The sequence below is a fragment of the Thermoanaerobacter ethanolicus JW 200 genome, from assembly GCF_003722315.1.
Lineage (GTDB): Bacteria > Bacillota > Thermoanaerobacteria > Thermoanaerobacterales > Thermoanaerobacteraceae > Thermoanaerobacter > Thermoanaerobacter ethanolicus.
This window is the reverse complement of sequence record NZ_CP033580.1, coordinates 2,243,187-2,300,857: the sequence shown is the minus strand read 5'-3', so window position 1 is coordinate 2,300,857 and position 57,671 is coordinate 2,243,187. Positions and strand designations below refer to the sequence as shown.

Here is a 57,671-nt window from a genome sequence, read left to right as displayed (position 1 = left end):
TTCTCAGATGCCAAAATTAACATTAAAAATTTTATTGGATATGACCTTGTCTCTTTTAGGATGTACCCTTATGGTATTATAAGCGAAATACAGGGATTTAGCAAAGGAGCAATTTTGAGTGCAAATACTTTAAGTTTTGGAACGATTTTCTTGATAGTTTTATGGCTTTTAGGACTTGTATTAGTGGGATTTATAACTCCTTTTTTGGTTTTTTCTCATTCGCCTATTGCTATTTTTTACGAAATTGGCTATCTTTTTTATACTCTGCAAATACTATATTTTACAAAGTATACAGGAAGATTTGGTATATTTATTCCTATTTTTCATTTTATTTCGACAGCCTTTTTTATACTAGTAACTTTACATTCCTTTTATCAGGTGGCATTTAAGAAAAAAGTTTTATGGAAGGGTAGGGAAATAAGTGTAGAAAGAAGGAATAATGTATGATTATTCTGCTCAGCATATTGGAGTTTGGCTGTGGTTCATTGATGTTTTCATATTGGATGGGGCTTATGCTGGGAAAAAGATTAGAAGAAGTGAGGGATGGAAATCCCGGAGCTTTCAATTTAGGTCATGCAGCAGGCTTTAAAATGGGAGTCGTTGGCGCTACTTTTGATTTTATGAAGGGCTATTTTCCGCTGGTGTATTTTCTTGAAAAAGGGTATGTTACAGGAAATGCTATTGCAATTGTGGCAATAGCTCCTATTTTAGGCCACGCTTTTTCACCCTTTTTAAAATTTAAAGGGGGCAAAGCATTAGCCACTACTTTTGGAGTGTGGAGTGCCATTACTCGTTTTAAAGCTTCTTTGACCTATGCTGTCATTTTAGGTATTTTAAAATTAGGTGAGAGGCGGTATAATAGAGGAAAGCCTTCTATACCTGAAATAGATGCTGTATTAGACCTTGTAGGTTTTGGTATTCTAGGTGGGCTGTTGTTTTTGAGTAGTGTTGAAAGTTATTTACTTTTACTGTGGATGCTCAACTTTGCTGTGCTTTTATATAAAAGAAAGAATGATATGAATATTGTTTTAAAGGCCAAAATGGTAAAATAAAATATAATTTTAATTAAAATCAAGTTGGGAGTGTATGAGGTGGAATCTATTTATATTGCAATAACTGGATGTCAATATTATTACGGCACAAAAGTTTTGAAACCAGGCACGATTGTAAGATTAGAAAAGGATTTGTACAATGACTATGATGATGAAGCAATATCTGTTACCCTTGCCCCATTAGGACAAGTAGGATATGTAGCTAATAGTGTTGGAACTGTTCCAAGAGGTTGTTATAGTGCAGGGCGAATTTACGATAGATTTGGGAGTCATGCCTTTGCTGTGGTAAAATTTGTGACAAAGGACCTTGCTATTGCAGAATTTTTAGAAGAGGACTTTGTAAAAGTTACTATAAAGTTCCGACTAAAAGAAAAAAGAAAGAAAAAGTACAAAAATAAAACTTAGATGGTGAGAAAATATGGAATACAAACAAGCATCTATATTTGATAATGAAGTGAAAAAAAATAAACCTTTGGCCGACAGGATGAGACCCAAAACTTTGGATGAGTTTGTAGGTCAAGAACATCTTTTAGGTAAAGGGAAATTACTTAGGGAATTGATTGAAAAGGACAATATTACTTCAATGATTTTGTGGGGGCCGCCAGGGGTAGGTAAAACTACCCTTGCTATGATTATAGCCAATATGACAAATTCTAAATTTATCACCTTTAGTGCTGTTTTATCAGGAATCAAAGAGATAAAGGAGATAATGGCAAAAGCTGAATTGGATGCTATGTATGGAACTAGAACTGTTGTATTTATTGATGAAATTCATCGCTTTAATAAAGCTCAGCAGGATGCTTTTTTGCCTCATGTGGAAAAAGGAAACATAATATTAATTGGTGCAACTACAGAAAATCCTTCTTTTGAGGTAAATTCAGCGCTTTTGTCTCGTTCTAAAGTTTTTGTCATGAAACCTCTTACAGAAGAAGATTTACTTGTACTACTTAAAAGAGCTTTAAGGGATAAAGAAAGAGGTCTTGGAATGTATGATATAGAAATTAGCGGAGATCAGCTTAAGAAGATTGCACTTTTTGCAAATGGAGATGCGAGAGTTGCTTTAAATACATTGGAGATTGCAGTTATGGCAGCAGAGGTAATTGAAGGGAAAAGAATTGTTACAGATGATATATTAGCAGATGCAATGCAAAAAAAGACTTTACTGTATGATAAAGAGGGAGAGGAGCACTATAATTTAATATCAGCTTTTCACAAATCTTTAAGAAATAGCGATTGGGATGCGGCAGTGTATTGGCTTGCAAGGATGTTAGAAGCGGGAGAAGACCCTCTCTATGTCGCAAGAAGGATGATACGCTTTGCCTCTGAAGATATTGGGCTTGCAGATCCTCAAGCTCTTGAAATGGCTGTTGCAGCATATAATGCTTGCCATTATATTGGAATGCCTGAATGTAGTGTAAATCTGGCACAGGTGGCAATATATTTAGCGTTAGCTCCTAAATCTAATGCGGTATACGTGGCATATAATAAAGCTAAAAAAGATGCAGAAGAGACAATTGCTGAAAGTGTGCCTATGCATTTAAGAAATGCTCCTACAAAGCTTATGAAAGAATTAGGATATGGCAAAGGGTATAAGTATGCACACGACTTTGAAGAGAAAGTAACAGATATGCAATGTCTACCGGATAATCTTAAAGACAGGAAATACTATGTACCGACGGATTCTGGTTTTGAGAAGGACATACAAAAGAGATTAGAGCAAATCACCAACTTAAAAAAGAAAGGAAAATAATTTTGAGCTGTTTAATAAAAAGGGGCAGTTGCCCCTTTTTATTAAACAGCGTTTTTAGGTTCTTCCCATATGATGATGCCAGGTACAAATAACAAAATTATCAAAATGATGATTATAATCCAAATCCATTGGTTTTCATGGTGTTTGTGTTTGTCAGACATAAACTTACCTCCTTTTTTAGGTTGACTTCTACTTTATAATATGAAAGATATATTATAATGGCTACAAATTATAAAAGTCTCCTAGCAGTACGCACTGCAAGGAGACTTTATGCTTTTAAACATTTGGGCCTGATTTTTTAATTTCTTCAGTTACATCTTTGTATTTTTTAAAGTTTTCTGCAAATCTAAGTGCTAAATTTTTTGCTGCTTTTTCATATGCTTCTTTGTCAGTCCATGTATTTTTTGGATTCAAAATTTCTGAAGGTACTCCTGGACAGGAAGTTGGTATATTTAAATTAAATATGGGGTCTTTTACAAATTCTACGTCATCCAGTGAACCATTTAATGCAGCTGTCACCATAGCTCTTGTATAAGCCAAGTTGATGCGGTTTCCAATCCCATAAGGTCCACCAGACCATCCAGTGTTTACCAAATAAACTTTTGCATTGTGTTTTTCAATTTTTTCTCCTAACATTTTTGCATAAATCATTGGTTTTAAAGGTAAAAAGGGTGCTCCAAAACAAGTAGAAAAAGTAGCTTGTGGCTCTGTGATACCTCTCTCTGTGCCCGCTAATTTGCTGGTGTAACCGGATAAAAAATAATACATCGCTTGCTCTTTTGTAAGTTTAGCAATCGGTGGCAAAACCCCAAAAGCGTCTGCTGTTAAAAATATAATTGCTTTTGGATGCCCTCCCATTCCACTCGGGATGGCACCAGGTATAAAGTCAATAGAATAGGCTGCCCTTGTGTTTTCTGTAATTTTATCACTGCTATAGTCGAGCTCTCTTGTATTTTCATCATATACAACGTTTTCAAGTACGGTGCCAAACTTTATAGCATTCCAAATTTGAGGCTCTTTTTCTTTTGAAAGATTTATGCATTTAGCATAACATCCTCCTTCAAAGTTGAAAATGCCTTTGTCTGACCATCCGTGTTCATCGTCTCCAATTAAAAACCTCTGAGGGTCTGCAGAGAGGGTAGTTTTTCCCGTTCCTGACAAGCCGAAAAAGAGGGCGGTATCTCCATCTTTGCCAATATTGGCAGAGCAATGCATTGATAACACGCCTCGTTTTGGCATTAGATAGTTCATGAGGGTAAAGATTGACTTTTTGATTTCCCCTCCATACTGAGAGCCACCGATTATAATTAGTTTTTTAGTGAAACTTAATATAATAAAAGCTTCAGAATTTACATTGTCTAATTCAGGTATAGAGTTGAACTTTGGTGCAGCAATTAGCGTGTATTCGGGGATGTGATTTCTAAGTTCTTCTTCATTAGGGCGAATGAACAATTGGCGTGCCAGTAAACTCTGATACGCATATTCTGTTATAACTCTTATAGGAATTCTATATTGAAGGTCAGCACCTACAAAACCGTCAAATATAAAAATGTCTCGATTTTGTAAATAAGCAGTTAAACGGTTGTACAACCTTTCAAATTTATCCATAGAAATAGCTTTATTATTTTCCCACCATATATCTTCATGAACTTCTGGTTCATCCACAATAAATTTATCATTTGGAGAACGACCTGTGTATTTACCGGTATAAACATTAAAAGCACCATTATTTGCAAGTACTCCTTCTCCTCTTTTTATAGCTTCTTCAACTAATTTAGGGACGGGAAAATTACGGTAAACGTTTTTAACATTGATTATATTTAATTTTTCAAGACCGTACATTTAATATGCCTCCTTTTAATTTTATAAATAGACTTGTGCAAAATTCAGAAGCCTTAATTTAAGCCATTCTACAGACATACTTTTTTCCTATCACTCTTGAATTTTTTATCTTTTATGTAGGATTTCCCCTCCCATTTGTCGAATTATTATATATACACTATAAAAAATTTTTTAAGAAGGAGGAAATTCTACATGTACCAGCTTCAATTGCTTTTAAATATACCTGAACTCTTTACCTCTCAGTCTAAAATTGATTTCTATTCTTCTATGTTTGAAAATCTTGACCTGTCTTCAATACCTGAATTCCCTTCCTCTAGTCCTGGCCGTAAGGGTTATTCTCACCATGCACTTTTTAGAGCTTTTATTGTCATGAAAGCTGAAAGATTCGGCACAATTTCTGACCTTTTAGATTATCTCCGCAATAATCTTATCATTGCTCATCTTTGTGGCTTCGACATTTCTAAACCTCTTCCTTCTTATTGGACTTTTCGCCGTTTTATTAATGACTTCTCTCATGATTATTTGACCTCTATTTTTCAAAATCAGGTCAATATCCTCAAAAATATGGGTATTATCTCCGGTGAGTTTATTTCCATGGATTCTACCCCTATTAAAGCTAACACTAAGTTAAATAACCCTAAGTCTTTTTCTAAAAATAAATTCTCTAAAGATAATCAGCCTAAGTCAGATAAGGATTGTAAATTAGGCGTTTATTCTGCTTCTAACGATTCTTCTAATAAACGCTATAAGTTTTATTGGGGCTATAAAAATCACATTATTGTTGATGCTATCTCTGGTTTACCCATCGCTGAAACTACTACCCCCGCTGATGCCCCTGATTTTGAAGCCGCTTTATCTTTGCTTGAGAAGACTAATAAGTGGTTTAACCTTAAGTATGTTAATTTTATTGCCGATAAGGGGTATGATGTTAAGAGAGTTTATAATTTTGTTAGAGATACTCTCCATGGTCATTGTTTTATTCCTCTTAACAAGCGTAATTCTAAAAATCCCCCACTGACTGATGATGGTTATATGGTTTGTGAAGCAGGTATTAAAATGCTCAAAGATGGCAAGCAATATTTTGATGGTTTTATTAAGCAAAAATTTGTTTGCAAGTTCTGTAATTCTAAAGATGACTCTGCCTGCCCTATTCAGCATCCTAAATATTTTAATGGCAAAAAGCATAGAGGCTGTACTAAGTATGCTATTATATCTTCTGATTATAGGTCCTCTATTAATAGAGACTCCCTATATTTTAAGGCTGTCTATAAATTGAGGATTGAATCAGAAAGATATAATTCCCGCTTTAAAGCTCTAGATTTTGAAAAAGCTTATGTTAGAAATATTAATTCTGTCAGCAACCTTAATACTTTTGGCCATATTACTTTGCTTACTGTCGCTATTGTAGCTATTAAACTGGGTAAATTTGATGAGTTTAGATCTCTTGTTGCTTTGATGCAATCGGCCTAATTTTTATTGAATCTATTTCATGCCATTTTTTAACATTTGACTTCTACAGGATATTTATGCCCTTTTTTAGCTCCTCTTTTTGTCTTTTCTTTTCCCTTACCACTTCCTTTATGTTTGATTGTCAGTGTTGATTACTATATATTGTATGTAATACATATTTTGGTTTTTGATTATGATTATTTTAATTAATTTTGCACATCCCTATTTTATAAAAGCTAATTTGCATTTTAATGTGTTTAAAATTGCAAAAATATCTTATAAAGTTTAAAATTAACATTTACAATAAAATTCTAACATTATTCAAATATTTTTTCAAGTGGTACAAAATTTTTGGCTAAAATTTAAGGGATTTATGTCGAAATTTATGATATAATAGAAAAAAGTCCTTATCAACTTGAAATCGACGTGACAAGGAGTGAAACTAATGGAAAAGTGCTTTTGTGGTGGCAAAATAGAGATACAAAATGTAGAATATAAGTTGGTAAGGGGGAAAAGGACTATAATAATTAAAGATGTGCCGGCATATGTTTGTCAAAAATGTGGTGCAGTCTATTATGATACAGAAGTGCTTGATGAGGCTTTTAAAAATAAAGATAAGTACGAATATATTTCAACAAAATAGCTTATAATTAAAATTGCCAAAAGGATAAAAGGGGTCAAGGGACAATTTATTATAAGTGTGTGTCAATACCTTTTTAATTAAATAGCGAGAAAGATAGACTACATTTTCATCATTTACGACTTTATCTATGTTAAAAAAAGCTGCGGCGTCATTTTCTATTCCGTCAGAAGTAGGAGTTCCTGAAACATAATCTAACAAAAAAACAATGTATATTTCCGAATTGCCATCGGGAAGTATTATACTTCTTATAGAAATGATATTTTTTACACGGGTTTCTATTGAAGTTTCTTCTTTTATTTCTCTTAAAACTGCATCGTCTATATTTTCACCGGTCTCCACATGGCCGCTGGGTATTATCCATTTGCCTTTAAATTGGCCGTAAGTATGCCTTACCAATAAAACTTTATTATCTTTTATGACAATACCGCCTACTCCTACAATTATTTGTTTCATAAAATCACCAACCGCTGTATTTTATTTATAAATTGATTATACCACATAAATTTTTTGCATTAAAATAAATTAGAAAATGGTGGGAAAATGAGATTAATCGTTGGAGAAAATGAAAAAGGCGTTATATTAGAAAATTTTTTGAGGAACAAAGGTTTTTCTAAAAGACTTATTAGAATTTATAAGTGGCAAGGAGAAATATTAGTAAATGGCGTAAAAGAAAATGTACAAAGAATTTTACAACCAGGGGATGTGATTGATTTAATCCTTCCCGAGGTAGATTCTGATATTGCCCCGGAAAAAATGGGTTTGGATATATATTATGAGGACGAGGATGTTTTAATAGTTGATAAACCAGCTGGAGTAGTTGTGCATCCAACAAAAAGATATCAAAGTGGTACTCTTGCAAATGGGGTAGCGTGGTATTTTAAAGATAAAGGAATAAAGGCTTTGATTCGACCTGTTAATCGCTTAGATAAGGGTACGTCGGGTCTGGTTGTATTTGCCAAACGTCCTTTTATGCAGTATTATCTTCAAATTGTAAAGCCTATGAGTAAACTTTATTTTGCAGTAGTAGAAGGAAAAATGGAAGGGGAAGGTCGAATTGACCTTCCTATATCGAGAAAACCACAAAGTGGCATTGAAAGAATGGTATCCGAGGAAGGAGATAGAGCTATAACCAATTACAAAGTGATAAAAAGCAGTGAAAGGTTTTCTCTTTTAAAGGTAAAAATTGAAACAGGAAGAACTCATCAAATAAGAGTACATTTGAGCCATATTGGACATCCTATTGTAGGAGATACATTGTACGGCTCTTCTGATGATTATATTAAAAGGCAAGCATTGCATGCTTACAGGCTTACTTTTGTACACCCTTTAGAAGAAAAAAGCATTTCTGTTTATTCGCCTTTGCCACAAGATATACAACATTTACTAAAATTATTCTAATCCTTCTAAATCAAAATCAGGGATGAAATCTTCACTGGCGCTTTCTATTTCTTGAATTAAGCCATTTTCAAGGCCTATCTCAAAGAAAAAATCTATAGCTTCATCATATTCTTGAGGAGTGATTTTTCTATTTATTTCTGGATACTTTTGAGCTTGATAATAAGGGGTATATTGACTCATTAAGCTTACATATATTTCTTTTGGGAGGTTTTCTTTAATCCACAAAAGAATTTTTTTAGTGTCCTCTACAAATCCCGGCATTATGAGATGTCTTATCACTAAACCTCTTTTTAATATTCCTTCTTCGTCAAATTGAGGTATTCCAACCTGCCTATACATTTCTAATATGGCTTTTGTTGCGTGTTCAAAATAATTAGGAGCTTTGGAATATTTTTTTGCAAGAGCGTCATTGTAATATTTGAGGTCGGGGAGATATATGTCAATTAATCCCTCCAACATTTTTAAAGTTTCTACATTTTCATAGGCGTTTGTATTATATACTATAGGTATTTGAAGCCCTTGCCTTTTTGCTAATAAAATCGCCTCTTTTATTGAGAAGACATGGATTGTAGGAGTAACAAGGTTTATGTTATGGGCACCTTGCTTTTGTAAATTTAAAAATACTTGTGCTAATTCTTCTACTGTTAGAAATTTACCAAATTGGTATTGACTTATTTCGTAATTTTGACAAAAGACACACTTTAGGTTACAACCACTGAAAAAAACTGTTCCAGAGCCTCTTGTTCCACTTATAAAAGGCTCTTCCCAATGATGCAAATAGGCTTTTGATACTTTTACCTGCCAAGGCATGTTACAAAGTCCTTTTGATTTTGACCTGTCTACATTGCAGTTTCTTGGACATATATTGCATTTTATTGCTGGTTCCATAGAAATTCCCTCCACTCAATATTATATCATTCTTTATTTTTTTGTATAAAGCTTGTATTTTCTATATTTTACACTTGCAATTTAGTAAGATTTGTCGTAAACTATAATTGTAAACGAAAAACCAAATGAATCCTGTGAAGTTTGTATTAGGCTAATTTGTTTTCAACCAACGTACCTTTTTCGGGAATCCGGGTTCATCAGTGGAAGAAATGCCTGCTAAGACAGGACTTCAGAAGCTGATGACAGGGTACCCACCTGCGAGAGCGGGTATGAAAACATAGCCTTACGGCTTCGTGGGACAAAAATTAAAAGTCCTTCTGCAAGGAAGGGCTTTTAATTTTTGTTATTATGGTATATAATAAAAAGTGAATACGCTTAATAAAAAGGATAAAAACAAAATATATTTGTTTTATATTGAAAGCCAATTATTTGTAAGCGAGTATTGATTTTGAAACCGTTTTACGATATTTTGATTTACTATAGAAAAACTTGTTCTACATTCTTACCGTCTCAAGTGTGCATCTGTAATTTCCTCTACAAAGATTTATGTATGGAATATTCGGTGCTGTTACTGTAACTTTCCTAAGAACTATTTGACACTCTTCTGAAGGATAATACTTCACTAACGATAAGAGGTGTTCCATTACATTACATAATTTGTAAATATTTTTCTTAATTATAATATTACTTTCTTTGTTCGCTTTTTAAAAGTTTCTCTGTTAAGAAAAAATGAATGCAATAGGATAATAAAAAACTCTTACTTTATAATAGGTTATAAATGACAAATACCTAAAGAATTAAAACATAAAATCATGAAGAGAAAAATATTTATTAAATAAGAATATCTTTATTGTTTTACAAATTAGAATTACAAAAGGTGTGATTGTGTATGAAGGAAAAGATTACACGATTTATTAACAGAAAAATAATGCTGATTGAAGAAAGAGAGTTAGATAAAAACATAAATGTTGATTTCAAAAAATATAATTATATAATTACCTTAAATAATGAAAATAATGATCACTTACCCAAAAGAATAATTCCAATATTGGAAAATGGCGAGATAGCTGAGGGCCAGGCTATAATGTCATTTTCGATAATTAAGGAAAATGAAAATATTGATTTCGAAACTTATAACGGAGAAGTTTTTCTGGTGATTGGTAATTACAATGAAATAAAGGGTGTTGTTGGATATAGAGAGATAATCTTTTTCTTATTAGAAAATTTGAAATCTCTTAAAGCTGAATTTGACCTTGTTAAAACTGATCTTGATGCCTTTATGGCTTGTTCAGATGATTTGGCCTGCATTACAGACGGATCCGGTTTAAAAGTGAGAATTAGCTCTTCTGCTGAGAAAATATATGGCTTAAAACCGGAAGATCTCATAGGTAAAAATGTGAGTGACCTCGAAAAAAATGGTATGTACTTTCCCTCGGCTACAAAGATTGCTATTGAAGAAAAAAAGAAAGTTACTGTAATTCAAAAAACAAAGACCGGCAGAAAATTATTAGTTACAGCTACACCATTTTTTGATAAAGATAATAACATTAAGAGAATTGTTAGTATATCAAAAGACATTACAGACGAAGAAAAACTAAAAGCTGAGTTAAAACAAACAAAAGAGTTACTTCAGAAATATGAAGAGGAATTATCTTCACTTAGAATTGCACATCTTAAGAATTCCGAGCTTATTTACAGAAGCAAACAAATGGAAAAATTAGTAGACTTAGTAAATAAAGTTGCACCTACAGAATCTACTATTCTTATTTATGGAGAAACAGGTGTAGGAAAGGAAGTTTTAGCAAAATACATTCATAATATCAGCAGAAGTGGTGGACCATTCATAAAAATAAACTGTGGAGCAATACCTGAGAATCTTTTAGAAGCAGAGCTGTTTGGTTATGAGAAAGGGGCATTTACAGGAGCGAAAAGCGAAGGTAAACCGGGGCTTATTGAAGTTGCAGATAAGGGAACTTTATTATTAGATGAGATTAGTGAACTGCCTTTATCGTTGCAAGTAAAATTGTTAAGAGTTTTACAGGAAAAAGAGTTTATTAGAGTAGGTGGTATAAAACCTATTAAAGTAGATGTGCGAATAATTGCTGCTTCAAATAAAGACTTAAAAGAATTGGTCAAAGAAGGAAAATTTAGACAAGATTTATACTATAGATTGAATGTGGTTCCTGTTACTATACCTCCATTAAGAGAGAGGGTTCAAGATATACCTATATTGGCTTATCATTTTCTTAATATGTATAATGAGAAATACGGTCATTCTAAACAACTAACTAATGAAGTAATGGAAGTATTTATGAAGTATCCCTGGCCAGGTAATGTTCGTGAATTAGAAAATGTTATAGAAAGAATTGTGATAATTTCTGAAAATGATCAGATAACAAAAAAAGATTTACCTGGGGAATTACTTAACCAAGAAGAAACAAATCACTCTTTTGGAGTGCATGTTTCCAGATTGATGCCATTAAAAGAGGCAAGTGCTCTTGTAGAGTATCAACTTATAAAACAAGCTATAGAAGAGTGTGGAAGCAGTTATAAGGCAGCGGAAGTATTAGGAGTAGATCAATCTACAATAATAAGAAAATTAAAGAAATACGAATCTATGCAATTATAAATTTTAATGCAATTTTGCAGTTATTAGAATGTTTAAATGCATAAAATCATTAATTAGACTTAAGATATTTGAGTGAATAATATTATAGGTTCTAGTTAAAATAAGACCTTTGCACTACACTGCAAGGTCTTATTTTTTTGGCATGAATATTGCTTAAATAAGAGATAGAGAAGTTGCTAATGGGAGGGTTACTAAATGGATAAAAACAAAAATTATAAACCTAGCTCCATGGAAAAGCTTAACTCATTGTCACCAGATATAGAATTATGGTGGGATTCAAATCCTTTAATTTATGAAAAATGGTGTAATGACTTTTTAAATTCAATAGAAGATAAAGACTTAAAGGATTTAATAAGCTTTCAGCTAAAAAAGCTGTGGGACCAAGAATCTGATCCAAAAGATTGGGTTTTTAAAGGAGTAACCACAAATCCCCCGCTTACAAAAGCGGTATTTGATAATTTGAAAGATGAATGGACAAAGATTATACAAGAAATTATAAAGGATAATCCTCGAATGGATTATACCCAAGTAACATGGGAAGCGTACAAAGAAGCGTGTAAACGCGGTGCAAGTCTTTACATGCCACTTTTTGAGAAATCAGGTTATAAATATGGTTATGTATCAGCACAGGTAGATCCAAGAATTTCAGTGGATACCAAGGAAATGGTAAGGCAAGCTCTTGAATTAAAAGTATTACAACCCAATATTATGGTCAAAATTCCGACAACTAAAGCAGGTGTTTTAGCAATATATATTCTTACAGCGCTAGGAATACCTACAAATGCTACTCTTTGTTATACTTTACCACAAATAATGGCAGTAGCCGAAGCCGTAAAACAAGGAAAAGCACTGGGAGAAAAATATGGAACCGATTATTCTAAGTGGCGTTCTGTGATTACAATCATGATAGGAAGATTTGAAGATGCAAAAATTTTTGAAGAACAAGCCAAAGAGAGAGGAATAGAACTAACCGAAGAAATGAAAAGGTGGGCAGGAATTGCTATAACAAAAAAAGCATGCAAGATATTGGCTAAGAGAGATTATCCGAGCAAAATGTTAGTAGCATCCAGCAGAGTTAGTCCTAAAGTAAATGGAACACAGTATATATGGCATATAGAAAAACTTGCAGGTTGTAATTTAGTATACACTATGAATCCTGAACTTATAAAAGCATTTATGATGCTGTATATGGACAGACCAATTGAAGATAAATGTGAAGAATCTGTTCCGGATGAGATAATGGAAAAACTACTAAGGGTTCCCTATTTTGCTGAAGGATATGGCGAAACTACAATACCACTTGAAGATTTTGAAAAACTTGAACCTACTATTACTACTTATACTCAATTTTCAAAAGCTGTTATAGACCTTGAAAATTATGTAAGGAGTTTGTTTTAAAAAATAAAAATGACTGAAGGAGTTGATTCTTTTGAGCATTACTTTTGAAGAAATTGATTCGATAAAACAGACTGCTGATTTGATAAGAAAAGATTGCATTTGGATGAGTACCCGGGCAGGAACAGGACACCTGGGACCAGCACTTTCATTAGCAGAAATTTTAGCTACTTTGTATAAAAGTGTATTAAAGGTAGATCCACAGAATCCAAAATGGCCTGATAGAGATAGATTAATACTCAGTAAAGGCCATGGATGTTTGGCACTTTATTCTATACTTTCACAAATGGGGTTTTTTGAAAGAAAATTATTAGGAGATTTTTGTACTAAATATGATACTATGCTTCCGGGTCACCCAGAAATTAAGCTTCCTGGTGTAGAAGCTAATACTGGTTCTTTAGGACATGGAATAGCTCTAGGAGTAGGAATGGCTTTAGCAGCCAGAATGGACAAAAAAGAATACAGAGTTTTTGTAATAACTGGAGATGGAGAATTACAGGAAGGAAGTAACTGGGAAGCAGCCATGACTGCTGCTTATTATGGACTAGATAATTTAATTGTAATAGTAGATAGAAATATGTTGCAATTAGGAGATTTTACAGAAAATATAACCCGGTTAGAACCTTTAGCTGAAAAATGGAAAAGTTTTGGATGGGGCGTAGAAATAATAGATGGTCACGATATAGAAAAGTTACTTACAGCTTTTAATAAAATTCCGTTTGTTAAAGGTCAGCCTTCTGTTATTATTGCTAATACTGTAAAAGGAAAGGGCTTAAAAATTGCTGAAAATAAGGTTGATTGGCACTATAAAGTTCTTTCATATGAACAATACGAGGAATTAAAAAATGAAATGTCATTGGAGGAGCTTTATCATGAGTGAATTAAAGAAGTCAACTAGAACATCATTTGCTGAGGCAATTGTTGAGGTGGGAGAGAAAAATCCAGATGTTGTAACTGTTGCAGCGGATTCAGCATCACGATATGGCGACTTTATAAAAAAGTTTCCGGAAAGGAGCTTTAATGTTGGCATAGCAGAGCAGACTATGGTAAGTGTAGCTGCTGGAATGGCTCTTTGTGGAAAAATACCTGTTGTCACATCATATGCTAATTTTTTAGCATTTAGAGCAGCAGAACAAATAAGAGTAGATGTGGCAGGTAGTAAATTAAATGTTAAATTGATAGGAACAGATACAGGATTTTCATCAGCATGGTTGGGCTTTACTCATTTAGCACTAGAGGACATGGGAGTGATTAGAACAATTCCAGGAATAGTGATAATAGATCCAGCTGATGCAGCAGAAGCTTATGTTGCTACAAAAGCAATATTTGAATACAATGGTCCTGTTTATATGCGACTTAGAGGTAGAAAAGAAGAACCGATAATTTTTGACAAAAAGAAAGATTTTAAAATTGGAAAAGGAGAAGTTATAAAAGAGGGAAAAGATGCTTTAATTATTGCTTGTGGCAATGCAGTATATGATAGTTTAAAAGCTTCCGAAATTTTGCAGTCAAGAGGTATAAAAGTAACGCTTGTAAATATGTCTACTGTAAGACCATTAGACGAAGATTTGCTACTGGAGCTTACATCTTCAGTAGATAATATCATTACTGTTGAACATCACAATACAACGGGTGGACTAGGGAGTGCAGTGGCAGAATTTTTAACTGAAAAAAGGCCGCAAATTAGACAATTAAGGTTAGGAGTAAGAAATAGATTTGGAACGGCAGGTTCAGAAGATATGTTGAAAAAAAGGTTTGGGCTAGATGGTGAGACAATAGCTATAAGTATAGAGAATTTTCTTAAAAATAGAACTAAGTGAGGAGGAAAAATGATGAAGATAATTTTGGGCAGTGATCATTTTGGTTTTGATTTAAAAGAAGTTATTAAAGAACATCTACAGTCTAAAGGAATTGCAGTAGTTGACATAGGGGTTTATGATAAAAATCCAGTGGATTATCCCGATATTGCTGTAGCACTTGCCGAAAGAGTTGCATCGGGAGAATTTGAAAGAGGAATTCTTATTTGTGGCACAGGGATAGGGATGGCTATTGTTGCCAATAAAGTGCCTGGAGTAAGAGCTGCAGTATGCCATGATGTGTATTCTGCAGAAAGAGCACGTAAAAGTAATGATGCACAAATTATGACTATGGGTGGAGTCATAGTAGGACCAGAACTAGCTAAAAAACTTGTAGATGTGTGGCTTGAGTCAGAATTTCAAGGAGGACGTTCTTTACCAAAAGTGGAGAAAATTAAAATGATAGATGCAAAATATCGCAGCATGACTAAATAAAGGAGCGATTTACTTTGGATATTAAAGCAGTTATTTTTGATTTAGATGGAACCCTTATAGATTCAAAAAAGGATATTGTTATAGCTGCGAATAAGGCATTTAGTGAATTTAATCTTCCCACTTTATCTGAAAAAACACTAGCATCTTTCATTGGCAACGGTGCTGAAGCAGTTATAAAGTGTGGTTTGGGAGAAAAAAATATTCATATGTTTGATAGAGTATTCAGCAAATTTGAAAAAATTTATAGTGAATCTTGTACTAATTATACTTCTTTATTTCCAGGAGTAAAAGAAACTTTAAACTTCTTAAAAGAAAGAAAAATTAATATTGGAATTGCTACTCTTAAGTGTAGAACTCTAACAGAAAAAATTTTAAAACATTTTGAACTTGATAAATATTTTTCAGTTGTATTGTGCTTGGAAGATGTCGAAAATATAAAGCCTCATTCAGAAATAATAGAGAAGCTATTGAAAAAAATAAATAATATTTCAGAGGAAACTTTATACGTTGGGGATTCTGAAGTAGATGTTTTGTGTGGGAAAAATGCGGGAGTTTATACCTGTGCTGTGACATATGGAACAGGTGATTTACAGTCTATAGTTGCTCTGCAGCCGGATTTTATAATTACCAACTTAACAAAATTAATATTTTATTATCTTAAAAAACTACGAAAACAAATTATTAATTAACCATCCATGCTTAACAAAACACGACCAGGAATGAAAATAGATTTTTAAATCTATTTTCGTGCTAAATTAAAATAAATGATAAAATAAAAAGTAATACTATGAATTTTAAAAAATTAGAAAGGAGGCAAGGCTCTTGTATATATTATCTTTTACAGAAGGTTCAATAGCTCCAGGAATTGTGACTACTTCTCCAGTAAAGGCAAAGTATGATTGTGATTTGCACTGTCATACTACGCGCTCTGATGGAAATGATTCGCCGGAAGAATTGATTATTAATGCTGCTAAAAGTGGCCTTAAAGTTGTTGCAATTACAGACCATGACGTACCGCCTCCTCTTTATCTGGATACTTCTCAAGGTAGGATTAGCGTAAAGGAATTTGCACACCAGCATGGAGTAGAAATAGTATTAGGAATCGAATTTTCATGCGATACCTATGTAGATGATGTTCATATTTTAGGGTATCGCATGGATTGGGAAAATCCACTGTTAGCGGAAGTAGTAGAAAGGATGAGGAGAAGCAAAACAGAAGCATATAGAAAACTATGTGAAATACTTACTGCTAAGGGAATGCCAATTGACTATGAAAATGAGATATTAAAGTATATTGATGAAAATGGAAATATAAGATATAGAGATCCAGACGAAGTTGAAAGAAAACATATATTTGAATTAATGGCCAAAAAGGGATATGCACCATCATGGAAAGATGCGAAAATAATGGTTAGAGACGATCCTGAATTAAATGTAAGAAGGGAAAAAATAAGTCCATTTGATGCAATTGATTTAATAAAGTCATGTGGTGGAACGGCAGTACTAGCACATCCTTTTTTAATCGATGAAGTAATTCATTATCCCGATGGAAGAAATCTAACAAGAGAAGAATATATAGAAAGGCTTATAAACCATGGAATCGACGGTATGGAAGCGCGATATCTTTACAGCAAAACAAGCTATAAGGGAAATTTAAAAGATTTTGAAATTGAGGAGTATATTAGAACAAAATATTCTACAAAAGTAAAATTCTTTAGTGGGGGTTCAGATTATCATGCTGATCATAAAAAAGGAGTATCTAACCCAAGACATCTAGGTGAAGCAGGAGTTACATTACAGGAATTTAATTTCATAAAAGAATATCTAATATAAAGGAGCTGATATAATGCCACTGGTAACAAGTAAAGAAATGCTTATTTATGCAAGAGAGAATGGATTTGCAGTAGGAGCTTTCAATGCTTATAACATGGAAGTGGTTCAAGCTATAATCGAGGCAGCTGAAGAGGAAAATGCCCCTGTGATAATTCAGATAAGTGAAGGAGCAATAGCATATGGGGGGGAGAAATCATTTGCGGCTCTAATTAAAGTATTAGCTGAGGAAGCTACAGTACCTGTAGTATGCCATTTAGACCATGGAGTAAACTTTTCTACAGTTATAAAAGCATTAAAAGCAGGATTTACATCACTTATGTTTGATGGGTCGTCTCTTACGTTTGAAGAGAATATAGAAAAAACAAAAAAATTAGTTGAAATAGCACATGCTGCGGGAATTCCTTTAGAAGGGGAAATTGGGAAAATACCTGATGCAGCTCATGGGCCCCTTTCTCCAGAGGAAGTAAAAAAATATCTTACGACTCCAGAAGAAGCTCTAGAATTTTATGAAAAGACAGGAGTAGATTCACTGGCGATTTCAGTGGGAAGCGCTCACAGAATGAAAGTTCAATCTGCGCAATTAGATATTGAAAGAATAGCACGAATAAAAGACAAGGTAAAAATACCATTAGTACTTCATGGTGCTTCTGGAGTAATGGATGACTCTGTTATTCAAGCAGTAAAAGCTGGGATTTCAAAAGTTAATTTTGCTACAGAATTAAATAAGGCTTTTACCCATGCTTTAAGGGAAAAATTATCAAATAACCCGGATTTAGTTGATGTTAGAAAATATGGTGCCGTAGCAAGAGAAAATGTAAAAAAGACTGTAAAAGAAAAAATACAACTATTGAATGCTACTAATAAAGCACCAGAGATATTAAAACTTATTAATAAAAGAAGTTTTGCAATGGGAAATAAAGATGTGGAAGCTATAGAATAACAATAACTTTAGTTTGCAAATGAGGTAATGATAGACTGTCTGTAAGCATTGCATTTCTGCATTGAAATAAAAAATAAATGGCAAATTTGCATTATCGGTTTTTAATGTAGACTGTGAAACGGTAGGAAACTTCACTATTAAACGTTTTGCCCGTTTTGGCACAATTTTTGCTTTACTGCTTAAAGTAGAGGCTGAAATAGAAAACAAAACGAAAATAATGACTGTAAATTAAAAAGGAGGATATTACTATAATGAGTATAAGAGAAAAACTTACAGGAGTATTTGCACCACTTGTAACTCCTTTTGTTAATCAAGAAATTGATTATGAAAAGTTGAAAGAGAATATTCAGAAATTAAATAGTTCTAAATTAAAAGGTTATTTATGCTTAGGAAGCAATGGCGAATTTAGAAGTTTAACAGATGAAGAGGCAATTAAAGTTATAAAGACAGTTGCAAAGAGTAAATCAAAAGATAAAACTTTACTTGCTGGCACAGGAAGAGAATCAGCATGGGCTACAATAGAATTTACTAAAAAAGTAGCAGATTTTGGAGTTGATTTTGCCAGTGTTCTTACACCTCATTATTTTGCTAGTAAAATGACTGATGAAGCATTAATCAAATTTTATACTGAAGTTGCTGATAAATCTCCTATTCCGATAACAATTTATTGCATTCCCAGATCTGCAAATGGAGTATTAATTTCTCCTCGAGCAATTTCTGTACTTGCGCAACATCCTAATATCGTTGGCATAAAAGATTCTTCAAAAGAAGATATAGGAAATTATGTAAATGCTGTACCTAAGGGAGCAGAGTTCTATGTACTTTCCGGCTCTATAAATAAATTTTTGGACGGTCTAAAAAAAGGAGCTATAGGCGGTGTTCTTTCAATGGCAAATTACCTGCCTGACCTTTGCTGTGAAATTCAAGAATTATTTAATGATGGCAAGTATCAAGAAGCAGAAGAACTAAGTAACAGACTTTGTAAAATTAATGAAAAAATATCCGGCAAAGGTGGAGTAACAGCTGTTAAAGTAGCAATGAATTGGTTAGGTTATTATGGAATGGAGCCAAGACTACCATTATTACCGTTAAATGAAAATGAAATTGAGGAAATTAGAAGAATTTTACAGGAAGAAGGGCTACTTGCATGAAAAAAGTGTTGCTTTCAGAGGAGATACATCCAGAGGGAAGAAAGTTATTAGAGGGAAAATTTGAAATTGTTACAGCACCTGATACAAGTCAACAAACGCTTATATCTATGGTAAAAGATGTAGATGCTATTATTTTAAGAACTAGATCAAAGATTACAAGGGAAGTAATCGAGAATGCTCCACATTTAAAGATAATATCGAGGACAGGGGCAGGAGTTGATAATATAGATGTAAATGCAGCAACAGAAAAAGGTATCTTGGTTTGTAATTTGCCAGCAGTAAATAATTTATCTGTAGCAGAACACACAATAGCAATGATACTAAATTTAGCAAAACAGTTAAGTTTAATGGATAAAGCTGTTCGCAGTGGCAATTGGGGAGCGAGGAACTCTAATATTTCAGTGGAGATAGAAGGGAAAGTACTTGGAATTGTTGGAATGGGGAATATAGGAAGTTTAGTTGCAAAAAAGTGCCATGATGGATTGGGAATGAAAATAGTTGCTTATGATCCATATGTAAAAGAAAAGTTTAGGGGTTATGATTATAAATTTGTTGACACGCTTGAGGAACTATTTAAAGAATCAGATTTTGTAACGTTGCATTGTCCTGATATACCTGAGACAAGAGGAATGATAACGAGAGAGCTTATATATTCTATGAAGCATACAGCTTATTTAATAAATACGGCAAGAGGAACAGTAATAGACGAACAAGCTTTGATTGAGGCTTTAAAAGAAAAAAGGATCGCAGGAGCAGGTCTTGATGTGTTTCAGCAAGAGCCACCATCAAGCGATAATGAATTATTAAGACTTGAGAATGTAATACTATCGCCTCATTCAGCAGCTCTAACAAAAGAAGCGACTGTACGTATGGCAGTAGAAGCTGTCCAAGCCGTTATTGATTATTTTGAAGGCCGTCAACCAAAATATATTTATAATTACAAATGCTTAAAAGAAAATGGATATATATAACTTGTTGATCTGAAGGTATTAAATAAATAGTAAATAAATTCTTACTTTTTATGACAGATTAGTAAACGATTTTTGAAGGAGGTGATGGAATAATTTAAGGGGTTTTAATGTAAGCTAATAACTTCTGATGGTTGGAAAATATTCTAAAAAATTTAAAGGGGGAATATATTTATGAAATATGTAGTAAATGTTAATTCTAAGGAACCGGATGTAGATGCAACGAGGTCATTAAGGGCATGGGTAAAGAACAGGGAGAAGCCAACGCTAAGAGATACTTACTGGTTGGTTGATCCAGAGAATTCGCCTTCTAGGCGTTTAAAGATGGGGTATACGATAATATATCCCACAGGGACTACAACAGGTCATGCACATGATGAGGAAGAAGTATACTTTGTAGTACAAGGCGAAGGAGTGATGGTTGTAGGGAATGACGAATTTCCAATAAAGCCAGGGGATGCATTATATGTTCCACCAAGAGAATTTCACACTACTCGACAGGTAGGCAATATTCCACTAGTTGTTGTATGGGTGACTGGTAAACTAGATGAGAATGAAATATAGAAAGATAACCAGTGTTAAAAAATTTAAAGGGGGAATATATTTATGAAATATGTAGTAAATGTTAATTCTAAGGAACCGGATGTAGATGCAACGAGGTCATTAAGGGCATGGGTGAAGAACAGGGAGAAGCCAACGCTAAGAGATACTTACTGGTTGGTTGATCCAGAGAATTCGCCTTCTAGGCGTTTAAAGATGGGGTATACGATAATATATCCCACAGGGACTACAACAGGTCATGCACATGATGAGGAAGAAGTATACTTTGTAGTACAAGGCGAAGGAGTGATGGTTGTAGGGAATGACGAATTTCCAATAAAGCCAGGGGATGCATTATATGTTCCGCCAAGAGAATTTCACACTACTCGACAGGTAGGCAATATTCCGCTAGTTGTTGTATGGGTAACTGGTAAAGTGAATGAGGAGGAGATATAGATGGTACAGCACTATAAAATGCTAATAGGTGGAAAATGGGTAGATGCAAAAAAGGGCGGAATAATAGAAGTGGTAAATCCTGCCACAGAAGAGGTGTTTGCGTCTGTTCCAGCAGCTACTAAAGAAGATGTCGAAGAAGCAATTTTAAAAGCGCATGAGGCTTTCCTAAAATGGAAAAAGGAAAATCCATTTCAACGGAGTAAAATTCTTCGAAAAGCTTCTGAAATAGTGCTTCAACGTTCTGAAAAAATTGCTAGAACTATGACAGAAGAATTGGGTAAGCCAGTAAAAGAAGCCAAGGGAGAAGTAGAAAAAGGAGCAGAAATTCTTAGATATTATGCAGAAGAAGGTGAAAGAATTTATGGACGTGTAATAGCAAATGAAGAAAAGGATACAGAAAGTATAGTTGTATACGAACCTATTGGAGTTGCTGCAGCTATTACTCCATGGAATTATCCAATTGAACTGCTGGCATGGAAAATAGGAGGTGCGTTGGCATCTGGCTGTACGATAGTAGCTAAATTGCCAAGTGAAACTCCTCTTTCTCCTTTAAAATTTGTTGAATGTTTAGTGGATGCAGGAGTACCAGAAGGGGTTTTAAATGTAATAACAGGTTCTGGAGGAACTGTAGGGCCTGCATTAATAGAAAATCCATTGGTTAAGCGTGTTGCCTTTACCGGTTCTACAGAAACAGGAAAAGAAATTTTAAAAATGAGTGCTTCTTCAGGTATAAAGAAAGTAACTCTTGAACTTGGTGGCAGTTTACCAATGATTGTTTTTAAAGATGCTAATTTAGATGCTGCTGTTACGGGGGCTGTCAGGCGTAGTTTTAGGAATGCTGGCCAGATTTGCATTGCGGTAAACAGAATATATGTAGAAAGAGAAATATATGAGACTTTTCTTGAAAAATTTGCTGAAAAGACAAAAAAACTGGTCGTCGGGAATAGTCTCATAGACGAAAATGTAGATATGGGGCCTATGTGTACAAAAGCAGGCGTCGAAAAAGTTGAACGTCATGTAAACGATGCTGTAGCTAAAGGTGCTAAAATAGTGTGCGGAGGTAAAAGACCGTCAGGCCCAAAATTTGAAAAAGGATTTTTCTATGAACCAACTATTGTTCGTGATGTTAACCATGATATGCTGATAATGCGCGAAGAGACATTTGGTCCGGCGGTTGGAGTTATGCCATTTAATAACATAGATGAAGCAATACAATTAGCAAATGATACTAATTATGGTTTAGCAGCAATAGTATATACAAATAATATGAACATAGCTAAACGTTGTGCACAAGAGATTCAGGCAGGTAATGTTGCTATTAATAATGTAGATGCGGGAGTAATTAATGCTCCATATGGTGGATGGAAGGATAGTGGTTTAGGAGCAGAGCATGGTCCTGAGGGCTTGCATGAGTATTTAATCCAAAAACATGTAAGGATACATTACTTCATTTAATTAGTTTGGTTTTAAAGGAATTCCTTTCTACCTAGTTTTGTATTCGATATAAGTAAAAATGGTTTCTACCGGTGGGAGGAATTCCTTTGAAATATAAAGCAGAACTCCTTTTATCATAAAAGGGGTTCTGCAGGAAAACCAAAAATTTTATAAAAAAGGGGGAGTATTTTACATTATGAAGCTGTCGAGAATTTTGATAGGAGCAATTACAGGTGCTTTTGCTGGATACGGTGTATTCACAATATGGCCTTCAGCATTAGCTCATTGGCATTGGCTTGGTGGATGGCTTGCAGCAGGACTTATAATAACCACAGCATGGTGGTTAAACCACTATGCAAATGCATTTCCAAATGATCCAGATGGTGCATGGATAGATATGGCATTTGCCATATGGCTTTCATCTTTGCTGGGGGGTAATATACAACTAAAAACAAATGGCGAACTGGTAAGAGCTTCTTATGGCTTATATCATGGAATAAGTATTGGACCAGCTTTAGTGACCATTGTTCTCGAATTAATAGGAGCTACAATAGCTGGCTACTTATTACATCTATTCAGAAGGAGTGATGCATAAATGTGGACATGGCAACATGTAGTAACTACTATATTTGGCGGCATTTTATTTCCACTGGCAATAGGATTAATGTGGGGAAAACTTGCTGAGGAATGGAAAAGCATTGGAGGCTTACTTGCAGGATTTTTTATAGTGGGTACGGTGTGGTTAGTTAATCATGGAATAGGGCTGATTTTTGAGCCACAAATGAGTGGCCATCTTCCAGGACCATGGAGTGACCAAGCATTGACGGCATTTTGGGGTGCTTTTGTAGCTGATTTGTTTGATCGCAAAAAAATAAATTGGGCAGCAATTTTGGCAGGAATTTTAGGAGGTTTATTGGGTGGATTATTGTTGTATGCAACAGTTTAATGTTTTAATAAGTTTACATTAAGGATAAAGGGGGAGTATATTATGGCATATGTGTTGGGAATTGATGTTGGTACTTCTGCATGTAAAACGATAATTGTTAACGAAACAGGTGAAATTGTAGCTAAAGCAACAAAAGAATATGATTTTATTGTTCCAAGACCCGGCTGGACAGAAAGTGACCCTGAAGTGTGGTGGGATGCAACTGTTGACACAATAAAGAAGGCTTTAGAAAAAGCTGCAATCAAACCTGAAGAAATAGCAGCGATTGGATTGAGCGGTCAAATGCATACTCTAGTACCACTTGATAAAAATAGAAAAGTCATAAGAAATGCTATAATGTGGAATGACAATCGTGTTGGAAAACAATGTGATGAGGTTCATAACAAAGTTGGAGGAGAAGATAAGTTAATAGACTATGTTGCAAATACTGCTTTACCTGGATATACTATTGGGAAAATTTTGTGGATTAAAGAAGTAGAACCAGAAAATTATGAAAAAATAGATAAATTTGTAATAGCTAAAGATTATATTAGATATAAATTAACAGGAAAAATTGCTACGGATGTTTCTGATGCAAGTGGTACCTGCTTATATGATGTTGAGAAAAATAAATGGTCAGATGATTTAATAAATTTGCTTGAAATAAAGAAGAGCATTTTCCCAGATGTAGTAGAAAGTCCAGAAATAAGTGGACATTTAACTTCTGAAGCAGCTTCAATATTAGGCTTAAAAGAAGGTACCCCAGTAGTAGGCGGAGCTGGAGATGTATTAGCTCAGGCAGTAGGAACTGGAGCAACTGAAGAAGGAATAGCGATGCTTATAATTGGTACAGCAGGAATTGCTTCCGTTGCTCTTTCAAAATTTGGACGCAATCCAGGAGGTTCCTTACAACTTTTTAGAGGTGGAGTACCAGGAGAATGGAATATTTTCGGATGTACCCTTGCGGCTGGCGGGTCTTTCAAATGGTTTAGAGATTCATTTGGTCTCGAAGAAAAAATTATTGCAAATCTGAGCGGAGAAGATGCATATAACATTTTAGTGAATGAAGCTATGCAAGTTGAGGTAGGGGCTAATGGATTATTGTTTACTCCATATATAGTAGGTGAAAGATGCCCTTACACTGATCCAAATGCAAGAGGTGTTTTTGTTGGAATAAATGTTATGCATGATAAAAGAGCGTTTGTAAGAGCTGTGTTAGAAGGCATTGTTTTCAGCTTGAAGGATGCATTAAAATTAATTGAAACATTAGGTGTTCCCCTCACACAGGTTAGAGTAAGTGGAGGAGGAGCTATAAATCCTAAATGGAGACAAATCCAAGCAGATATATTAGGTACAGAAGTTGTTACAGTGAGTTACAGTGGCGAAGGGGGATCATATGGTGCGGCTATACTTGCAGGGGTAGGAGCGGGTTTCTGGCCATCAGTTAAAGAAGCAGCAAGAAAACTTCTAAAAATAGAAACTAGAACTGTGCCAATTGCTGAAAATAAGAGCAAATATGAAAAAGTTTACGATATATATAGGGAAATATATTATGCATTAAAGAAAGTTAATGATAAAATAAGCGAACTGTGATAATAAGTAGTAGATACCCCCGCTTTTACACGGGGGTATCTATGTCCCTTCTTAATATGCGAAGATTCTAAGCTATTTGATCATGAGGGAAAATCATGAAGTTTATTGCAAATATATTGTGTTGTAGCGATACAAAAGAGAGGGATTTAAATGGCAGTCTTTATAATAGTATCACATAGCAAAAAGGTTGCTGAGGGTGTTGTAGAGATAGCTGAACAAATGAATAATAAACAATCCAAGTTAATACCAATTAGTGGTACGGAAGATGAGCGTATAGGAACTAATCCTTTAAAAATAAAAAAGGTAATAGAGGAATTTATGATGGTGACAATATCTTTATTTTTGCAGATATAGGAAGTTCTATTATGGCGACTCAAATGGTGTTAGATATGCTAAATGAGGAATTAAGAAAAAAATTATACTTGTAGATGAACCTTTGGCTGTAGGAACAATAGCAACTGTTATACAAGCTTCAATTACTAATAATAAAAACGAAATTTATTCATGCAGCAGAAGAAAACAAAAGAGTAAATAAATTTGGTTAATTTAAGTTAATTAAAGAAAGGAGATTTTTATGAGAAGATTAATTAATAATCCGTATGACGTGGTGGAGGAAATGCTGGAAGGGTTTTGTAAAGCTCATGATAAACATGTAAAATTACTTGAAAATGATGGACGTGTAGTAGTTTATAAAAGGGCTCCAGTGAAAAACAAGGTAGGGATAATTATAGGAGGAGGTTCAGGGCATGAACCGCTATTCTTAGGATATGTTGGCGAAAATTTTGCAGATGCAGCGGTTATAGGAAATATCAATACTTCTCCTTCTCCAGAGCCATGCTATAATGCAGTTAAAGCTGTAGATGCAGGATGTGGATGCCTATATTTATATGGAAATTATGCAGGAGATGTAATGAATTTTGACATGGGAGTTGAAATGGCAGCTGCAGATGGAATTAGAGTTGAGACGGTTTTGGTTACTGATGATGTGGCTTCTTCAGCGAATATTAAAGATCGGAGAGGAATTGCAGGAGATTTCTTTGTATTCAAGATAGCAGGTGCTAAAGCAGCTACGGGTGCAGATTTGGATGAAGTAAAAGCTGCTGCAATAAAAGCAAATGACAACACAAGAACAATGGGAGTTGCACTTGCAGCAGCAACACATCCATCAACAGGTAAACCAATGTTTGAATTAGAGGAAGGACTTATGGAAATAGGCATGGGTATACATGGTGAACCAGGCGTTAGAAGAGGTAAACTACAGGAAGCTGATAAGGTAATTGATGAAATAATGAATCATATATTACCTGACTTACCGTTTAGTAAGGGAGATGAAGTAGCAGTACTTGTAAATAGTTTAGGAGCTACTCCGCTAATGGACTTACATATTTGTTTTAGAAAAGTAGCTCAGATTCTAGAACAAAGCGAAATTAAGATTTATAGGTCATTCGTGGGAGCATATGCTACTACAATGGATATGGTAGGCATGTCAGTTACTCTAATGAAATTAGACAAAGAATTGAAAGAGCTATTAGATTATCCTTGCGATACTCCTTATTGTGTCATCAAGTAATAAAGCAATTGTTTATTAATTGTTCTGAAGCGAACACCAGCGAAATTAGTGGTGTTCGTTTAATAACCTTCAGACTAACATAAGGGAGTGAAAATTGTCATGTATAAGAATTACATACTTGAAAAATCTTACTTCATAAAAGTTATTGAAAATTTAGCGGAAGTTATAGAACAACAAAAAGATTATTTAACTAAATTGGATTCAGAAATAGGTGATGGTGATCATGGCGTAAATCTTAGTATAGGATTTAGAGAGGTTATGAGAAATTTAGCAGAATGGAAAGAAAAAAATATAACGTTTTTCTTTAAAAAAGTAGGTATGGCTTTATTATCTAAAGTTGGTGGTGCTGCAGGACCATTATATGGAGGTTTTTTTATGAAATTTGGAGAACCTGCAGAAAATAAAGAAGAAGTTAATTTTGAAGTTTTTTACAATATGTTTAAAGTGGCAATAGAATCGGTTGAAATGAGAGGTAAAGCTGTAATAGGAGAAAAAACAATGGTCGACGCTTTAAGGCCGGGGTTGGATGCTTTTACAAAGGCTATAGAAGAAAATATAGAGCCCAAAAAAGCATTTGAGATGTTTGTAGAAGCATCTAAGAAAGGTGCAGAATCTACTATCCCATTGATAGCAAAGAAGGGTAGAGCAATGAGACTTGGAGAAAGGGCAATAGGACACCTTGATCCGGGTGCAGCTTCATCAGTGCTAATATTAGAAACATTTATGAATAATTTACCGTAAGTTAGTACAAGATTTTGTATAAGAATATAGCGGATAGTTACAAGTATGCAGTATTAGGCTATAGTTTGATATTCAGTATAATTATTGATATGTTGAGCCATTTTTCATCTCTCTAGTGAAATTCTTAATTTTGTCCTCACCTTTATTTATCCAGAGGGATGTGAATGGCTCAACTTTTTAGATTTTTGGCTCTTTGTCAATAGTTGCGGTGGGCATTTTTTTGAATGCCTGCACTTTAAAGTTGTCTGAACATATAAAGAAATTACCATAAATTTTGTAATAAAAGTAGTTAGTTATTTTCTACCACATTTCCTTCAACATTCTTGTAATTAAAGGACAAAATAGTATAATAATACCTGTAGGAATGTAAAAAACTTTAACTCAAGCATTGCAGTATAATATTCTCTTCCTAAATCTATCGAAATTCTGATAACCATAAGCATTTCTTTTAAGAACCTTAATTTTATTGTTATAACCTTCAGTTACAGAGTTTGTAATAAGGCACGTCAAATGCATTTGCTATTTCTTCAAACCAACGACTAAATACTTTTACACATGTAGCGAAATCAAGAATTCCACTTTCTTTTGCTTTTTGTATCCATAATTTTAGTTCTTTTTTTGCTTCATCAGAAGATTTGCTTTTTAACACGTTATTAAAACTTTCCTTTAGTTGATGGGCTATTCTTAAATCATCACTGTACCAGAACATTACATCCAATTTTTCTTTTTAACTATAATGAAGGCTGTGATATTTTGCGAGGAGCAAATTTCTACTTCTTTTGAAATACTTTCTTTATTCTACTATCTACTAAAACTTCTTGCTTCCTGTCTTTTAGAATGTCTAATATTTTTCTTTTCTTAGGGTCTACAAACCTTCTTTTTCTGGGCACAATAAAAAGTTTTTTTTGCCCCATAATGGTATGTCTTTTATTCTTTGGGTTCTGTAGTCGTGCACCTTAGAGGTTAATTTTCCACATCTTGGGCAAGTATGAGGTTTTTGTTTCATTCTTATATGGAGTTCTATTTCATCTTCACTTTCTATTTGTCCTCCCAAATTATATCTTCAGATTTTAGGAATTTTGTGATATAATTTGTATGCACTTATTCTGATGCCTCTTTTTAATGGATTTTGTTTGGTCACTTCTATTATAACAGGAATTCAGAATAAGTGCGCTTTTTTTATGAGTGATTTTTATCCACCACAACATTTATTATAGAACCAAAAATTTTTAATAAAATTTACCTACGAAAACTTGACACAGACTTTTGCGAATTACCTTTTGACAATACTATAACCTATGAGTCATAATAATCTTGAGGTGATATTTAAAGAGATGCCAAAGCAAACATTTTTTAATCTTCCAGAAGAAAAGCGAAAACTTATTACAGATACACTCATAAGATATTTTTCCCAAAAGCCCTATCACAAGGTTGACATTACAGATGTTGCAAAAGAGTGCTCTGTTGCAAAGGGGAGTATGTATCAGTATTTTGAAAATAAAAAGGATATGTATTTTTATTCAATTGAGATGGCTTATTCTAAATTCTTAGATCTTTTGAATAAAATAAATATAAAGCAGATGAGTATATTTGATTATTACGAAAATTCGTTGAAAACTGTATGGTTGGCTTTAAAATCTCTAAAAGACGAATATATTCTGCTTGAGCGAGCATTTTTTTTCAACGACTCACCATTTAAAGATGAAATAAATGAGAAGTTTTTGACTAAATCGCGTGAGTTTTTAGTTGAGATTGTTAAAAACAACCAGGAAAAAGGATTTATTAGAGATGATATTAATCCTCTTATAATAGCAATTTTTTTAGAAGGTGCAAGTTTTTATTTAAAAAAATTTGTAATAGAAAGAGCAATTAACCAAGAAGGCACCTCTACATATTCTTTGGATATAGAGTATTTTCGTGGTTTTTTTGAACAGTTTTTAAAGCTTTTAAAAGAAGGATTAGAAAAAGAATGAAATATTGTCAAATATGACTTGACAGTCATATGACCAATTAGTCATAATATAAATGAACAATTTTAAGATTTTTGATTGGGAGATGAGCTTGGATGTTTATAGTGGTTGAAAACTTGACACGAATTTACAAAGTGGGAGCGAACAATGTCAGGGCATTGGATGATGTTAGCTTTGAATTTGAAAAGGGGAAAATTTATACAGTTGTTGGACCATCTGGCTCAGGTAAGACTACCCTTTTTAATATCCTTGGAGGACTCGATAGGGCAGATAGAGGAAGGGTTTTTGTTGATAGCAAGGAAATAACAAAGTTTTCCAAAAACGAGCTTGCACTTTACAGGCGCGATTATGTTGGTTTTGTTTTTCAATTTTATAATCTTATAAACGGCCTTACTGTATATGAAAATGTTTTATCAAGTGCAGTTTTGAGCAAAAACTCTCTTGATGTTGATAAGGTTTTGAAGATGGTTGATGTGTATTCAGAAAAAGATAAATTTCCTTTTGAGCTCTCAGGGGGGGCAGCAACAAAGAGTGGCCATTGCACGAGCTGTTGTCAAGAACCCATCCATAATTCTTTGTGATGAGCCAACAGGTGCTTTGGATTATGAGAGCGCAAAACTTGTTTTAGAACTTCTTGAGAATGTAAATAAAAGATTCAACGCAACAATTTTAATCATCACCCATAACCTTGCAATATCCAATATGTCAGATGCTACAATACGTCTGCGAAGCGGTAGGGTGGTAGAATTTATAGAAAATCATAACAAAGTACCTGCAAAAGAGGTGACCTGGTAATGGTTATAAAAAGAATTCCAAAAAGGATTATGTTACGAGAAAAGGCTCAGTTTTTGTCAATTGTACTGCTTGTTGCAATTGCTTCAATGGCATATGCTCTTTTTAGTATAACAGTAAGAAATATTGACGAGAATTATAAAGCATTTATTGAAAATCAAAATCAGGAAGATGGAAACTTTATCACATCACTTCCTGTTGACATAAAATACCTTGAATCAAAGTATAATTTAAAGGTTGAAGAAAGACTTATGGTTGACTATTCAGAAGATAATAAAACAATAAGAGTATTTTCAATCTCAAAACAAATAAATAAACCATTTGTAAGCTTAGGGAATATGCCCCACAAAGGTGAGATTTTAATTGATCCAAACTTTTTCAAAAAGCATCAATACAAAATAGGAGATACAATTAAAATTGCAAATAAGAATTTTATTATAAGTGGAATATTTTATTTGCCAGATTACATTTATATTATCAAAAACGATCAAGATTTTTTGCCTGATTCTGAACACTTTGGAATTGCTGCAATGAATGAAGAGGACTTGAAAACAATTGCAAAAGTTTTTCCTTATCATTATTATATGTTCAAAGGGAATCTCAAAGATATTGATAGTTTTAAAAGTGATGTAAATCAAAAATGGGGCCTTTTAAAGTTTGTATCAAGATCAGAAAATCCTCGCATCACTTTTGCTGAGATTAAAATTGACAGTGTGAAAAGGTCAACATTGCCAATAAGTTTGTTTGTGATATTCATGTCATCAGTAATTTTGTTTATTGTTATGCGAAGGCTTATCAACAATATGCATGCAGAGATAGGAACCCTTTATTCCTTAGGATATTCGGATAAAGAGGTAATAAAAGTCTTTATGCATCTGCCAATTTATATTTGGCTAATTGGGAGTATTTTTGGTTCTGTCTTGGGCTTTATTGAAGCAATTCCTTTTTCAACTTTTTTCAGGGCCTATTTTGCTTTACCTGTTGTAAAGAATGTCTATCCTATATCAGAGCTTTTTATTGCAATGTTTCTTCCAGGAGTTTTTATTCTAAGTTCTGGCTATGTTGCCATTAAGAGATTTTTCAAACTTACAATTGTTGAGATGCTTCATGGGGTTGACGAGATAAAGTTCAACAAACTGCCAAGGTTAAGCTTTTTGGATAAATTTAGTTTTCAAAATAGAATTATGTTTAAGTATGGGGTTCGGCATTTCGCCCGAGAAGCTGTTTTGGTGGTAGGCGTGATTTTTTCAACAATCCTTTTGATGTACGGATTGAGTGCAAAAAATGCTGTGATAGATGCAATAAATAAAGTTTATGAAAAGAACTTTGAATACAAGTATATGTATATTTTAAATTCAATCAGTACTCATACAGAGCTAAATTTTAAGAAGTATAAAGTAGAACCTTTTAATTTTCAGGCTTTTGAAACAAAAAATGGCAATTTTAATATTGTGATTTATGGAATTGAGAAGAATTCAAATATGGTTAAGCTTTTTGATGAAAGAGGAGCAAGAATAGAAGTAAATAGTGGTTTTGTCATAACACGACCATTAGCGCAAAAATTAAATGCGAAAGAGGGGCAAGAGATTGAGCTTAAAAATAAGTTTGATGGAAAGAAATACAAATTAAAGGTTGGAAAGATCGCTGATATTCCAGTTGGCAACCAAGGCTTTATGGATATAAATGAGTTCAATAAGATATTCGGGTTTGAAAAAGGAAGTTTTATAGGACTTTATTCTGATACTCCAGTCCAGATTCCAAAACAGATGCTATTTGATGCGCAGGATAAAAATTACATGATAGAAACTCTCAAAGGTTCAGCTGTAACGTTACAAAAATCCATAGAAGTGCTTGGTCTTATCTCAGCAATTTTGGCACTGCTGATAATCTATGTTTTGTCGGGCTTAGCTATTACTGAAAACAAAAAGAATATTGGAATTTTGAAGATGTTAGGATTCAAAGAAAAACAGATTTTCAAGATGATCTTGGGTTTTAACAGCTATTCCTTCGCGATAGGATTTTTGCTTGGTATTCCACTTTCGAAATTTACCATGAACCAGCTTATGAGCTCAGCCACAAAAAATACAGATATTTCACTAACTCTTGATTTGAGCTGGCAGAGTGTAGTTGGTTGTTTTGTTGTACTTGCTGTAACATATATACTTTCAAGATATCTTGTGAGAAGGAAAGTTGCCAAGGTTATGCCAGTAGATATATTAAAAGAACAAATTGATTAAAAATGGAGGCTGTCCAAAAAGGTAAGTGGATAGCCTCTTTAATTCATAGTGTAAAATTATCGTAGGATTTTTTGGGTGAAAAAAAACAAGAGACAACCCCTGTGATAAAATAGATTATGGAAAACAAAACAATACAGAAAGGGGTGTCTCTTGTGAAAAAACATATCTTTGAGGATATTATACTACAAAATGCTCTAAATTTCACTAAGGAAGTAGTAGAAATTTTTGGTGATTTATTAAATAAAGGAATGAATATTACAGAGCTTGCAGCAAGGATAAAGGAACTGACGGACAAACTAGGTAGAGAGGCAATAGAAGCAATTATTGAAGAGTTAGATAGGATAATAAAAGAAGATAAGAGAAGGAAAGAAAAATGGGTAGTAGAGAGGAAAGATAAAAAGAGATTAACGACAGTCCTTGGGGATATTGAATATGAGAGGACATATTACAAATCTAAAGAGGATGGAAGATATACATATTTGGTGGATGATGCATTAGAGATAGGACGGCACGATAGGATAGAAAAGGGAGTAAAAATAAAGTTAGTAGAAAACGCAATAGAAGAATCATATGAAATAAGCAGTAAAAAAGCATGTCCAGAGGAGTTAAGTAAACAGACGGTATTAAACGCAATAAGGGAAATAGGAGAAGTAGAGGTAAAGAGAGAAATAAAAGAGAAGAAAGAAGTAAGGGTATTATACATAGAAGCAGATGAAGACCATGTGCCTTTGCAAGATGGCAGCAATGAAACACCGCGATTGATATACATACATGAAGGTAAAGAAGAGAAAAATGGTAGAAATGTACTGAGTGTCATTTCTCAAATTAATTTAGCCCAAAACCGATAAAATTTTTCAGATTAAATAATCTTGTGATAAAATTAATGCTAAAGGAATTTAAAAAAATTTTTTCAGATTCCTTTAGCATTAATTTTAATTGGAGAGGTTACTTATGCAAATAATTTTCCATGTTGATAACATTGAAGAATATTTACATAAAGGTAAAGATTACAATTTTCCTGACCCACCAGATAGATGTCCTTATCCCGATTGCAAGTGTAGAGTAAAACTAAAAAAGCACGGGTTTTATTACCGTTACTATTTAGATGGACCTAACTGTATAAAAATAGCCATAAGAAGATATATATGTCCTGTGTGCAAAAGAACTCTTTCCTACCTTCCTGATTTCTGTCTCCCCCATTTTCAGTATTCTTTCAATATGATTGTAAAGTCTTTAAAAGAGACACTTACAAGAGAAAAAACTCTCAGTTCTTTCATAAGTGACTTAAAAAGAAACTTTCCTACCATACTATTTTCAAGACAGCATATATATTTTTACACCAAAAGGATAATGAATAATTTAAGTTTTATCATATACGGATTAAGGCAAATAGACCCTTACATAAAGTTATCTGAGACTGACTCACAAAGAGAGAGGGCCAGAGAGATTTTGGACATAATAAGCATTGTACCACTCTTCTCCCAACGGTTTTATGCTCATTGCCAAAAATCATTTCTGGCCTCTCTCACATAATTCTAGCATTAAACCTGAAAAATTTAAATAAAAATTTTGATTTTTTCTTAGCAACATAACTTTTTCCTTTAATGTCCCCCAGGTATGAGCTAAAATTACGATTAAGAAATCAAAAAAGTGAAGGGGGAACATATAAATGCTTGATGAAAAAGCGAGAGAAGTTATAGCATTAAAGAGATTTTCACTGATAAGTCCGGTGCTAAACGGACAGGTAAAAAATCAGAAAGAATATTTTGATGCTCTTTCCGATAAACCTATTGAGATACCTTATCTTGGAATGAGAAGATATACTCCCAAGACACTTAGAGGGTGGCTATATCAGTATTTAAGAGGTGGTATAGAAGCGTTAAAGCCGGGTTATCGAAGCGACAGAGGCAAATACAGAAAGATAGACTTTGAACTTTCAGAGAAAATAAAGCAAAAGAAGCTTGAACATCCTGAAATGCCAAACAAACTTCTTTATGAAACATTGATAGGAGAAGGAATAATATCACCGGATAAAGTATCCCTTTCGACATTCTATAGGTTTTTGAAAAACATTCCTGTAAAATCTTTAGATAAAGAAAAAGAGGGTAAAACAAAGAGGTTTTCCCATGAATACATCAATGAACTGTGGCAAACTGATGTCATGTATGGGCCATATATTAAAGAAGGTAAAACAAAGAGACAAACGTACCTTATTGCATATATAGATGATGCTTCCAGGCTGTGTACCTATGCTCACTTTTACTATACCCAGAATTTTTTAGCTTTAAGAGACTCATTTAAAGAAGCAGTGCTAAGAAGGGGAATACCCAAAATGCTCTACACTGACAATGGAAAGATATATAGAAGCAGTCAATTTGAATATATATGTGCCTCACTAGGTACATCTCTTATTCATACTGAGCCCTTTTCACCTCATTCAAAAGGAAAAATAGAAAGATTCTTTCATACGGTGAGAATGAGATTTTTAAGCACAATAGATCCTACATCCATAAAGAGTATAGATGAGCTCAATATGATGTTTTTTAAATGGCTGGAGGATGATTACAACCGAAAAGAACACAGCAGTATTGGCATGAGTCCTTTAGATTTTTTCATGTCTCAAATATCAAGGGTAAATATGTGTGGTGACATAGATATGTTGAATGAATGTTTTCTCATAAGAGTAAATCGTAAAGTAAACAAAGATGCTACACTTAAAGTGGAAAATATACTTTATGAAACAGAAGAAAAGTTTAAAGGTATGCGCTTAGAAGTCAGATATGACCCGCAGTGGCTTAAGGATAATACACCTCTTCTACTTTTTCATGAAGGCAAAAAAGTGGGGGAAGCGTATAAGGTAAATTTTCATGATAATGCTAAAATTCCCATAGGATACACCCAAAACAAAAATGCTGTAAGCAGAAATGAAGAGTTAGTTGATTTTATTAAACACACAGTGATATCCTTTAACGATATCATTGATTAAAAAAGAGGTGTTTACAATGTTTACCCAATATTTTGGAATGAAATTTAATCCATTTTCTAAAGAGATAAGTGTAAACGACCTTTACATAAGTGAAGACATTGCTGAATTAAATGCCAGGCTAAAATATTTACAAGAAACAAGGGGTATAGGACTTATCGTTGGGGAGGCCGGTTCAGGCAAATCTACCGCATTAAGAAGATATGCTGAAAGCCTCAACCGTTCTACATTTAAACCATGTTACTTTGCTCTATCTACACTCACAGTGAGAGAATTCTATCAAGCATTGGCTATGATTTTAGGCGAAACACCCTCATACAAAAAAGTAACGCTCTTTCACCAGATACAAAGAGCGATAACAGAACTTTACTATAGCCAGAAGATAACTCCTGTCATAATATTAGATGAAATACAACTGGTTTCTAACGATGTTCTTGAAGATTTGAGAATAATATTTAACTTTAATATGGATTCTCAAAACCCGTATATATTGATACTTTCAGGACAACCACACATAAGAAACAAACTAGCCTTGAATGTAAACAGTGCACTAAGGCAAAGAATTTCTATAAAGTATGTGATGCAAGGGCTAAAAAAAGAAGAAATTCAAGATTATATAAAAACAAGAATGAAAATAGCCGGAGTGGTGAATGATATATTTACACCATCAGCATATGAAGCAATATATTCTCTAACAAAAGGGCTCCCAAGGATAATAAATAACCTGGTAACAGCTTCTCTTCTCTATGCGTATTCTAAAAGGCTAAGAGAAATAGATGAAGAAGTAATATACCAGGCACAAAATGAAATCAGTTTGTGAGAGTAGTAGCTTTCGCTACTCTCATTTTTTATTATACATCAATTAACCCAAATTGCCAATAACAGATATTAACATATTTTAGCGGTAATGCTCTTAAAAAGTGAAAAAAATTTTTAATCAGGCTGTGATAATTTGAGAAAAAATACTTTTATACACTTAAAAAATGCCATTATAATTTGAAAATCTTTGGAGATTTAATTTGAGAATTGACATACTGAGAAATGTGCATTACAAGGCATACGTAGGAGAGAAAGCTGAAGACATATGGATAGATGTAGCAAATTACATAGAAGAAAATTACAAGGAAGAGAAGATAGAGAAGATATACATAGCAGGAGATGGAGCACCGTGGATAAAAGAGGGATTAGAGTGGATAGCAAAATCAAGGTTTGTGTTAGACAGATATCATTTAAACAAATACGTATTAAAAGCAACATCAAAAGAGCCAAAGTATAGAGATAAGATATGGAGAGCAATAAATGAAGGGGATAAAGAAGGAGTAAAGAAGGTATTGGATGAGTTAATAAAGGCAGCAGAGGAAGAGAGAGAAAAAGAGAAGGTAAAAGAGGCCAAGAGGTACATACTAAATAATTGGGAAGGAGTAGAGATATACAGTAAAGACAAAGATGTAATAGGGTGCAGTGCAGAAGGGCATATAAGTCATGTATTTTCTTCTAGATTAAGTAGGAATCCATTGGGATGGAGTAGAGAAGGATTAAAGTTAATGGCGAAATTAAGAGTATTTAGCAAGAACGGAGGAGATTTAAGAGAAATAGAATGGGGTAAGAAAGAGAATATAAATGCAGGGAGCTACAAATTAACAAAGAAGCAAATAAAAGAGGCGGTAAGGAGAATTAAAACGTCTACAAATGAAAAGATAAATAATATTACAGTTTTAAATATAGGGAAAGTGACACCAATATATAGGATTTTAAGAGCAATAAAATATGCGCAAGTTATATAAAAAAAAGAGACTGTAAAAAATTTTGTGTAAACCGATTAAAAACCTCTTTCTTGGTAAGAATTAGAATATATACTAAACCAAGAAGGAGGTTTTAAAAATGTCACTATTGACAAAAGAACAATTAAGAAATTTCATTAGTGAAAACAATATTCAATCTATTCCAGACCTTTATACATCATTAAAAAACCTTTTTAAAGATACTATTCAAGAAATACTTGAAGCAGAACTTTCAACAGAACTTGGCTACGAAAGATATGACAAAAAAGACAAAGATACTCAAAATTCAAGAAATGGCTATACTCAAAAGACGGTAAAAACTCAATTTGGTGAGATGGAAATTGATATTCCAAGAGACAGACAAGGAGAATTTGAACCCAAAATAGTTCCGAAATACAAAAGAGACATATCAGGAATTGAAGAAAAAGTAATAGCTCTATATGCAAGAGGGATGTCAACAAGAGATATTCATGACCAGATAAAAGACCTGTATGGAATAGAATTATCTGCAGAAATGGTAAGTAAAATAACCGAAAGAATAGTACCAGAAATAAAAGAATGGCAATCAAGGCCATTAGAAAAGATATACACTTTCATATTTATGGATGCCATCCATTACAAAGTAAGAACAGACGGTCATATTATCAATAGAGCAGCTTATGTAGTATTAGGGGTAACGATAGAAGGCATAAAAGATGTATTAGGGATATGGATTGGAGAAAATGAGAGTTCAAGATTCTGGCTTGGAGTATTAAATGAGCTAAAGAACAGAGGAGTAGAAGATGTTTTAGTATTTTCTGTAGATGGATTAACAGGGATAAAAGAAGCAATACAAGCAGCATTTCCAAAATCAGAGATACAAAGATGTATAATACATCAATTAAGGAACTGCTTCAAATATGTGTCATATAAACACCTTAAAGAATTCAGTAAAGATTTTAAAGCAGTATATCAAGCAGCTAATGAAGAAATAGCAAGGGATGAATTTGAGAAATTAAAAAACAAATGGCAGAATCTATATCCTTATGCCATAAAGAGTTGGGAGAATAACTGGGATGTATTAAGTCCATTTTACAAATTCCCTGAAGAAGTAAGGAAAATAATGTATACAACAAACATAATTGAAGGATTCCACAGGCAGTTAAGGAAAGTTACAAAATCAAAAACAATATTTCCATCTGATGAAGCATTAGAAAAAATGCTATACTTAGTAACAATGAATGTATTAAAGAAATGGACAGTGAGGTATAAAAACTGGGATATAGTATTAAACCAATTAATCATAATGTATCCTGGAAGACTTGAAAAATACCTATAGGTGGGCGAAGCCCGAAAAAATTTTTTTCTCTAGAACTTTTGAATCCCTAGGTCTTCAAAGGTTCTAGAGAAAAGCTTACAGTATCCCTAATTAAATATTTTAACCAAAATTATTCACTTTCATGCATAAGATATAGAAAAAAGGTCATACTAAAGATAGAACAGATAAAAATGTTAACTGATTCTTGCTGAGAAAGAGGATATAATTAATCTAAATACACAAAATATTTTTCACTCCCAAAAAAAATGATAGTTAGAAACCTTGAATTAATAATTTTTAGGGGTTGTCTTTAAAAAATATCCTACAGTATCTTGACACTATCCTTTAATTTTGCTCTTTTGACATAGTAATATATTTATAATATACTATACAATTCCTCCTACGACTGAAGTCGAGGGCTTTGTCTTCCCACGATCTCATTGGTGGTCGTCCACGGGAATTACGTAGCTTTTCGACTTGCGCCCAGTTGCGGCTTAGATTGCCCCGTTGGTTACAGGACAGCACATTCCCTGCATTGCATCCCGGTAGAATCAGGATCCCTAATTCCATCCGGGTATGAGAATTGAGCACTCTCCTAATCTACAGGTGCGGTACAGAAGTACCACGGCCCAATTCACCAGTTCATAGCAGGTCACATACTGCATAACACACAATTACCGACACCATTTATGCGACTGTGTCTTGTATATGTGCTACCCTGCATCGTTGCAGGGTTTTGATGATAAACTTTTCTATCCCCTTTTTGATTTCTTTTTTCTTCTTTGATTTTTCTGTCTTTTAACGTCGGAAAGGTCTTCCGGAACTTTCTGTGCAGATTTATACTGCCGTTAAAATCCGCATTGAATTTATGTCAATATAGTAGACACAAAAACTCGAAATTTTTATGTTGACTTTTTAATGAAATCTTCAAATTGTTGTGGAGTCATATACCCTATACTACTGTGTAGTCTTTTCCTATTATACTAGACTTCAATGTACTCTAATATAGCAAAGCTGGCAGTATCAAAATCATAGTAAGTAGCTAAAATTACTTCTTCCTTTTTTAAAGAAGCATGAAAAGATTCTATACATGCAAAAGGCATCCTTTGTGACTAAATGAGTGTTTTATGTTACCTTTGGATAATATATATTCTTGAAATTTGGTGCTTGTATACTGCAAACCTTCTTTATATTTTTATTTTATCCAGTTCGAGTTAAAGTGTCTACAATAATATATACTAACACCATATAGAGCTTAACAGATTAATAAAAACATTTGGATTTAAAGAAGAGAGCTATGCGGGAATGCTTTCACAAGAATATCTACGCATCCCATAAAACATTTCTATGTTCAGAGATAACAAGGCTTGATAATTATAAACTCATTGATGAGCACAGTAACAAAAAATTCGTATTTAAAAAGTAATTATTTGTTAAATTTGTTTAAAGACAAAAGAATATAAAAACATAGCCTTACGGCTTCGTGGGACAAAAATTAAAAGTCCTCATTTTTGTAAAGGGCTTTTAATTTTGTGTTACAATAATGTATAATCTTATTGAGGTGATTTTTATGAAAATTACTATTTTAGGAAATGTTTATGAATACCCAGAAGGCACAAAATTAGAGAATATTGCTAAAGATTTTGAGCATCGATACAATGGGATAATAGTTGCTGCAAAAGTGGATAATGAGCTAAGAGATTTAAACTACACAGTTTTAAAGGATAGCACAGTGGAATTTGTAGATACAACGATTGAGGAAGGTACGAGGATATATAGAAGAAGTTTGACTTTTGTTTTTATTAAAGCTGTAAAAGAGCTACTTCCTGGAGCTACAGTTACTATTGAACATTCTTTAGGGAAAGGATTGTATTGCGAGATACATGGTTATTCTCTCAACAATAAAATTGTTTCTATGATTAAAAAGAGGATGGAAGAAATAATAGAGAAGGATTTAAAAATCGAAAGAAAAATGTTGCCTAAAGAAGAGGCAATAAAGCTATTTGAAAAAGAAGGATTGACTGAGAAAGTAAAATTGTTTAAAGATACTGACAAAGACAAGGTTCCTGTTTATTATTGTGATGGTACAGTGGACTTTTTCTATAGCCCTTGTGTACCTTCTACAGGGTATCTAAAAGTATTTGATATACGTTTTTATTTTCCAGGCATTATTTTAATTGCTCCAGATGTATATAATCCCCGCTCTTTGCCTGCATTTGTGGATGTTCCAAAACTTGCTTCGATTTTTAAAGAGGCAGAGGACTGGGCAAGTATTTTAAACATAACTTATGTTTCTTCTTTGAACGACATGATAAAACAAGGAAGAGGTAGAGATTTAATATTGGTTTCTGAAGCATTTCATGAGAAGAAAATATCCAAAATTGCAGATTATATAGCTTCAAACAAAATGATAAAAGTAGTGCTTATTGCTGGACCCTCTTCTTCAGGGAAAACCTCTTTTATTCATAGACTTAGTGTGCAGTTGAGGGTAAACGGACTAAAGCCTTTTCCGATATCATTAGACAATTATTTTGTGCCAAGAGAACTTACTCCGAAAGATGAGTTTGGAAATTACGACTTTGAGTCCATAGATGCATTAGATTTGCCACTTTTCAATGAGCATTTAATAAAGCTTATTCAAGGGGAAGAAGTAGAAATCCCTATTTTTAACTTTAAAACAGGGGAAAGAGAGCCAGAAGGAAGAAAAGTAAAACTTGACAAAAATCAAATTATTTTGATGGAAGGGATTCACGGTCTAAATGAAAAATTGACTTTGCAAATACCTAAAGATAATAAATATAAAATATACGTGAGTGCTATTACGCAGCTAAATCTTGATGAACATAATAGAATATCTACTACTCAGACAAGATTAATAAGGCGAATGGTGAGAGATAGCCAATTCCGTTCTAGTGATGCGGCAGAGACTATAAACATGTGGCCTATGGTCAGAAAAGGAGAAGAAAAATGGATTTTCCCTTATCAAGAACAAGCGGATGTCATGTTTAACTCTTTTTTACCTTATGAGCTACCTGTATTAAAAAAATATGCAGAGCCTTTGCTTAAGAAAGTTTCCCAAGACAATCCTGCTTATTCTATCGCTAAAGAAATATTAGAGTTTTTGAGTTATTTCCTTCCATTAGAAGATGAATTAGCAATACCTCCCAATTCTATCATAAGAGAATTTATAGGCGGCAGTTGCCTTGATGTTTAAGTTTAGGAATCTTCAATGGACTCTTGCTTTATTTTGTAGAATTTTTGCAAAAAAAGAAGGAATATTTAAGGTTTTGTAGAAATAATAAGAAAAGGCTAATACCTATGTTGTAATTAATGCAACCTAAAACAGGAGGGATTTTTATGCTTAAAAGTATCAAGTTTAGGCTGTTGATGTACGGTGTTATTTTGGCGGGTGTAAACAGTATTTTAGTTGCTTTTTTGTGACCTATTTTGCAAGTAGAAATACAGTTGTGCCTTATGTAGAGGCTTTTATTGTAACAGTTGTTATAGCTGTTTTACTTCATTGGATAATGTTCGAAAAAAGTATGATTTTAGCAGTTGAAAAAATGAAGGAAGCCATTGAGGGAATAGCAAAAGGGGATTTGACGAAAAAAATTGACATAAAAGGTGATGATGAATTTGAAACGTTAGCTAAATCTCTAAATAGCTTTTTGAATAACTTTAAAAGATTAGTTACAGAATCTCAACAAACTGCGGAACAAACAGTTGTTGGGTCAAAAAAATTAACACATGAGATTGATAACGTTACCAATGCTGCAAAAGAGATTGCTGCTGCTTTAGAAGAAATTGCAAAGGGGGCAGAAGAGCAAGCAGAAGCTGCTCAGCAAACTGCCAAGGATGCTAATCAAGCTTTTGAGTTTAATAAAGAGATTAAAAGTAAATTTAATGAAACTAAAGATTTAAGCTTTGAGATGGGAAAAGTAATAAAAGAAAATGAAGCGATTATGACTGAATTGATGAAAAGGATAGAAGAAAGTGCTAACAAGAATAAGGAATTAATTAAAGAAGTATTGGATTTAAGAGAAAGAGCAAATAAGATAACAGATATAATTGGAATGGTGAATAAAATTGCAGATCAAACAAACTTATTAGCTTTAAATGCTGCAATAGAGGCAGCAAGAGCAGGAGAACAAGGAAAAGGCTTTGCTGTGGTAGCACAGGAAGTGAGAAATCTTGCAGAGCAGTCTGCTTCTGCTGCGGGAGAAATAGTTTTACTGACTAAAAACATTCAAGAAAAAATTAAAGAAGTTTCGGGGAAATTGGAACAAGAAATTCAAAACGCGTTAGAAAATTTGTCTTATACAAATACTGCAAAAGAAAAGATAGAAAATGTAGTAAAATCTAGTAGCAGAGTTATAGAGGCGATTATGTCTGTAGACAACTTAGTAAACTCTCAATACGATAAAATTAAAGAAATTAAAGAACTCAATCACAAGATTGCAGCGGTTACACAACAAACTGCAGCAAATACCCAGGAGACATTAGCTTCTACTCAAGAACAAGTTTCTTCAATGGAAGAATTAAAAAAAATGATGGGAAAATTAAATAACTTTGCAGAAAAATTGCAGACATTAGTTAAAAAATTTTCTAGCACAGTAAAACTTACACAAGAGCAAAAAAGAAAAATTGAAGAGGCTAAAAAGATACTTCAGAGAATAATAGAAGAAAACAAGGAACAGCTGTTTGGGAATAGAGCAAAAGAGATAGTCATGGAAATAATAAAGAAATATCCAAGTTTTGAGTTGGTATTTTCTATTCTAAATAATGGAGATATAAAGGCTATTTCAATGGAAGTAGGAATTTCTAATGTATATCACAGGTCTTGGTTTCAACGGGCTATTGAAGGGGAAATAACAGTGACAGAGCCTTACATTTCTTTAGCGACAAACGAAATTTGTACTACAATTGCAATTCCTGTTTACAATTCAGAGAAGAAAATAATGGGAGTTTTTGGAGGGGATGTACAATTAGGTAAATAAAATAGTACTTGTAAGCATAAAATATAATAAATATTACTTGAAATGTTATTTTTAAAGTGGTATAATGTTCTTGAAATGGAATTTTGGTTTTTTGGGTAAGTTTGATATTTTGGGATAAAAAATAAAGTAGAGGAGGAGTTATGATGAATGTGATTGACCCGCTTATCAGTGCTGTTATTAACTATGTAGAAAAAGACCCAGAGAAAAATTTAGACAAAATAGCTAATCTTCTGTCAAAAATTGCAATAATGCCCAATCATAAACAGCAAATAGAAAGTGTGAAGAGATTTTTAGATGACAAAGACAGCAATTGGTACAGATTTGCAATGAAAATTCTTAAAAATATTGACAAAAACATTATAAAAACTTTAGGTGTTAATTTCTTTATAAATGCTAGCTTGAAAGGAATTCCAAAACAAAAAGAATTAGAAAACAAATTAGATATTAACATTCCGTGGGCAATTTTGATGGATCCAACTGAGGCTTGCAATTTAAGATGTGTAGGATGCTGGGCAGGACAGTACAAACCTCACAATCTTTCTTTTGAAGTGATGGATAGAGTATGTACAGAAGCAGAAGAGCTGGGCATATATTTTATAGTTTTGTCTGGCGGAGAGCCTACTGTCAGAATGAAAGATATTATAAAGCTTGCTGAAAGACATAAAAATCAAGTATTCCACTTGTTTACCAATGGTACTTTAATCGACGAAGATATGATAAAAGAAGTTAAAAGAGTAGGCAATATTACTTTTGCAGTAAGTATTAATGGTTTCAAAGAAAGTAACGATGCAATACGAGGAGAAGGTACTTTTGATAAAATTATGAGAGCAATGGATTTGATGAGAGAAAATGGGGTGCTGTTTGGATATTCAGCTACATCTACAAGAACAAATGTAGAGGAAATTTTAAGTGATGAATTTGTAGACATGATGATAGATAAAGGAGCTGCCTTTGCTTGGTATTTTACTTATATTCCTATAGGCAGAGACCCTGATATCAGCTTCATGGTTACACCTGAACAGAGAAAGTATAGCTATGAAAGAATAAATTATATAAGGGCTACAAAGGAACTTTTTGCAATTGATTTCTGGAATGATGGCGAATACAGTGGAGGATGTATTGCAGGAGGAAGAAGGTATCTACACATAAATGCAGCAGGAGAAGTTGAGCCTTGTGCTTTTATTCATTATTCTAATGTAAATATAAATGAAGTAAGTTTATTAGAAGCATTACAGTCACCTATTATGAAAAGCTATAGAAAAAGGCAGCCATTTAATCTAGATCATCTAAGACCATGTCCTCTTATTGATAATCCAGAAAAACTTTTAGAAATAGTAAGAGAATCAGGTGCTAAACACACAGAAGCAAGTCCAGCTGCTCATATAGAGAACCTCTATGATGATTTAAGGGTAGTTGCTGATAATTGGGGTAAAGTAGCTGATGAAATTTGGGAGAAAAAAATGGAAATGAAAAAAGAGGCTTGACATAAATACTAAAATCCCCTATAAATTTAGATAGTATTACTTAATGGGGTGTTGAAATGCTGACAAATAGGAGGGTGGAATTTTTAAAAACACTGACTGAACTTTATGATTCAAAAGGTGAGCCCGTTCACTATACAGATGTGGCGCAGGCAATGAAAATTAGCAAATGGACAGCTTATGATATTTTAAAGGAATTAGAGAAAGGTGATTTTGTTAAGACCGAGTATTACCTTGGGGAGGAAAAAAGCCAAGGAAGATCTACTTTAAGATTTCTACCAACAGAAAAAGCTTATGAAATATTTAAAAAAGCGAATAAAGATGAATGGAATTCCCTAAGAGATACTTTGATTAAAAAAGTAAAAAATAGTAAGCCTAATTCTCTTGAGGAAATATTAAATGAGATGTTTCAGGCTACTAAGCCTATAGAATTTTGTGCATATGCTATTACTGCATTTTTACTAAAACTTAGGATGGCGGGAGGCCTTTCCATGGAGAGTATAGAAAATTTACTGGCCTCTGTTAATCCTACTTCTTCTTTAGTTTTATTTGTAGGAGCAGTATTAGGTGTTTTGTTGTACACTAAAGTAAAGAGCGATATAGACAAAAAATTGGCTGAAAACATTCAAAAGTTTTATATCAATTTAAATAAACTGAATTCGCAAGATGTCAATTTACTCAATAACTTTTTGAGAGAACTCCTTGCAATTGTATAAGGCTATATGCCTTATTTTTTTGCATATTTTCAAAGAGAAAGTTAAAAACTATTGAAGCAAGGGAAGGTTAATGATATAATGTATGTGTAAAATTTTACATAAAAAGATTAGGAGGTAATGGTATGAAAGTTTATGTCGACCAAGACGAATGCATAGCTTGTGGGGTTTGTATAGACATGTGCCCAGATGTTTTTGACTGGAATGATGAAGGGAAATCCCATGCAATTGTAGATGAAGTTCCAGCAGATTTAGAAGATTGCGTAAGAGATGCAATGAGCTCTTGTCCTACAGAGGCAATAAAAGAAGAATAACCCGGATTTTTCCGGGTTTTTTCATACATTTTTAAAGAAGCTTTAGGGGAAAATATTGATAAAACGAAATATGGAGGGTTTTTATGGGGAAAAGAAAAAAGTTATACCCTAAAGCTGAGGATGAGTTAGATTCTTTGAAGCAAGAAGCTGCTGAAGAGCTTAATTTAGATGATGATATTGAAAAACGCGGATGGGAAAACATGACTACAAGAGAAGTGGGTAAAATAGGAGGAAACATGGTAAAGAAAATGATAAAATTTGCAGAAAAAGAAATGGATGAAAGAGACGGAAAAATTGATGAAGAAGATTAATTGGCTGGAGGACTATCCTTCAGCCAAAATTTATTCTTTGTGTAAAAAGAGGAAAAATTGATTTGTTGGCGAATAATTATTATTAAAAAGATTGGGTGGGTGTTGTTATGGGAAAGTTGAGTTTTAACAGATTAAAAAGATATGTAAATCCAGAAGTTTTTGATTTTGACACAACTGAAGAAATCCCTCCATTAGAAGGAATAATAGGACAAGACAGAGCGAAAAAGGCAATGGAATTTGGAATTAAAATAAAACAGAAAGGTTACAACATATTTATAACAGGAATAACTGGAACTGGTAAAACTAGTTTTGCCTCCAGTTACATAAAGAAGATTGCAAGAACGGAAGAAAGGCCAAATGATTGGGTTTATGTATATAATTTTGAAAAACCTGCTCAACCAATAGCGATAGAATTACCAGCTGGAATGGGCAAGCAATTCAAAAAAGACATGGAGGATTTTGTGGAACAACTCCAAAGGGATATACCTAAAGCTTTTGAATCGGATTCTTATGATATGCAAAAGAGTGAGATAATAAAGAAATACCAAGAAAAAAAGAGTGAGCTAATGGAAGAATTAAATACGCTTGCAAAAAGTTTTGGATTTGTCTTAAAAGATACTCGCACAGGTATTATAAGCATTCCTGTTATAGAAGGAAGGCAAATAAGTCAAGAAGAGTTTCAACAGTTAGATGAAGAAGTAAGAAAGGAAATTGAAAAAAGAGCTGCAGAATTTGAAGTAAAAGCTCTTCAAATATGGAAGGAAATACAATCTATTGACAAACAAGCGAGAGATGAAATTAAAAATTTGGACAATAATATAGGTCTCTTTGCTGTAGGTCATTTGATTGAGGATTTAAAGGGGAGATATAAAGTAAATGAAAGTGTGCTAAAATATTTAGAAAGCGTCAAAAAGGACATCTTAGAAAATATTGGAAGTTTTAAGAGTACTGATGGAGAAGATATGCCATTTCCTCTTTTGATGAGGAAAGAAAAAGCCTTTTTAAAAAAGTACATGGTTAATTTGCTTGTAGACAATAGCAATACTGACGGTGCTCCAGTTGTGTTTGAGTATAATCCTAACTATAATAACATAATAGGAAGTATAGAATACGAAAGTGACTTTGGAGTTGCTACAACGGACTTTACTAAAATAAAAGCTGGAGCATTACATAGAGCAAATGGCGGTTATTTAATTTTGCAAGCAAAAGATCTGTTATCTTATGCTTATGCTTGGGATGCTTTAAAAAGGTCTTTAAAGACGGAAAAAATTATAATTGAAAATATATCTTCTCAATATGGATTTTTGTCAATTTCTTCTTTAAAACCAGAGCCTATAAAGTTGGATGTAAAGGTGATTTTAATAGGTACCCCTTATCTTTACTATTTGCTTTACAATTATGATGAGGACTTTAGCAAACTTTTTAAAATAAAAGTAGATTTTAACGAAGAGATGGAGCTAAATGAAGAAAATATGAAAAATATGGCTTCTTTTATAAAGACCCACTGTGTAGAAAACAATTTAAAGCCCTTTGACAGGGAAGGTGTTGCAAAAGTTATAGAGTATAGTACTAGACTTTCTGAGGACCAGGACAAATTAACTACCCGCTTTAACGAAATTGTGGAAGTATTGTATGAGGCAGATGCCTGGGCAGGTTTGGAAGGAAGTCAAGTAGTTACAGGAGTCCATGTTAAAAAGGCTATAGAAGAAAAAATAAAGAGGGTAAATAAGCTAGAAGAAAAAGTTTTAGAATATTTCAAAAGGGACATATATCTTGTTGATGTTGAGGGAGAGAGAGTAGGAGTTGTCAATGGATTAGCTGTTATAAATTTAGGGGATTATGAATTTGGTAAGCCTTCAAGGATAACTGTCACCACATACCCAGGGGAAGAAGGGGTTGTAAATATTGAAAGAGAATCAAAAATGAGTGGTAGAATACACGACAAAGGAGTTATGATATTGACAGGTTATTTAGGGAGTAAGTTTGCAAAAGATTTCCCTTTGACCCTCTCTGCTAGAATCGTTTTTGAACAGTCCTATGAAGGAGTAGAAGGAGATAGTGCTTCCAGTACAGAACTTTATGCACTCCTTTCCAGCCTTGCAGAAGTTTCTATAAAACAGGGAATTGCCGTAACAGGGTCAGTCAATCAATTTGGGGAGGTACAACCGGTGGGAGGAGTGACCCATAAAATAGAGGGATTTTACAAGGTTTGTAAAGAAAAAGGTTTGACAGGGGAGCAAGGAGTAATAATTCCTCATCAAAATGTCAATAATTTGGTTTTAACAGAAGAAGTTATAGAAGCAGTTAAAGGAGGGCTTTTCCACATCTACAGTGTAAAAACAATTGAAGAAGGGATAGAAATTTTGACAGGAAAAAGCTTTGAAGAAATTTACGATAAAGTTTATAGAAAGCTTAAATATTATTATGGATTATTGTCTAATAAAAAAGAAGATAAAGGGGATAAATAGTGGATTGTGTAACTAAGGAAGAGATAAAAAAATTTGCACAACAAATTGGCATTGACTTAGTAGGTTTTGCAAGTCCTGATTGTTTGAAAGAATATAACAATTTTCTAAAAGAAAGAGAAAATTTAGGCTATAGTTGTTCTATTGAGGAGAGAGATATTCAAAAAAGAATCTCTCCTGAATTTATTTTGCCTGAAGTGAAATCTATTATAGCCATAGCTTTATCATATAATGTGGAACATGAGATTAAATATTATAGTAGAAGCTATGGTATAATTTCAAGAAGCAGCTGGGGAGTAGATTATCATAAAGTTTTAAAAGAGAAGATGGAAAAACTTTCTGAATTTATAAAATCAAAATGCCAAGAAGTAAAAACAGTATGTTTAGTGGACAATAACCCGCTTTTAGAAAGAGAAATTGCCTACCATGCAGGGATAGGGTGGTTTGGGAAAAATGGACTTATAATAAACGATGAATATGGTTCATATATTTTTTTAGGAGAAATACTCATAAACAAATATTTTGAGCCGGATGCACCGCAAAAAACTAAATGTGGGGATTGTAATTTGTGTATAAAAGCTTGTCCTACAAATGCTATAGCTGAACCTTATATAATAGATGCCAATAAATGTTTGTCTTATATTACAGTCAAAAAAGGCAAAATAGAAGAAAAAATAGCTAAAAAAATGGGCAGAAGAATATATGGCTGTGATACTTGCCAGCAAGTGTGTCCTTTTAATAAAAGAGCAAAAAAGGTAGTAAGGCCAGAATTTGTACCGGATAAGTTACTGCCAAGACATGACTTAATAGAAATTTTAAATATGTCAAAAAAGGAATTTGCAGAAATTTTTGGACCAACTTCTTCCTCTTGGAGGGGAAAAAGTATTATAATAAGAAATGCTATAATTGCTTGTGTCAATACAAAGGAAAAAAGTTGTATAGAGCCTATAAAAAACTTGTTAAAGTCACAAAGTCCTCTTTTGAGAGGATATAGTGCATGGGCTCTTTCTCATTTGTGCGACAAAGATAAAGAAGTCGTGGTTGAAATAAAGGAAGCGTTAATTGAAGAAAAAGATGAATTTGCTAAAGAAATGATGGCAAAAGCGATAAATAGGTTAAAAGGGTGAGGAAATTGCAAATAACAAAGGAAGAAGCCTTAAAAGTCATAGAAATACTAAAAAATACTTATCCTAATGCTAAGTCAGGGCTTAAATTTACTAATCCGTTTGAGCTTTTAATTGCCACAATTTTGTCAGCGCAGTGTACAGACAAAAGAGTGAATATAATTACTGACAGGCTTTTTAAAAAGTATAAAACGCCGGAGGATTTTTTAAAGCTTACTCCTGAAGAGCTTCAAGAGGAAATAAGGGAATGTGGTTTGTATAGGAATAAATCAAAAAGTATATTAGAGACATGTAAAATTTTAAAGGAGAAATACGATAGCAAAGTGCCTGAAACTTTAGAGGAATTGTTGACATTACCGGGTGTGGGGAGAAAGACTGCCAATGTAGTTTTAAGCAATGCTTTTTCCAAACAGGCTATAGCAGTGGATACTCACGTTTTCAGAGTGTCCAATCGCATAGGTCTGGCGGACAGTAAAGATGTTTTTACAACAGAGAAGCAGCTTATGGAATTAATACCAGAAAACTTATGGTCTTTATCTCACCACCTTTTAATTCATCACGGAAGAAATTTGTGCACAGCGCGAAAACCTAAATGTGATGAGTGCCCTGTAAATCATCTGTGTTTGTATTTTAAAGGAAGGAAAAATTAATATTTTCGTAACCTTTTTAAGAAATTATTAATTGTATTATAAAGCTAATTGTAATATTATACTATTGTAAATGGAAGAAAGGAATAGGAGAGAAGCAAATGCAAGCAAAGGGTGGTACTAAAAAAAATAATTATTTTTATATTGCAATTATTTTATTGCTTTTGGTTTTCTTATCATCTTCTTTTGCGTATTTTTATTTAATGCTTAATTCTAAAGTTATTGCAAAGGGGATTTTTGTAAATGGCATAAGCATAGGAGGGATGACAAAAGAGGAAGCGGTAAACTTTCTTAAAAATAAGATAAAACTTCCTTCTTTTTCCATTACAGCTAAGTATCAAGACAAAGATTTTGTTATCACATCAGAAGATATCAATTTATCTTATAGCTATCAAGAAATGGTAGATGAAGCTTACAAAATAGGTAGAGAAGGAAATCCTATTGAAAGAGTGAGAGAAATTTATGTGACAGAAAAAGAGGGAAAGTATTTTAGCTTTTATCCCAAGTACGATGAAAATAAATTAAAAGAGTTTGTTGATAAAATTTCTCAAGAGATTGATAAAGAGCCAGTTAATGCGAAAATAAAAATTACAGGAGGAGTAAAACAAATTACACCAGATGTAGAGGGTGTAAAAGTTGATAAAGAGAAAACTTTAAAAAATCTAAAACAGCTTATAGATGAATTAGTAAAAGGAAAGACAGAAAAGACAGAAGTAGAGATTGTAGCGGAGAAAGTTGAAGCAAAAATTTCAAAATCAATGTTAGAAATGATAAATGGACGAATTTCCACTTTTTCTACAGTATTTAATCTTCAAGATGTAAACCGTTCGGGGAATTTAGCAGTGGCGGCAAGAGCCGTAAATGGAACATTGCTTTTGCCAGGAGAGACTTTTTCTTTAAACAAAACTTTAGGTCCAAGAATTATAGAAAATGGTTATAAAGAGGCACCAGTGATAGTAGGAAACAAGCTTGTACCAGATCTCGGTGGAGGTGTGTGCCAAATTGCTACAACCTTGTATAATGCAATTTTACGAGCGGATATAGCAATTACTGAAAGATACCATCACAGTTTTCCGGTAGCTTATGTACCACCAGGACAAGATGCTACTATTTCGGGAGATGTTTTAGATTTAAAATTTAAAAATTCTACTCAATATCCCATATATATTGAATCCTACATAGAAGGCAACAAATTAGTAATGAACATATATGGTTATGTGAAAAATCCTTCAAGATGGATAGATATTCAGTCAGAGATTGTTGAAAAATATGAGCCTAAAATAAAATATATAGATGACCCGACCTTGCCTCAAGGAGAAGAGGTTGTGGATATACAGCCCCATACTGGCTATAAAGTCAATACATATCGTTTGATTTATGAAAATAACAAATTAGTTAAAAGAGAATTTTTATATACAGATGTGTATAAGCCAGTAGATGGAGTAATTAAAAGAGGAACTAAAAAAGTAGAAAAATCTAAACCTATAGACGAGGAAAAAAAGGATGGAAGTGGTGATTTCACTCCAGAACAAGAAAGTCCACCTCAGGATAGTGCGCTCCAGCCTACCAACCCTTAATTTCTTAAAAAAATTCCCACTTTCTATTTAAAAAGTGGGAATTTTTTTAATTGCTAAGCTTCTTTTGACAAGCAGGGCAATAACCATAAAAATATAATTTTTGTTCTACCAGTCTGTAATCTGTGTGCTTTTTCACTTCTTCTATGAGATTTTGAAGAACAGATTCATCTAAATCTTCTACTTTGCCACAGCCCAGGCATACCAAATGAGGATGTGAGTTTGTATTAGCATCATATCGGAAACTGCCTTCTCCTACGTTTAATTCTTGAATGAGCCCTATATTTTTTAAGACTTCTAAAGTTTTATATACAGTAGCTAAACTCATTGTAGGAAAATCAGAGGCAAGCTTTTTGTATATAGTTTCTGCTGTAGGATGTTCTTTTGTATTTCTAAGCAGATTAAGTATTGCTAATCTTTGAGGTGTTACTTTAAGCCCTTTTTGCTTTAAGAGGGCAGCAGCTTCCTCCATTATATCACTCCATTTCACAAAAGATAATATTTTTCTTTTGATATTTTGTGTCTTAATTATATCTCTATTCATTAATAATGTCAATTGTTTTTGAACAAGTCGGCGATATGGCAATTTACAGTGATATAATGTATAATATAATTGAACACAATAAATTAAGGAGTTGAAAGGAATGCAATACAAATTAATTGCCATCGATATGGATGATACTCTTTTAAGACACGATAAAACTATATCTAAAGAGAATATAGAGGCATTACATAAAGCTCGGGAAAAAGGAGTATATGTGGTAATATCTACAGGAAGGGTTTTTGCTTCCGCTTATGCATATGCAGATATGATTGGTTTTAGAACTTACATAATTGCAAGTAATGGTGCTTTGATAAGGGACCCTAACAATAATACTATTTATGAAAGTATTTTAAACTATGACAGTATGGTAGAAATTATAAAGGTTTGTCAAAAATATAATACATATTTTCAGCTTATAAGTGACACGACAGTTTTTTCGCCAGAGATTACAAATAAATTTCAAAGATACGCTGAGTGGAATGAGCTTTTTAAAACAGAATTAAAAGTAAATGTTAAAGAGATAAAAGAGCCATTAGAAGACATAGATAAACTAAAAGACAGTGTTTTAAAAATCATAGTTTTTAATGATGATATTGAGGTATTAAAAAGCATAAGAGAAGAATTGTCAAAAAATGATTCAATCCAAATCACCAGTTCCTACATGGACAATATTGAAATTGTCAACAAAGGAGTTAGCAAAGGAAGGGCTCTTGAAATTTTGGGAGAATATTTAAGTATAAAAAAAGAAGAAATGATAGCAATAGGAGATAGTGAAAATGATATTGAAATGATCAAGTTCGCAGGGTTAGGAGTAGCAATGGAAAATGCGATTGAAGAAGTGAAAAAGGTAGCAGATTTTATAACAAAGTCTAATATGGAAGATGGTGTAAAGTACGTTATTGATAAATTTATATTAAAACAATAAAAAGAAAGGAGTATTTTTATGAAAAAAACTGTATACTTGCGCATAACCGGACATGTGCAAGGGGTGGGGCTGAGGTATTCTGTGTATCAAAAGGCAGTTTCTTTGGGAATTGCAGGTTATGCGGAAAATCTTTATGATGGCAGTGTAGAAGTTGTTGCAGAAGGGGAAGAGGAAAGTATTAAAGAATTGATAAATTTTATTAAAACAGGTTTGAGATGGGCAAAAGTAGATAATGTAGAAGAAAGATGGTCGGATTACAAAGGGGAGTATCGGGATTTCCGGATTTATTAGTTGCTCTTTTTTTATTCAATAAAACGTTTAAATGTGATATAATAATTAAAAAATAGTTTTACTATTTTAATGAGTTAATTTATTAATAGCGATTGAGGGTGCATGAATATGAGGATGGAATTCGATTTAAAACTTCAACAAACTCAAAAACTTATAATGACTCCTGAACTAAAACAGGCTATTGAGATTTTACAATTAAATTCCTTAGAACTTAATGCTCTTATAGAACAGGAATTAGAGACTAATCCTCTTCTTGAAAAAGAAGAAGTTATCGAAGAAGATATATATGAATCTAATGATTTTACTGAGTTGGCTAAATATATACGAGAAACAGAAGAGAGAATGTATTATGATGATTCCGATGATGAAGAAATAGAAGAAGTCAATTATGAAAACTTTGTGTCCACAAAGCCTTCTTTGACTGACCACCTTTTGTTCCAACTTCACATAACCCCTGTTTCTCCTAAAATCCAGAAAATATGTGAATATATAATATTTAGTCTAAGTCCGAGTGGTTATTTGAGAGAGGATATAAAAGATATTGCGGAAATTCTGGAATGTACTGAAGAAGAGGTATTAGAAGGATTATCTATAGTTCAATCTTTTGACCCCCCAGGAATTGCAGCACGTAATTTGCAAGAATGTTTAAAACTTCAGCTTTTAGCCCAAGATAGTTACAAAGGCATTGTAAAAGAATTGGTAGACTATCATCTTGAGGAAATTGCTGAGGGGAAGTATTCATACTTAGCAAAGTTGTATAATATTTCCCTAAAAGAAGTGCAACAAGCTGTAGATTTTATAAAAAAACTCAATCCTAAACCGGGAAGCAGCTTTTCTTCTACAGCAGATGTTAGATATATTGTACCAGATGTGGAGGTAATAAAAAGAGAGGGAGAGTATTTTGTTATAGTAAACGATTCAGTCACTCCTAAGCTCAAGATTAATAATTACTATCATTCTATTTTAAATAGCCATGATGAAGAAGCTAAAAAATATATAAATTCAAAACTGCAATCAGCCATGTGGCTTATAAAGAGTTTAGAAAGTAGAAAAGAAACTTTGTATAAAGTACTATAGATGAGAAAAATTGATAACAAATATTACCATAAAATAGATGCACTACACCTATGCTAACTGTAGTTCTGCTAAAATTTCATCAATAGGTACTTTATTATTAGCTCGCTCATACAGCCATTGAACACGCTGCTTTTGTACTTCTTTGCGTACCATTTTTATTCCTTGCCCAAATTTGCAATATTCGTCGCCTGAAGTCGTACAATACAGGTATGTCAATGATATAAGCCATAATAATCTATCTATTGATTTTGTTGATCGTACTTGATATGTATTTAGTCCAAGATTATTCTTTGTCTGCCTAAAGAATATTTCTATAGGCCATCTTTGACTGTAGTAATTTAGAATAGTCTCGGTATCTAATTCAGTATCAGTACAGATAAATGCATGTAGAGCATTTTCATTTTTAAAAGCTTTCTCAGGCCAGCACAATACTACTACAGCATTATCTATGCCATTTAAGGCTCCTTCATAGCGATATACCCAGTAATTAGAACCGTTTACTGTAACGAGGCAAACTTCGTTCTTTTCGATATATTGGGCAAAATCTTTTATCTGAATTCTGATGCCTTGTGGATAGATAATCCTGTTAGTTTTTAATGCTCCTATGAGATGGTATCCTCTTTCGAAATGTGCTTCTATTACTTTTTTGTTTATGTACCATGAATCACATAGTCCATATGCTGGTCCTTTAGGTATTGGAAGCATAGATACCATTTCACATATTCTTTCGATTTTGCTTTTGCCACCTTTTTCATAGCGCTCAATGCAGTAAGGTAATACCACATTGCCGCAAGATAGCATCATGGTAAGAAGTTGATGTCCCCAAACTTGCTTCCCTTTTAAATGTGATTGATGGAATCCTGTTGCCTGGATAGTATGTTTAGCCTGTAACGAAGGCTTTGTCTTCTCAGCAATAGTATCATCAAAAATCACAAATATCGGCTTGTTGCTAGTTTGGGATAATTCAAATATAATGCGAATAACTTCTCGCCTTATAGCTCTCCATGCATACTCTATATTCCAAACACCTTGGCTTAAGAATTTGCCAAACGTGGTTCTATGGCAATTAGCAAGGCTTAAATTAACTATATCTGTAACAGTACCACTATAACCTTTTTGAGTGGCAGCAATTATAAATTCTAAAATATGACGAATAACAGGTTTAGTAAAATATAATGCAAAATTTAATTTCATTAAGTACTGGATTATTGATGAATTTTCTGTTATTCTTTTATTATGAGACATTTGCTCCACTCCTATGATTAATATTGTTATAGGGTAACAACATATTAATACCATAGAAGCGAGCATTTGTCTCTATTTTTATTAAATTTTTTCATATAAGTTTGTTATGGTAATTTATGTTAGTGAATTTTCTCATCTATAGTAAAGTAGTTAAAGCAATAGTGGAGTTACAAAGGGATTTTCTTGACAAAGGTATCAATTACTTAAAGCCTATGACACAAAAACAAATTGCTGATATTGTAGGTATCCATGAATCTACTGTCAGCAGAGCTATAAATGGGAAATATGTTGCGACTCCAAGAGGGCTTTTTGAACTAAAATTTTTCTTTCAATCTGGAATTTCTAATAAAAATGGGAATGAATTTTCTGCTGAAACTATTAAAAATCTCATAAAAAAATTGATCGAAGAAGAAGATCCAACAAATCCTTTAAGTGACCAGAAAATAGCGGATATTTTAAAAGAAAAAAATATTAATATTTCAAGAAGAACAGTGGCAAAATATAGAGAGGAATGCAACATTCCTTCTACTATCAAAAGAAGAAGATATTAAATGGGCATGTAAATGCCCATTTAGGCTATTGAAAAAGCTTTATTAATAGTATAAAATAGTTAATGTAAATACTTTTTATGAAATGTGGGACATTTATAGAATAACGGGACTTTAACCGTCCTGAAGAGGGAAATGGCATGAAAGATATTATAGCTTTACAACAAAAGATAGTACCAGAGTTAATAGATTTACTTCAAAAGAGATATACTATAATGCGAAACATATATTTTAATCAACCCATAGGGCGAAGGGCACTTTCACACCAGTTGAATATGGGGGAACGAATAATTAGAAGTGAGGTATCCTTTTTGAAGGCTCAAGGTTTGGTGGATATAAATCCGATGGGAATGACAATTACTAAAGAAGGAGAAGAACTTATTGAAAACCTCAAAGATTTTATTCATGAGCTTAAAGGATTAAATAACATTGAAAATCTTTTAGAAGACAAGCTACAGGTAGAAAAAGTTATAGTAGTACCAGGTGATGTTGAAGAAGACTCCATGATAAAAAAAGAGTTAGGCAAATCTGCAGCTAATTACCTAAAAACAATAATAAAATACGACAGTATAATTGCCTTAACGGGTGGCTCAACTGTCTTAGAAGTTGCAAATGGTATGCCTCAACTTTATTCCCAATCAAACATAGTAGTTGTGCCAGCCCGTGGTGGATTAGGCCGGGAAGTAGAAAAGCAGGCAAATACAATCGCTTCAATTTTAGCTAAAAAACTTGGCGGTACATACAAGATGTTGCACGTGCCGGACAATTTAGGCAAAGAGGCGGTAAAGAGTCTCATCAAAGAGCCGGATATAAAAGATGTGGTAGAAACCTTGAAAAAAGCAGATATTTTGATATTTGGAATAGGTC

General features: G+C 33.3%; 57 protein-coding genes, 1 other RNA gene and 3 pseudogenes (2 of these 61 cut by a window edge). 52 read left to right on the top strand and 9 right to left on the bottom strand.

Annotated elements, in window-relative coordinates; all coding sequences use genetic code 11:
- The 4 genes in view from EB239_RS11595 to EB239_RS11580 are tightly spaced (at most 39 nt apart) and all read left to right on the top strand, a layout consistent with a single transcriptional unit that may run on beyond the window.
- A protein-coding gene (locus EB239_RS11595; RefSeq protein ID WP_003870944.1) for a glycosyltransferase crosses the window boundary here: on the top strand, positions 1 to 447 show its end. Its footprint begins 654 nt before the window's first position; only the last 447 of its 1,101 coding nucleotides appear in the window; its start codon lies beyond the left edge, outside the window; the stop codon is at positions 445 to 447.
- Positions 444 to 1,052, top strand: coding sequence for a glycerol-3-phosphate acyltransferase (locus EB239_RS11590; protein ID WP_003868555.1), 609 nt, complete (start codon positions 444 to 446; stop codon positions 1,050 to 1,052). The genes EB239_RS11595 and EB239_RS11590 overlap by 4 nt, the downstream gene beginning before the upstream one ends.
- Before the next feature lie 39 nt (positions 1,053 to 1,091).
- Entirely contained in the window at positions 1,092 to 1,457 is a 366-nt protein-coding gene (locus EB239_RS11585) for an HIRAN domain-containing protein (protein ID WP_003870945.1), read from the top strand.
- Between the two features lie 13 nt (positions 1,458 to 1,470).
- Positions 1,471 to 2,802: a replication-associated recombination protein A gene (locus tag EB239_RS11580; RefSeq protein WP_003870946.1), complete on the top strand. Its 1,332-nt coding sequence runs from the start codon at positions 1,471 to 1,473 to the stop codon at positions 2,800 to 2,802.
- A gap of 276 nt (positions 2,803 to 3,078) precedes the next feature.
- Here the strand turns inward: EB239_RS11580 and pckA are convergent, their stop codons facing one another.
- A complete protein-coding gene (pckA, locus tag EB239_RS11575) occupies positions 3,079 to 4,644 on the bottom strand; it encodes a phosphoenolpyruvate carboxykinase (ATP) (RefSeq protein WP_003870948.1) in 1,566 nt (521 codons plus the stop codon).
- Positions 4,645 to 4,836: 192 nt separating this feature from the next.
- On the opposite strand from pckA, the gene EB239_RS11570 reads away from it, so the two are divergent.
- Positions 4,837 to 6,114, top strand: a complete 1,278-nt coding sequence (locus tag EB239_RS11570; RefSeq protein ID WP_003869920.1) for a transposase — start codon at positions 4,837 to 4,839, stop codon at positions 6,112 to 6,114.
- 424 nt (positions 6,115 to 6,538) lie between these two features.
- A complete protein-coding gene (locus EB239_RS11565; RefSeq protein WP_003868657.1) occupies positions 6,539 to 6,736 on the top strand; it encodes a YgiT-type zinc finger protein in 198 nt (65 codons plus the stop codon).
- Here EB239_RS11565 and EB239_RS11560 read toward each other — a convergent pair.
- Positions 6,725 to 7,189, bottom strand: coding sequence for an NUDIX hydrolase (locus EB239_RS11560; protein ID WP_003870764.1), 465 nt, complete (start codon positions 7,187 to 7,189; stop codon positions 6,725 to 6,727). The two genes, EB239_RS11565 and EB239_RS11560, sit on opposite strands and share 12 nt — an antisense overlap.
- A gap of 87 nt (positions 7,190 to 7,276) precedes the next feature.
- Between EB239_RS11560 and EB239_RS11555 the strand changes: the two genes are divergently transcribed.
- Complete coding sequence (locus EB239_RS11555) at positions 7,277 to 8,134, top strand: RluA family pseudouridine synthase (RefSeq protein ID WP_003870765.1); 858 nt, start codon at positions 7,277 to 7,279, stop codon at positions 8,132 to 8,134.
- Here EB239_RS11555 and EB239_RS11550 read toward each other — a convergent pair.
- Positions 8,126 to 9,022 (bottom strand): radical SAM protein, encoded by an 897-nt coding sequence (locus EB239_RS11550; RefSeq protein ID WP_003870766.1) that lies wholly within the window; start codon positions 9,020 to 9,022, stop codon positions 8,126 to 8,128. The genes EB239_RS11555 and EB239_RS11550 overlap by 9 nt on opposite strands.
- A gap of 126 nt (positions 9,023 to 9,148) precedes the next feature.
- On the opposite strand from EB239_RS11550, the gene ssrS reads away from it, so the two are divergent.
- The 20 genes from ssrS to dhaL all read left to right on the top strand — a co-directional run bounded on the left by ssrS (position 9,149) and on the right by dhaL (position 27,488).
- A non-coding RNA gene (ssrS, locus tag EB239_RS11545) (6S RNA) lies at positions 9,149 to 9,326 on the top strand.
- A gap of 585 nt (positions 9,327 to 9,911) precedes the next feature.
- Positions 9,912 to 11,651, top strand: coding sequence for a sigma-54 interaction domain-containing protein (locus EB239_RS11540; RefSeq protein ID WP_003870767.1), 1,740 nt, complete (start codon positions 9,912 to 9,914; stop codon positions 11,649 to 11,651).
- A 195-nt stretch (positions 11,652 to 11,846) separates the two neighbouring features.
- Positions 11,847 to 13,049 carry a transaldolase family protein gene (locus EB239_RS11535; RefSeq protein WP_003870768.1) on the top strand — a complete coding sequence of 401 codons (1,203 nt, stop codon included), beginning with the start codon at positions 11,847 to 11,849 and terminating at the stop codon, positions 13,047 to 13,049.
- Positions 13,050 to 13,080: 31 nt separating this feature from the next.
- On the top strand, positions 13,081 to 13,926 hold the full coding sequence (locus EB239_RS11530; protein WP_003870769.1) for a transketolase: 846 nt from the start codon (positions 13,081 to 13,083) through the stop codon (positions 13,924 to 13,926).
- Positions 13,919 to 14,866, top strand: a complete 948-nt coding sequence (locus EB239_RS11525) for a transketolase family protein (protein ID WP_003870770.1) — start codon at positions 13,919 to 13,921, stop codon at positions 14,864 to 14,866. Before EB239_RS11530 ends, EB239_RS11525 begins: the two co-directional genes overlap by 8 nt.
- Positions 14,867 to 14,875: 9 nt before the next feature.
- On the top strand, positions 14,876 to 15,337 hold the full coding sequence (gene rpiB / locus EB239_RS11520) for a ribose 5-phosphate isomerase B (protein ID WP_042835558.1): 462 nt from the start codon (positions 14,876 to 14,878) through the stop codon (positions 15,335 to 15,337).
- Between the two features lie 14 nt (positions 15,338 to 15,351).
- Positions 15,352 to 16,026 (top strand): HAD family hydrolase, encoded by a 675-nt coding sequence (locus EB239_RS11515; RefSeq protein WP_003870772.1) that lies wholly within the window; start codon positions 15,352 to 15,354, stop codon positions 16,024 to 16,026.
- Between the two features lie 133 nt (positions 16,027 to 16,159).
- A complete protein-coding gene (locus EB239_RS11510) occupies positions 16,160 to 17,170 on the top strand; it encodes a PHP domain-containing protein (protein WP_003870773.1) in 1,011 nt (336 codons plus the stop codon).
- A 13-nt stretch (positions 17,171 to 17,183) separates the two neighbouring features.
- Positions 17,184 to 18,110 (top strand): class II fructose-bisphosphate aldolase, encoded by a 927-nt coding sequence (locus EB239_RS11505; protein WP_003870774.1) that lies wholly within the window; start codon positions 17,184 to 17,186, stop codon positions 18,108 to 18,110.
- Between the two features lie 251 nt (positions 18,111 to 18,361).
- Positions 18,362 to 19,261 carry a dihydrodipicolinate synthase family protein gene (locus EB239_RS11500; protein WP_003870775.1) on the top strand — a complete coding sequence of 300 codons (900 nt, stop codon included), beginning with the start codon at positions 18,362 to 18,364 and terminating at the stop codon, positions 19,259 to 19,261.
- Complete coding sequence (locus EB239_RS11495; RefSeq protein WP_003870776.1) at positions 19,258 to 20,232, top strand: hydroxyacid dehydrogenase; 975 nt, start codon at positions 19,258 to 19,260, stop codon at positions 20,230 to 20,232. Before EB239_RS11500 ends, EB239_RS11495 begins: the two co-directional genes overlap by 4 nt.
- 171 nt (positions 20,233 to 20,403) lie before the next feature.
- The gene (locus tag EB239_RS11490; RefSeq protein WP_003870777.1) at positions 20,404 to 20,793 is read left to right on the top strand and encodes a dimethylsulfonioproprionate lyase family protein; all 390 of its coding nucleotides are present in this window, start codon (positions 20,404 to 20,406) and stop codon (positions 20,791 to 20,793) included.
- A gap of 42 nt (positions 20,794 to 20,835) precedes the next feature.
- Complete coding sequence (locus EB239_RS11485) at positions 20,836 to 21,225, top strand: dimethylsulfonioproprionate lyase family protein (protein ID WP_003870778.1); 390 nt, start codon at positions 20,836 to 20,838, stop codon at positions 21,223 to 21,225.
- A complete protein-coding gene (locus EB239_RS11480) occupies positions 21,226 to 22,680 on the top strand; it encodes an aldehyde dehydrogenase family protein (RefSeq protein WP_003870779.1) in 1,455 nt (484 codons plus the stop codon).
- A 175-nt stretch (positions 22,681 to 22,855) separates the two neighbouring features.
- Positions 22,856 to 23,254 carry a Lin0368 family putative glycerol transporter subunit gene (locus tag EB239_RS11475; RefSeq protein WP_003870780.1) on the top strand — a complete coding sequence of 133 codons (399 nt, stop codon included), beginning with the start codon at positions 22,856 to 22,858 and terminating at the stop codon, positions 23,252 to 23,254.
- Complete coding sequence (locus EB239_RS11470; protein WP_003870781.1) at positions 23,255 to 23,605, top strand: Lin0368 family putative glycerol transporter subunit; 351 nt, start codon at positions 23,255 to 23,257, stop codon at positions 23,603 to 23,605.
- A gap of 42 nt (positions 23,606 to 23,647) precedes the next feature.
- Positions 23,648 to 25,177, top strand: a complete 1,530-nt coding sequence (gene xylB / locus EB239_RS11465; RefSeq protein ID WP_003870782.1) for a xylulokinase — start codon at positions 23,648 to 23,650, stop codon at positions 25,175 to 25,177.
- 150 nt (positions 25,178 to 25,327) lie between these two features.
- A complete protein-coding gene (locus tag EB239_RS15085; protein ID WP_003870783.1) occupies positions 25,328 to 25,531 on the top strand; it encodes a PTS-dependent dihydroxyacetone kinase phosphotransferase subunit DhaM in 204 nt (67 codons plus the stop codon).
- A 220-nt stretch (positions 25,532 to 25,751) separates the two neighbouring features.
- The gene (locus EB239_RS11455) at positions 25,752 to 26,747 is read left to right on the top strand and encodes a dihydroxyacetone kinase subunit DhaK (protein ID WP_003870784.1); all 996 of its coding nucleotides are present in this window, start codon (positions 25,752 to 25,754) and stop codon (positions 26,745 to 26,747) included.
- A 99-nt stretch (positions 26,748 to 26,846) separates the two neighbouring features.
- Complete coding sequence (gene dhaL, locus EB239_RS11450) at positions 26,847 to 27,488, top strand: dihydroxyacetone kinase subunit DhaL (RefSeq protein ID WP_003870785.1); 642 nt, start codon at positions 26,847 to 26,849, stop codon at positions 27,486 to 27,488.
- A gap of 381 nt (positions 27,489 to 27,869) precedes the next feature.
- Here the strand turns inward: dhaL and EB239_RS15080 are convergent.
- From EB239_RS15080 to EB239_RS15065, 4 genes and pseudogenes are all read right to left on the bottom strand, one after another.
- Positions 27,870 to 27,983, bottom strand: a pseudogene (locus EB239_RS15080) (transposase); the annotation flags it as partial.
- The gene (locus tag EB239_RS15075) at positions 27,967 to 28,197 is read right to left on the bottom strand and encodes a transposase (RefSeq protein WP_003870786.1); all 231 of its coding nucleotides are present in this window, start codon (positions 28,195 to 28,197) and stop codon (positions 27,967 to 27,969) included. The gene EB239_RS15075 and the pseudogene EB239_RS15080, both read right to left, overlap by 17 nt.
- Before the next feature lie 61 nt (positions 28,198 to 28,258).
- Positions 28,259 to 28,402, bottom strand: coding sequence for a hypothetical protein (locus tag EB239_RS15070; RefSeq protein WP_318261474.1), 144 nt, complete (start codon positions 28,400 to 28,402; stop codon positions 28,259 to 28,261).
- A complete protein-coding gene (locus tag EB239_RS15065) occupies positions 28,354 to 28,494 on the bottom strand; it encodes a transposase family protein (RefSeq protein ID WP_228378972.1) in 141 nt (46 codons plus the stop codon). The genes EB239_RS15070 and EB239_RS15065 overlap by 49 nt, the downstream gene beginning before the upstream one ends.
- Positions 28,495 to 28,786: 292 nt before the next feature.
- Between EB239_RS15065 and EB239_RS11430 the strand changes: the two genes are divergently transcribed.
- The 20 genes and pseudogenes from EB239_RS11430 to EB239_RS11340 all read left to right on the top strand — a co-directional run bounded on the left by EB239_RS11430 (position 28,787) and on the right by EB239_RS11340 (position 52,177).
- Positions 28,787 to 29,461: a TetR/AcrR family transcriptional regulator gene (locus EB239_RS11430; RefSeq protein ID WP_003870787.1), complete on the top strand. Its 675-nt coding sequence runs from the start codon at positions 28,787 to 28,789 to the stop codon at positions 29,459 to 29,461.
- A gap of 92 nt (positions 29,462 to 29,553) precedes the next feature.
- The gene (locus tag EB239_RS11425) at positions 29,554 to 30,039 is read left to right on the top strand and encodes an ABC transporter ATP-binding protein (protein ID WP_003870788.1); all 486 of its coding nucleotides are present in this window, start codon (positions 29,554 to 29,556) and stop codon (positions 30,037 to 30,039) included.
- Positions 29,990 to 30,253: a hypothetical protein gene (locus tag EB239_RS15370; RefSeq protein WP_003870789.1), complete on the top strand. Its 264-nt coding sequence runs from the start codon at positions 29,990 to 29,992 to the stop codon at positions 30,251 to 30,253. Before EB239_RS11425 ends, EB239_RS15370 begins: the two co-directional genes overlap by 50 nt.
- Entirely contained in the window at positions 30,253 to 32,487 is a 2,235-nt protein-coding gene (locus tag EB239_RS11420) for an ABC transporter permease (protein WP_003870790.1), read from the top strand. The genes EB239_RS15370 and EB239_RS11420 overlap by 1 nt, the downstream gene beginning before the upstream one ends.
- A 152-nt stretch (positions 32,488 to 32,639) precedes the next feature.
- A pseudogene (locus tag EB239_RS11415) lies at positions 32,640 to 33,296 on the top strand (UPF0236 family transposase-like protein); the annotation flags it as partial.
- Between the two features lie 142 nt (positions 33,297 to 33,438).
- Entirely contained in the window at positions 33,439 to 34,020 is a 582-nt protein-coding gene (locus tag EB239_RS11410) for a DUF6431 domain-containing protein (protein WP_003870792.1), read from the top strand.
- A 136-nt stretch (positions 34,021 to 34,156) separates the two neighbouring features.
- On the top strand, positions 34,157 to 35,473 hold the full coding sequence (locus EB239_RS11405) for a DDE-type integrase/transposase/recombinase (protein ID WP_129545082.1): 1,317 nt from the start codon (positions 34,157 to 34,159) through the stop codon (positions 35,471 to 35,473).
- Positions 35,474 to 35,489: 16 nt separating this feature from the next.
- On the top strand, positions 35,490 to 36,290 hold the full coding sequence (locus EB239_RS11400) for an ExeA family protein (RefSeq protein ID WP_003871651.1): 801 nt from the start codon (positions 35,490 to 35,492) through the stop codon (positions 36,288 to 36,290).
- 208 nt (positions 36,291 to 36,498) lie between these two features.
- A pseudogene (locus EB239_RS11395) lies at positions 36,499 to 37,254 on the top strand (ISLre2 family transposase); the annotation flags it as partial.
- A 97-nt stretch (positions 37,255 to 37,351) separates the two neighbouring features.
- A complete protein-coding gene (locus tag EB239_RS11390) occupies positions 37,352 to 38,569 on the top strand; it encodes an IS256-like element ISTwi1 family transposase (RefSeq protein WP_129545149.1) in 1,218 nt (405 codons plus the stop codon).
- A gap of 1,549 nt (positions 38,570 to 40,118) precedes the next feature.
- Complete coding sequence (locus tag EB239_RS11385; RefSeq protein ID WP_003870215.1) at positions 40,119 to 41,762, top strand: nucleoside kinase; 1,644 nt, start codon at positions 40,119 to 40,121, stop codon at positions 41,760 to 41,762.
- 223 nt (positions 41,763 to 41,985) lie between these two features.
- On the top strand, positions 41,986 to 43,545 hold the full coding sequence (locus EB239_RS11380; protein ID WP_318261377.1) for a methyl-accepting chemotaxis protein: 1,560 nt from the start codon (positions 41,986 to 41,988) through the stop codon (positions 43,543 to 43,545).
- Positions 43,546 to 43,688: 143 nt separating this feature from the next.
- On the top strand, positions 43,689 to 45,029 hold the full coding sequence (locus EB239_RS11375) for a radical SAM protein (protein ID WP_129545148.1): 1,341 nt from the start codon (positions 43,689 to 43,691) through the stop codon (positions 45,027 to 45,029).
- Positions 45,030 to 45,085: 56 nt separating this feature from the next.
- Positions 45,086 to 45,742, top strand: a complete 657-nt coding sequence (locus EB239_RS11370) for a helix-turn-helix domain-containing protein (RefSeq protein ID WP_003870211.1) — start codon at positions 45,086 to 45,088, stop codon at positions 45,740 to 45,742.
- A 122-nt stretch (positions 45,743 to 45,864) separates the two neighbouring features.
- Positions 45,865 to 46,053: a ferredoxin gene (locus EB239_RS11365; RefSeq protein ID WP_003870210.1), complete on the top strand. Its 189-nt coding sequence runs from the start codon at positions 45,865 to 45,867 to the stop codon at positions 46,051 to 46,053.
- An 83-nt stretch (positions 46,054 to 46,136) separates the two neighbouring features.
- Complete coding sequence (locus EB239_RS11360; protein WP_003868666.1) at positions 46,137 to 46,364, top strand: alpha/beta-type small acid-soluble spore protein; 228 nt, start codon at positions 46,137 to 46,139, stop codon at positions 46,362 to 46,364.
- Positions 46,365 to 46,471: 107 nt separating this feature from the next.
- On the top strand, positions 46,472 to 48,832 hold the full coding sequence (locus EB239_RS11355; protein WP_003870209.1) for a Lon protease family protein: 2,361 nt from the start codon (positions 46,472 to 46,474) through the stop codon (positions 48,830 to 48,832).
- Positions 48,832 to 49,956: a tRNA epoxyqueuosine(34) reductase QueG gene (gene queG, locus EB239_RS11350; protein ID WP_003870208.1), complete on the top strand. Its 1,125-nt coding sequence runs from the start codon at positions 48,832 to 48,834 to the stop codon at positions 49,954 to 49,956. The genes EB239_RS11355 and queG overlap by 1 nt, the downstream gene beginning before the upstream one ends.
- A gap of 5 nt (positions 49,957 to 49,961) precedes the next feature.
- Entirely contained in the window at positions 49,962 to 50,603 is a 642-nt protein-coding gene (nth, locus tag EB239_RS11345) for an endonuclease III (RefSeq protein ID WP_019907822.1), read from the top strand.
- Positions 50,604 to 50,701: 98 nt separating this feature from the next.
- Positions 50,702 to 52,177 (top strand): VanW family protein, encoded by a 1,476-nt coding sequence (locus EB239_RS11340; protein WP_003870206.1) that lies wholly within the window; start codon positions 50,702 to 50,704, stop codon positions 52,175 to 52,177.
- 46 nt (positions 52,178 to 52,223) lie between these two features.
- Here the strand turns inward: EB239_RS11340 and EB239_RS11335 are convergent, their stop codons facing one another.
- Complete coding sequence (locus tag EB239_RS11335) at positions 52,224 to 52,646, bottom strand: Fur family transcriptional regulator (protein ID WP_003870205.1); 423 nt, start codon at positions 52,644 to 52,646, stop codon at positions 52,224 to 52,226.
- A 172-nt stretch (positions 52,647 to 52,818) separates the two neighbouring features.
- On the opposite strand from EB239_RS11335, the gene EB239_RS11330 reads away from it, so the two are divergent.
- The 3 genes from EB239_RS11330 to EB239_RS11320 all read left to right on the top strand — a co-directional run bounded on the left by EB239_RS11330 (position 52,819) and on the right by EB239_RS11320 (position 55,011).
- Positions 52,819 to 53,643 (top strand): Cof-type HAD-IIB family hydrolase, encoded by an 825-nt coding sequence (locus EB239_RS11330; RefSeq protein ID WP_003870204.1) that lies wholly within the window; start codon positions 52,819 to 52,821, stop codon positions 53,641 to 53,643.
- A gap of 18 nt (positions 53,644 to 53,661) precedes the next feature.
- Complete coding sequence (locus EB239_RS11325; RefSeq protein WP_003870203.1) at positions 53,662 to 53,934, top strand: acylphosphatase; 273 nt, start codon at positions 53,662 to 53,664, stop codon at positions 53,932 to 53,934.
- 108 nt (positions 53,935 to 54,042) lie between these two features.
- Complete coding sequence (locus EB239_RS11320) at positions 54,043 to 55,011, top strand: RNA polymerase factor sigma-54 (RefSeq protein WP_318261376.1); 969 nt, start codon at positions 54,043 to 54,045, stop codon at positions 55,009 to 55,011.
- A 48-nt stretch (positions 55,012 to 55,059) separates the two neighbouring features.
- Here EB239_RS11320 and EB239_RS11315 read toward each other — a convergent pair whose 3' ends face one another.
- Positions 55,060 to 56,256, bottom strand: coding sequence for an IS701 family transposase (locus tag EB239_RS11315; RefSeq protein ID WP_003869480.1), 1,197 nt, complete (start codon positions 56,254 to 56,256; stop codon positions 55,060 to 55,062).
- A 116-nt stretch (positions 56,257 to 56,372) separates the two neighbouring features.
- Between EB239_RS11315 and EB239_RS11310 the strand changes: the two genes are divergently transcribed.
- The gene (locus EB239_RS11310) at positions 56,373 to 56,807 is read left to right on the top strand and encodes an RNA polymerase factor sigma-54 (RefSeq protein WP_318261375.1); all 435 of its coding nucleotides are present in this window, start codon (positions 56,373 to 56,375) and stop codon (positions 56,805 to 56,807) included.
- A gap of 137 nt (positions 56,808 to 56,944) precedes the next feature.
- Positions 56,945 to 57,671 carry the 5' portion of a sugar-binding transcriptional regulator gene (locus tag EB239_RS11305; protein WP_003870201.1) on the top strand. Its footprint extends 296 nt past the window's final position, so 727 of the gene's 1,023 nt are visible here — the first part of the coding sequence; the start codon lies at positions 56,945 to 56,947; its stop codon lies off the right edge, out of view.

Bases quoted from the DNA above. Each gene is read 5' to 3' on its own strand.
- EB239_RS11590 (WP_003868555.1), top strand. From the start codon at position 444: ATGATTATTCTGCTCAGCATATTGGAGTTTGGCTGTGGTTCATTGATG.
- EB239_RS11580 (WP_003870946.1), top strand. From the start codon at position 1,471: ATGGAATACAAACAAGCATCTATATTTGATAATGAAGTGAAAAAAAAT.
- pckA (WP_003870948.1), bottom strand. From the start codon at position 4,644: ATGTACGGTCTTGAAAAATTAAATATAATCAATGTTAAAAACGTTTAC.
- EB239_RS11570 (WP_003869920.1), top strand. From the start codon at position 4,837: ATGTACCAGCTTCAATTGCTTTTAAATATACCTGAACTCTTTACCTCT.
- EB239_RS11565 (WP_003868657.1), top strand. From the start codon at position 6,539: ATGGAAAAGTGCTTTTGTGGTGGCAAAATAGAGATACAAAATGTAGAA.
- EB239_RS11560 (WP_003870764.1), bottom strand. From the start codon at position 7,189: ATGAAACAAATAATTGTAGGAGTAGGCGGTATTGTCATAAAAGATAAT.
- EB239_RS11555 (WP_003870765.1), top strand. From the start codon at position 7,277: ATGAGATTAATCGTTGGAGAAAATGAAAAAGGCGTTATATTAGAAAAT.
- EB239_RS11550 (WP_003870766.1), bottom strand. From the start codon at position 9,022: ATGGAACCAGCAATAAAATGCAATATATGTCCAAGAAACTGCAATGTA.
- EB239_RS11540 (WP_003870767.1), top strand. From the start codon at position 9,912: ATGAAGGAAAAGATTACACGATTTATTAACAGAAAAATAATGCTGATT.
- EB239_RS11535 (WP_003870768.1), top strand. From the start codon at position 11,847: ATGGATAAAAACAAAAATTATAAACCTAGCTCCATGGAAAAGCTTAAC.
- EB239_RS11525 (WP_003870770.1), top strand. From the start codon at position 13,919: ATGAGTGAATTAAAGAAGTCAACTAGAACATCATTTGCTGAGGCAATT.
- rpiB (WP_042835558.1), top strand. From the start codon at position 14,876: ATGATGAAGATAATTTTGGGCAGTGATCATTTTGGTTTTGATTTAAAA.
- EB239_RS11505 (WP_003870774.1), top strand. From the start codon at position 17,184: ATGCCACTGGTAACAAGTAAAGAAATGCTTATTTATGCAAGAGAGAAT.
- EB239_RS11500 (WP_003870775.1), top strand. From the start codon at position 18,362: ATGAGTATAAGAGAAAAACTTACAGGAGTATTTGCACCACTTGTAACT.
- EB239_RS11495 (WP_003870776.1), top strand. From the start codon at position 19,258: ATGAAAAAAGTGTTGCTTTCAGAGGAGATACATCCAGAGGGAAGAAAG.
- EB239_RS11490 (WP_003870777.1), top strand. From the start codon at position 20,404: ATGAAATATGTAGTAAATGTTAATTCTAAGGAACCGGATGTAGATGCA.
- EB239_RS11485 (WP_003870778.1), top strand. From the start codon at position 20,836: ATGAAATATGTAGTAAATGTTAATTCTAAGGAACCGGATGTAGATGCA.
- EB239_RS11480 (WP_003870779.1), top strand. From the start codon at position 21,226: ATGGTACAGCACTATAAAATGCTAATAGGTGGAAAATGGGTAGATGCA.
- EB239_RS11475 (WP_003870780.1), top strand. From the start codon at position 22,856: ATGAAGCTGTCGAGAATTTTGATAGGAGCAATTACAGGTGCTTTTGCT.
- EB239_RS11470 (WP_003870781.1), top strand. From the start codon at position 23,255: ATGTGGACATGGCAACATGTAGTAACTACTATATTTGGCGGCATTTTA.
- xylB (WP_003870782.1), top strand. From the start codon at position 23,648: ATGGCATATGTGTTGGGAATTGATGTTGGTACTTCTGCATGTAAAACG.
- EB239_RS15085 (WP_003870783.1), top strand. From the start codon at position 25,328: ATGGCAGTCTTTATAATAGTATCACATAGCAAAAAGGTTGCTGAGGGT.
- EB239_RS11455 (WP_003870784.1), top strand. From the start codon at position 25,752: ATGAGAAGATTAATTAATAATCCGTATGACGTGGTGGAGGAAATGCTG.
- dhaL (WP_003870785.1), top strand. From the start codon at position 26,847: ATGTATAAGAATTACATACTTGAAAAATCTTACTTCATAAAAGTTATT.
- EB239_RS15075 (WP_003870786.1), bottom strand. From the start codon at position 28,197: ATGTTCTGGTACAGTGATGATTTAAGAATAGCCCATCAACTAAAGGAA.
- EB239_RS15070 (WP_318261474.1), bottom strand. From the start codon at position 28,402: ATGGGGCAAAAAAAACTTTTTATTGTGCCCAGAAAAAGAAGGTTTGTA.
- EB239_RS15065 (WP_228378972.1), bottom strand. From the start codon at position 28,494: ATGAAACAAAAACCTCATACTTGCCCAAGATGTGGAAAATTAACCTCT.
- EB239_RS11430 (WP_003870787.1), top strand. From the start codon at position 28,787: ATGAGTCATAATAATCTTGAGGTGATATTTAAAGAGATGCCAAAGCAA.
- EB239_RS11425 (WP_003870788.1), top strand. From the start codon at position 29,554: ATGTTTATAGTGGTTGAAAACTTGACACGAATTTACAAAGTGGGAGCG.
- EB239_RS11420 (WP_003870790.1), top strand. From the start codon at position 30,253: ATGGTTATAAAAAGAATTCCAAAAAGGATTATGTTACGAGAAAAGGCT.
- EB239_RS11410 (WP_003870792.1), top strand. From the start codon at position 33,439: ATGCAAATAATTTTCCATGTTGATAACATTGAAGAATATTTACATAAA.
- EB239_RS11405 (WP_129545082.1), top strand. From the start codon at position 34,157: ATGCTTGATGAAAAAGCGAGAGAAGTTATAGCATTAAAGAGATTTTCA.
- EB239_RS11400 (WP_003871651.1), top strand. From the start codon at position 35,490: ATGTTTACCCAATATTTTGGAATGAAATTTAATCCATTTTCTAAAGAG.
- EB239_RS11390 (WP_129545149.1), top strand. From the start codon at position 37,352: ATGTCACTATTGACAAAAGAACAATTAAGAAATTTCATTAGTGAAAAC.
- EB239_RS11385 (WP_003870215.1), top strand. From the start codon at position 40,119: ATGAAAATTACTATTTTAGGAAATGTTTATGAATACCCAGAAGGCACA.
- EB239_RS11375 (WP_129545148.1), top strand. From the start codon at position 43,689: ATGAATGTGATTGACCCGCTTATCAGTGCTGTTATTAACTATGTAGAA.
- EB239_RS11370 (WP_003870211.1), top strand. From the start codon at position 45,086: ATGCTGACAAATAGGAGGGTGGAATTTTTAAAAACACTGACTGAACTT.
- EB239_RS11365 (WP_003870210.1), top strand. From the start codon at position 45,865: ATGAAAGTTTATGTCGACCAAGACGAATGCATAGCTTGTGGGGTTTGT.
- EB239_RS11360 (WP_003868666.1), top strand. From the start codon at position 46,137: ATGGGGAAAAGAAAAAAGTTATACCCTAAAGCTGAGGATGAGTTAGAT.
- EB239_RS11355 (WP_003870209.1), top strand. From the start codon at position 46,472: ATGGGAAAGTTGAGTTTTAACAGATTAAAAAGATATGTAAATCCAGAA.
- EB239_RS11340 (WP_003870206.1), top strand. From the start codon at position 50,702: ATGCAAGCAAAGGGTGGTACTAAAAAAAATAATTATTTTTATATTGCA.
- EB239_RS11335 (WP_003870205.1), bottom strand. From the start codon at position 52,646: ATGGAGGAAGCTGCTGCCCTCTTAAAGCAAAAAGGGCTTAAAGTAACA.
- EB239_RS11330 (WP_003870204.1), top strand. From the start codon at position 52,819: ATGCAATACAAATTAATTGCCATCGATATGGATGATACTCTTTTAAGA.
- EB239_RS11325 (WP_003870203.1), top strand. From the start codon at position 53,662: ATGAAAAAAACTGTATACTTGCGCATAACCGGACATGTGCAAGGGGTG.
- EB239_RS11320 (WP_318261376.1), top strand. From the start codon at position 54,043: ATGAGGATGGAATTCGATTTAAAACTTCAACAAACTCAAAAACTTATA.
- EB239_RS11315 (WP_003869480.1), bottom strand. From the start codon at position 56,256: ATGTCTCATAATAAAAGAATAACAGAAAATTCATCAATAATCCAGTAC.
- EB239_RS11310 (WP_318261375.1), top strand. From the start codon at position 56,373: ATGTTAGTGAATTTTCTCATCTATAGTAAAGTAGTTAAAGCAATAGTG.